General features: G+C 34.4%; 41 protein-coding genes. 26 read left to right on the top strand and 15 right to left on the bottom strand.

The features are described from left to right. Positions 1–104: 104 nt before the first annotated feature. Positions 105–1,103, bottom strand: coding sequence for a hypothetical protein (locus A6M55_RS05550; protein WP_064196845.1), 999 nt, complete (start codon positions 1,101–1,103; stop codon positions 105–107). 64 nt (positions 1,104–1,167) lie between these two features. Between A6M55_RS05550 and A6M55_RS05545 the strand changes: the two genes are divergently transcribed. The 6 genes from A6M55_RS05545 to A6M55_RS05520 all read left to right on the top strand — a co-directional run bounded on the left by A6M55_RS05545 (position 1,168) and on the right by A6M55_RS05520 (position 7,683). Continuing rightward, positions 1,168–2,544, top strand: a complete 1,377-nt coding sequence (locus A6M55_RS05545) for a BatD family protein (protein ID WP_064196843.1) — start codon at positions 1,168–1,170, stop codon at positions 2,542–2,544. Between the two features lie 68 nt (positions 2,545–2,612). After that, positions 2,613–3,692 carry a chorismate synthase gene (aroC, locus tag A6M55_RS05540; RefSeq protein ID WP_015030348.1) on the top strand — a complete coding sequence of 360 codons (1,080 nt, stop codon included), beginning with the start codon at positions 2,613–2,615 and terminating at the stop codon, positions 3,690–3,692. A 280-nt stretch (positions 3,693–3,972) separates the two neighbouring features. Continuing rightward, positions 3,973–4,611, top strand: coding sequence for an O-methyltransferase (locus A6M55_RS05535; protein WP_015030347.1), 639 nt, complete (start codon positions 3,973–3,975; stop codon positions 4,609–4,611). Between the two features lie 42 nt (positions 4,612–4,653). Next, a complete protein-coding gene (locus tag A6M55_RS05530; protein ID WP_064196842.1) occupies positions 4,654–6,696 on the top strand; it encodes a LysM peptidoglycan-binding domain-containing protein in 2,043 nt (680 codons plus the stop codon). 85 nt (positions 6,697–6,781) lie between these two features. Continuing rightward, positions 6,782–7,354, top strand: a complete 573-nt coding sequence (locus A6M55_RS05525) for a DUF3109 family protein (protein WP_064196841.1) — start codon at positions 6,782–6,784, stop codon at positions 7,352–7,354. Then, the gene (locus A6M55_RS05520) at positions 7,354–7,683 is read left to right on the top strand and encodes an MGMT family protein (protein WP_015030344.1); all 330 of its coding nucleotides are present in this window, start codon (positions 7,354–7,356) and stop codon (positions 7,681–7,683) included. The genes A6M55_RS05525 and A6M55_RS05520 overlap by 1 nt, the downstream gene beginning before the upstream one ends. Here the strand turns inward: A6M55_RS05520 and A6M55_RS17205 are convergent. After that, positions 7,675–7,824, bottom strand: a complete 150-nt coding sequence (locus A6M55_RS17205; protein WP_082892933.1) for a DUF2256 domain-containing protein — start codon at positions 7,822–7,824, stop codon at positions 7,675–7,677. The two genes, A6M55_RS05520 and A6M55_RS17205, sit on opposite strands and share 9 nt — an antisense overlap. Positions 7,825–7,900: 76 nt before the next feature. On the opposite strand from A6M55_RS17205, the gene A6M55_RS05515 reads away from it, so the two are divergent. Beyond that, positions 7,901–8,194, top strand: coding sequence for a TIGR03643 family protein (locus A6M55_RS05515; RefSeq protein WP_041693622.1), 294 nt, complete (start codon positions 7,901–7,903; stop codon positions 8,192–8,194). 153 nt (positions 8,195–8,347) lie between these two features. Beyond that, positions 8,348–8,818, top strand: a complete 471-nt coding sequence (locus A6M55_RS05510) for an Lrp/AsnC family transcriptional regulator (RefSeq protein WP_015030341.1) — start codon at positions 8,348–8,350, stop codon at positions 8,816–8,818. 63 nt (positions 8,819–8,881) lie between these two features. Here A6M55_RS05510 and A6M55_RS05505 read toward each other — a convergent pair whose 3' ends face one another. Genes A6M55_RS05505 through A6M55_RS05495 form a run of 3 tightly spaced genes read right to left on the bottom strand, consistent with a single transcriptional unit; the run spans position 8,882 to position 13,103 of the window. Further along, positions 8,882–9,400, bottom strand: a complete 519-nt coding sequence (locus A6M55_RS05505; RefSeq protein ID WP_064196840.1) for a PEGA domain-containing protein — start codon at positions 9,398–9,400, stop codon at positions 8,882–8,884. A gap of 35 nt (positions 9,401–9,435) precedes the next feature. Then, entirely contained in the window at positions 9,436–11,793 is a 2,358-nt protein-coding gene (locus A6M55_RS05500; protein WP_064196839.1) for a metallophosphoesterase, read from the bottom strand. A gap of 59 nt (positions 11,794–11,852) precedes the next feature. Further along, the gene (locus A6M55_RS05495; RefSeq protein ID WP_052315434.1) at positions 11,853–13,103 is read right to left on the bottom strand and encodes a hypothetical protein; all 1,251 of its coding nucleotides are present in this window, start codon (positions 13,101–13,103) and stop codon (positions 11,853–11,855) included. Between the two features lie 171 nt (positions 13,104–13,274). On the opposite strand from A6M55_RS05495, the gene hpt reads away from it, so the two are divergent. From hpt to A6M55_RS05480, 3 genes are all read left to right on the top strand, one after another. Next, positions 13,275–13,808, top strand: coding sequence for a hypoxanthine phosphoribosyltransferase (gene hpt / locus A6M55_RS05490; protein ID WP_015030337.1), 534 nt, complete (start codon positions 13,275–13,277; stop codon positions 13,806–13,808). A gap of 152 nt (positions 13,809–13,960) precedes the next feature. Beyond that, the gene (locus tag A6M55_RS05485) at positions 13,961–14,173 is read left to right on the top strand and encodes an MbtH family NRPS accessory protein (RefSeq protein ID WP_082892932.1); all 213 of its coding nucleotides are present in this window, start codon (positions 13,961–13,963) and stop codon (positions 14,171–14,173) included. A 54-nt stretch (positions 14,174–14,227) separates the two neighbouring features. Then, positions 14,228–16,789 carry a M14 family metallopeptidase gene (locus tag A6M55_RS05480; protein ID WP_064196838.1) on the top strand — a complete coding sequence of 854 codons (2,562 nt, stop codon included), beginning with the start codon at positions 14,228–14,230 and terminating at the stop codon, positions 16,787–16,789. An 81-nt stretch (positions 16,790–16,870) separates the two neighbouring features. Here A6M55_RS05480 and A6M55_RS05475 read toward each other — a convergent pair whose 3' ends face one another. Both A6M55_RS05475 and A6M55_RS05470 read right to left on the bottom strand, forming a co-directional pair. Next, positions 16,871–17,728, bottom strand: coding sequence for a DUF4249 family protein (locus A6M55_RS05475; RefSeq protein ID WP_064196837.1), 858 nt, complete (start codon positions 17,726–17,728; stop codon positions 16,871–16,873). Positions 17,729–17,765: 37 nt separating this feature from the next. After that, positions 17,766–20,501, bottom strand: a complete 2,736-nt coding sequence (locus A6M55_RS05470; RefSeq protein WP_064196836.1) for a TonB-dependent receptor — start codon at positions 20,499–20,501, stop codon at positions 17,766–17,768. A 454-nt stretch (positions 20,502–20,955) separates the two neighbouring features. Between A6M55_RS05470 and A6M55_RS05465 the strand changes: the two genes are divergently transcribed. The 5 genes from A6M55_RS05465 to A6M55_RS05445 all read left to right on the top strand — a co-directional run bounded on the left by A6M55_RS05465 (position 20,956) and on the right by A6M55_RS05445 (position 26,200). Then, on the top strand, positions 20,956–21,936 hold the full coding sequence (locus tag A6M55_RS05465) for a GSCFA domain-containing protein (RefSeq protein ID WP_015030332.1): 981 nt from the start codon (positions 20,956–20,958) through the stop codon (positions 21,934–21,936). A gap of 77 nt (positions 21,937–22,013) precedes the next feature. After that, a complete protein-coding gene (locus tag A6M55_RS05460; protein WP_064196835.1) occupies positions 22,014–22,733 on the top strand; it encodes a YqjF family protein in 720 nt (239 codons plus the stop codon). Positions 22,734–22,765: 32 nt separating this feature from the next. Beyond that, positions 22,766–23,869 (top strand): Mrp/NBP35 family ATP-binding protein, encoded by a 1,104-nt coding sequence (locus A6M55_RS05455; protein ID WP_015030330.1) that lies wholly within the window; start codon positions 22,766–22,768, stop codon positions 23,867–23,869. A 136-nt stretch (positions 23,870–24,005) separates the two neighbouring features. Continuing rightward, positions 24,006–24,254 (top strand): NifU family protein, encoded by a 249-nt coding sequence (locus tag A6M55_RS05450; RefSeq protein WP_064196834.1) that lies wholly within the window; start codon positions 24,006–24,008, stop codon positions 24,252–24,254. Positions 24,255–24,430: 176 nt separating this feature from the next. Continuing rightward, a complete protein-coding gene (locus A6M55_RS05445; protein WP_229235480.1) occupies positions 24,431–26,200 on the top strand; it encodes a D-alanine--D-alanine ligase in 1,770 nt (589 codons plus the stop codon). A gap of 68 nt (positions 26,201–26,268) precedes the next feature. Here A6M55_RS05445 and A6M55_RS05440 read toward each other — a convergent pair whose 3' ends face one another. Next, positions 26,269–27,615, bottom strand: a complete 1,347-nt coding sequence (locus A6M55_RS05440) for a tetratricopeptide repeat protein (protein ID WP_015030327.1) — start codon at positions 27,613–27,615, stop codon at positions 26,269–26,271. A gap of 286 nt (positions 27,616–27,901) precedes the next feature. Here A6M55_RS05440 and A6M55_RS05435 point away from each other — a divergent pair, with 286 nt between their 5' ends. Further along, complete coding sequence (locus A6M55_RS05435) at positions 27,902–28,501, top strand: OmpA family protein (RefSeq protein ID WP_197491667.1); 600 nt, start codon at positions 27,902–27,904, stop codon at positions 28,499–28,501. Positions 28,502–28,584: 83 nt separating this feature from the next. Here A6M55_RS05435 and A6M55_RS05430 read toward each other — a convergent pair whose 3' ends face one another. The 3 genes from A6M55_RS05430 to argS form a co-directional block, all read right to left on the bottom strand. Continuing rightward, positions 28,585–29,466 carry a 1,4-dihydroxy-2-naphthoate polyprenyltransferase gene (locus A6M55_RS05430; RefSeq protein ID WP_015030325.1) on the bottom strand — a complete coding sequence of 294 codons (882 nt, stop codon included), beginning with the start codon at positions 29,464–29,466 and terminating at the stop codon, positions 28,585–28,587. A 63-nt stretch (positions 29,467–29,529) separates the two neighbouring features. Further along, positions 29,530–30,138, bottom strand: a complete 609-nt coding sequence (locus A6M55_RS05425; RefSeq protein ID WP_015030324.1) for a glutathione peroxidase — start codon at positions 30,136–30,138, stop codon at positions 29,530–29,532. 13 nt (positions 30,139–30,151) lie between these two features. Further along, entirely contained in the window at positions 30,152–31,927 is a 1,776-nt protein-coding gene (gene argS / locus A6M55_RS05420; protein ID WP_064196832.1) for an arginine--tRNA ligase, read from the bottom strand. A gap of 149 nt (positions 31,928–32,076) precedes the next feature. Here argS and A6M55_RS05415 point away from each other — a divergent pair, with 149 nt between their 5' ends. The 4 genes from A6M55_RS05415 to A6M55_RS05400 all read left to right on the top strand — a co-directional run bounded on the left by A6M55_RS05415 (position 32,077) and on the right by A6M55_RS05400 (position 36,465). Next, a complete protein-coding gene (locus A6M55_RS05415; RefSeq protein WP_064196831.1) occupies positions 32,077–33,549 on the top strand; it encodes a hypothetical protein in 1,473 nt (490 codons plus the stop codon). 118 nt (positions 33,550–33,667) lie between these two features. Further along, entirely contained in the window at positions 33,668–34,552 is an 885-nt protein-coding gene (locus tag A6M55_RS05410; RefSeq protein WP_064196830.1) for a YicC/YloC family endoribonuclease, read from the top strand. 170 nt (positions 34,553–34,722) lie between these two features. Continuing rightward, on the top strand, positions 34,723–36,000 hold the full coding sequence (gene eno, locus A6M55_RS05405; RefSeq protein ID WP_015030320.1) for a phosphopyruvate hydratase: 1,278 nt from the start codon (positions 34,723–34,725) through the stop codon (positions 35,998–36,000). A 132-nt stretch (positions 36,001–36,132) separates the two neighbouring features. Further along, the gene (locus A6M55_RS05400; RefSeq protein ID WP_015030319.1) at positions 36,133–36,465 is read left to right on the top strand and encodes a septum formation initiator family protein; all 333 of its coding nucleotides are present in this window, start codon (positions 36,133–36,135) and stop codon (positions 36,463–36,465) included. 75 nt (positions 36,466–36,540) lie between these two features. Here the strand turns inward: A6M55_RS05400 and A6M55_RS05395 are convergent, their stop codons facing one another. Then, complete coding sequence (locus A6M55_RS05395; RefSeq protein WP_015030318.1) at positions 36,541–36,861, bottom strand: c-type cytochrome; 321 nt, start codon at positions 36,859–36,861, stop codon at positions 36,541–36,543. A 359-nt stretch (positions 36,862–37,220) separates the two neighbouring features. Between A6M55_RS05395 and A6M55_RS05390 the strand changes: the two genes are divergently transcribed. Genes A6M55_RS05390 through A6M55_RS05380 form a run of 3 tightly spaced genes read left to right on the top strand, consistent with a single transcriptional unit; the run spans position 37,221 to position 42,197 of the window. Next, on the top strand, positions 37,221–39,302 hold the full coding sequence (locus A6M55_RS05390; RefSeq protein WP_064196829.1) for an OmpA family protein: 2,082 nt from the start codon (positions 37,221–37,223) through the stop codon (positions 39,300–39,302). A 47-nt stretch (positions 39,303–39,349) separates the two neighbouring features. Next, positions 39,350–41,038 carry a hypothetical protein gene (locus A6M55_RS05385; RefSeq protein ID WP_064196828.1) on the top strand — a complete coding sequence of 563 codons (1,689 nt, stop codon included), beginning with the start codon at positions 39,350–39,352 and terminating at the stop codon, positions 41,036–41,038. 58 nt (positions 41,039–41,096) lie between these two features. Beyond that, on the top strand, positions 41,097–42,197 hold the full coding sequence (locus A6M55_RS05380; protein WP_064196827.1) for an acyltransferase: 1,101 nt from the start codon (positions 41,097–41,099) through the stop codon (positions 42,195–42,197). A gap of 7 nt (positions 42,198–42,204) precedes the next feature. On the opposite strand, the gene A6M55_RS05375 is transcribed toward A6M55_RS05380, so the two are convergent. Next, positions 42,205–43,464, bottom strand: a complete 1,260-nt coding sequence (locus tag A6M55_RS05375) for a T9SS type A sorting domain-containing protein (protein WP_015030314.1) — start codon at positions 43,462–43,464, stop codon at positions 42,205–42,207. A gap of 294 nt (positions 43,465–43,758) precedes the next feature. Next, positions 43,759–44,301 carry an SPOR domain-containing protein gene (locus tag A6M55_RS05370; RefSeq protein ID WP_015030313.1) on the bottom strand — a complete coding sequence of 181 codons (543 nt, stop codon included), beginning with the start codon at positions 44,299–44,301 and terminating at the stop codon, positions 43,759–43,761. 196 nt (positions 44,302–44,497) lie between these two features. On the opposite strand from A6M55_RS05370, the gene A6M55_RS05365 reads away from it, so the two are divergent. Continuing rightward, positions 44,498–46,462: an alpha-1,4-glucan--maltose-1-phosphate maltosyltransferase gene (locus A6M55_RS05365; protein ID WP_064196826.1), complete on the top strand. Its 1,965-nt coding sequence runs from the start codon at positions 44,498–44,500 to the stop codon at positions 46,460–46,462. Between the two features lie 107 nt (positions 46,463–46,569). On the opposite strand, the gene A6M55_RS05360 is transcribed toward A6M55_RS05365, so the two are convergent. Next, positions 46,570–48,375, bottom strand: coding sequence for a 3-coathanger stack domain-containing protein (locus A6M55_RS05360; protein ID WP_064196825.1), 1,806 nt, complete (start codon positions 48,373–48,375; stop codon positions 46,570–46,572). 90 nt (positions 48,376–48,465) lie between these two features. Here A6M55_RS05360 and A6M55_RS05355 point away from each other — a divergent pair, with 90 nt between their 5' ends. Beyond that, complete coding sequence (locus A6M55_RS05355; RefSeq protein ID WP_064196844.1) at positions 48,466–49,458, top strand: phosphotransferase; 993 nt, start codon at positions 48,466–48,468, stop codon at positions 49,456–49,458. Positions 49,459–49,521 lie beyond the last annotated feature (63 nt).

Here is a 49,521-nt window from a genome sequence, read left to right as displayed (position 1 = left end):
AGCGTCTCACTACGGATGAGAAGGTTTGGGGTTTGAATCCCTACGCGGTCACAAAAAATCAAAAGGTCTTCATTGAAGACCTTTTTTTGTTTACTATTAAATGGTTATTTCTTTGTTGTAAACTTTGCTAAATTGCCCTTTGCACCAATTGCCCAACAAGCGTCTTTAAAACAAGAAATTGTGTGAAATGAATAGTCATCTAATGCTTTCCAATTTTCTTCATCTTTTTCTAGAAGACTTGTTCCTGAAGTGCCAACCAAGATAATATTTCCATTAGGTAATCTTGATGCAGCCTCTTTCAAACCATAAGGTTGAGCCGATGGTAGAAACTTCCATGTTTGCCCACCATCATTTGTCAAGGCCACATTTTCATACTCAGCTTTATCGTTTTTATAATCACCACCAACCGCAATTCCCTGAACGTCACTCCAGAAATGTAACCCAAAAATTCCTGCAGTTTGGCCTTTCTTAAATGGTGTTTCAGAAACTTGCCAAGTTTCTCCTTTATCAGACGTAAAGAAAATTCTATTTTGTGTATTCACCCATGCCTTTCCATTAGGCCTTGTAACAACACAATTCCCACTTGCTGCAAAAGAGGCTTCACCTTCTTTTATTAAAGGAAGGTTCTCTTTTGCAATTCTTAACCAAGATTTTCCGCCATCTAATGTTCTTAATATAAATGGTTTATCATCAATTGGGTCGCCAATTAAAATACCTTCTTTTTCATTCCAAAAATCCATCGAATCAAAAAATACACCCTTCTGTTTATACTCTAAAACTACTTCCCAACTAATACCACCATTGATAGTTTTATAAATCTTAGCCGCTCCATCTTCAGCATTTCCAGCACTCATTATGTAGGCAATCTTTTCATTTACCCCATAAATATCCCTAAAATCAAGTTTTTCAGCTCCTGATACCTTTATAACTTCCCAATGAGCACCTGCATTGGTAGTTTTTAAAACTGTTCCGTTAGTCCCACCTGCCCATACTACTTTTTTACTAATGGCATGAATCGAACGAAATGAGGCATCAGTTCCTGAAACTTGTTTTACCCACTGGGCGTATAATGAATTTGTAAATAGAATTACTAAAACTAGCATAGTACTTTTCTTAAAAATCGAACGAAACATAGTAAACAATCGGAATAGTGGTTATTTTTGTAAAATGAATGGTCGAAAGTTACATATTTTCTCAATTTTATTGCTTTTTTTGGTGAGCAATTTTCTTTTTGCACAAGATGATACCAAAATTGAATTGGGCAAAAGAAATATTTCTATTGATGAAAACTTTACAATAAAAGTACTCATCCGTAACACTGATAAATCTGTAATCAATACTTTTCCTGACCTTCCAAGCTTCAATAAAGGAGCTAAACAAAAGGTATTTTCAAAAAATCCTTTGGGTTATACAATAACTCAAAATTATACACCTACTAGAGAAGGCACGTTTAAAATTCCAGCATTTACGCTCACGATTAACAATAGAGATTATATCACCGAATCTTTTACAATAACCGTAAACTCACCAGAAAGCGAAGAGGAAGGCCTCAACGAAAATATTTCTCTGGAAAAAACAAAAAATAATGCCTTTTTGGCAATGAGTATTGATAAACCCAAGGTATATGTGGGTGAAGGTTTTAAAGTTTCTTTGGCATTCTATGTTGCAGAAAACAATACCATTCAAATGGATTTTCCTGATGATTTGAATGCACAAGTAGATGCCATTGCAAAAAAAATAAAATCGGCTGATTGTTTAGAAGAACGCACCATAATAACCGATATTAGAGGCGTTTCAAGTTTGATTAATGGTCGACAATACCTTGCTTTTAAGTTTTTTGAAGCAACCTACTACCCTCTTAATAACAAACCTGTCTTTGTGCCTGCGGTTGAGCTAAACATGCTTCAAACACTCAAGAAAAATGGCATCAAGGAGAAAATTACATTCAAAGATACTCCACAAAAAATTAATGTTATCGACTTACCAGACCACCCTCTAAAAGACAAAGTTGCTTCAGGAAATTTTAGTTTAGTTGAAGAAATTGAAACACGAAAACTAAATACTGGTAAAAGTTTTGGTTATGAATTTAAAATTATCGGAGACGGAAATTTCTCGACAGTCAATGTAAATTCGCCTGTAAATGATAGTTTTTTTGATTTTTATCCCCCTGAAATCAAACAAGTAAATTCTAGTAGCACAAAAACTCGTGAGAAAATATTTAGATATAGAGTCTTACCAAAAGATTCGGGACAATACCAACTCGATAAATATTTCTTTTGGGTATTTTTCAATACTCAAAAAGGCAATTATGATACCCTAAAATCAAACCTCAAAATAAGAGTATTAGGCAAAACAATTACCAGTAAAGATACGGATACCTCCGATGATATTTTTGCAGGTATTGATAAACTTGATACCTCCAAAACTGAAAGCAATTATCAAGAAGTGCTTAAGAATATTTCAAACTTCTTAATTATTTGCATGCTTTTAGGAAGTTTGTATTTATTTAACTGGGGTAAAAAAAAGAAAACAACCAATGACTAAGTTGATTAATATTTAGTCTCATGAATTGAAAGTTTGCAATTCATTCATTTTAAATCAAATTATTAGAAATGAGTAGTACTTACGGAAAAATCTTTAAAATATCAACTTTCGGAGAATCACACGGAAAAGCGATTGGTGTTATAGTTGATGGCTGTCCTGCTGGAGTAGAATTTAATGAAGAATTTATTCAAAATGAGTTAGATAGACGTAAACCTGGTCAGTCGAGAATAACAACTCAACGCAAAGAGTCTGATGAGTTTCAAGTTCTTTCTGGGATATTCGAAGGCAAAACTACTGGTACACCAATTGCGATGGTCATACCGAATGAAGATCAACGCTCTAAAGATTATAGCCATATTGCTACGCAATTTCGCCCATCGCATGCCGACTATACTTATACCGTAAAATATGGCAATCGAGATTATAGAGGTGGTGGAAGAAGCTCTGCACGAGAGACGGCTGCACGAGTAGCTGCTGGAGCATTAGCAAAATTATTATTAAATAATGATGCTATTTCTATTACTGCTTATGTTTCTCAGGTTGGTAAATTAAAACTCGATAAACAATATTGGGAATTAGATTTATCTAAAACAGACAACAATGCCGTTCGATGTCCAGATGAACAGATGGCCCAGAAGATGTTCGATTACATTGATGAAATTCGTAAAAAGGGAGATTCAATTGGAGGCATCATCACTTGTGTTATCAAAGGTGTTCCTGCTGGTTGGGGCGAGCCTGTTTTTGATAAACTTCATGCAGAACTTGGTAAGGCAATGCTAGGTATCAATGCAGTGAAAGGTTTTGAATATGGTAGTGGTTTTGAAGGAATTGAGTTATTGGGCTCAGAACATAATGATGAGTTTTTTATTGGAGAAGATGGCAAAGTTCATACTAAAACCAATCTTTCTGGTGGTATTCAAGGAGGAATTTCGAATGGAGAAGATATTTATTTTAAAGTAGCTTTTAAACCTGTTGCTACAATTATGCAAGACCAAGAAAGTATTAATGAGGCAGGCGAAAAAGTAATCGTTTCGGGCAAAGGCCGACACGACCCTTGCGTTTTGCCTAGAGCAGTTCCAATTGTTGAAGCAATGGCCGCTTTAGTTCTTGCCGATTTCAGCTTAAGAGCCAAAACAAACAAAGTGTAAGACATTAAAATGGGCGAAGAAATTAATTCTTCGCCTTTTTAATTTAAAGACACAAATTTTCATTATTTACTGAAAATTCTATATTTACAATAATTCTGATTATTTCAAAAAAAATAACCAAAATTGTTAGGATATTTAAAAAAATTTCTAATTTTGTATTAATAAAAAACTTGCGTGCTTACATACTTCCAAATTCATTATTGGGAAACTGATAGTGGGGTATCTGTAGCTACGCGAATATTTAGAAACATTTTCAATAAAATTATAGCATAGTATCAAAATGGAGTTTATAAGCGAAGAACTTGATGACTATTGCGTTGCTCATACGACCGGTGAAAGCGAACTTCTCAGACGTTTAAATAGAGAAACTCATGCAAAAGTTTTACAGCCAAGAATGTTGTCAGGGCACTTTCAAGGCAGGTATTTATCGATGATTTCGCACATGATACGCCCCAAAAATATACTTGAAATTGGTACATATACTGGATATTCTGCCCTATGCCTTGCCGAAGGCTTACAAGAAGATGGGCATCTTTTAACGATTGATGTCAATGAAGAATTAGAAGAGTTCGTAAGAAGTTATATCAATGAGTCTCCTCAAAAAGACAAAATTGAATTTCGAATCGGTAACGCCCTTGAAATAATCCCAACCCTTAAAGAAACTTTCGACCTTGTATTTATTGATGCTGATAAACTCAACTATGATAAATATTATGACCTGGTATTTGATAAAGTACGTAAGGGCGGGTTTATTATTTCGGATAATGTTTTGTGGAGTGGAAAAGTGGCAGACCCAAGTAAAAAAGATAAAGATACGCTTTCAATAAGAGCTTATAATCAGAAGTTACAAGAAGACTCAAGAACCGAAAATATATTATTACCCATTAGAGATGGACTAATAATTGTTCGAAAATTGTAAAAGCTAGTTACCTGTAAAAGAACCCCTATTTCCTGTATAACAATGAAAAAAATAATTGCTCTAGTATTACTTTCTATTTCGTTTACTCAAACTACATTGGGGCAGCGAGTCAACGTACCAGATGTACCTAAGAAAGTTGAGTTTGCGGGTATTACAATAAAGCTTGATGATGATGCTCAAAAACTCATACAAAAAGAAGTAAATACCCTTTTAACCCCTGAGAACAAATACTTAATTGATAAATTAGAGCGAATTCAATGGTATTTTCCAGTCATTGAATCAATTTTAGAAGAAGAAGAAATTCCCGAAGATTTCAAGTATGTTGCAGTTGCTGAAAGCTCTTTACTCCCTGATGCTATCTCAAGCTCAAATGCAGTTGGATTTTGGCAAATGAAGCAAGCTACTGCCCAAGAATTGGGCCTTAGAATAGACTCGGAGATTGATGAAAGAAAAAATATCTATGCCTCAACCAAAGCAGCAGCTCTCTATCTGAAACGCAATAATCTGATTTATAAAAATTGGGTTTCAACATTATATTCCTACACACTGGGTGTAGCTGGCGTAAGTAAATTAATACCTCCTCATTGGGCAAATGGTAATGAAATTAATTTTGATGGCCAAACCGACCGTTATTTATTAAAAACCATTGCACACAGAATTGCTTTTGAATATAGAATCAATCGTATGAAAGAATCTCGTTTTTCTTTTGTAGAGTATAGAAATTCAAAAGGCAAAAGCCTAGATGATATCGCAACAATTTTCGATGTTGATGCCATCGAATTAAAAAAGCTCAACTCTTGGCTAATAGCAGATAATATCCCAAGAGATAAAGATTATTCTGTTGCTATTTTAGTACCCATTGAAAATTTAGAAAATATTCAATCGAAGCTAAGTAAACCAGTTGAACTGACTTCAAGTAATGCTAAATTTCCTATCTTAAAAAGAATAACGCCATCAAGTGCTGCTCCGGAAGAGCCTGTTTTCTACGAAATTAATGGCAAAAAAGGTATCTTAGCTCAAGCGGGTGATGATATTGCTGCTTTAGCAAGAAATGGGAAAATGAAAATACCTGACTTTTTACGTTATAATGATATGACAGCTATGGATTTAGCAGAAGAAGGTAGGATTTATTATTTACAAAAAAAGAATAAAAAAGGTCCAGTTCCTCAACATATTGTACTTCAAGAGCAAAATTTGTGGCAAATATCGCAAATCTACGGAATACGTCTTAAAAATTTATTGAGATTGAACCGACTACGTACTGTTAAACCTATCCAAAAAGGAAGAGTAATCTATTTACAAAAGAAGCGTCCAAAAAATGAACCTATTGATGCCATTAATACAAAAGAAATAGAAGAGTCTGAAAATGTTCCGCTCAAAGAACAGTACGAAAATACTGATGAGAAGGCTATTACAAAGGAAAATACAAAAAATGACCGCAAAAAAGAGAACAAGACGCCTAAAAATAATTCCAAAAACACTAATATTCCTGAGAATACTTCGGTAGTAGAAACAAACAAACAAAATCCACGCCTAAGAGAAGAGGATGATATAATTGTTATTTCAGATAGTGATGAAACTGAAGAAAATACAAATAGAACACCAATTAATCAAACTCCTCCTGCTACAGTAAAAAACACGCCAGTAAACCCAATCCAGAGTCCAGTAAAACCTAATACAGGAAAAAACTCGACTCCTATTACTAACAAAGTACAAAATTCGGGGACACACAAGGTTGAAGTTGGTCAGACCCTTTATAGTATTGCCCGACAATACAATATTACAATAAAGGAATTAGCGGAATGGAATGATTTTTCGACCACCGAACGTGTAAAGATCGGACAAGTGCTTATTGTTACACCCCCTAAATCTGGCAACAAAGTTGTTAGTTCAGAGACATCAAAGACTACTAATAACTCATCAGAAAAAAATAGTACTTCAAGCAAAATACATAAAGTACAAAGAAATGAAACATTATATAGCATTTCGAAACAATATGGGGTAACTATGAAGCAAATTAAAGAATGGAATGACATGAAAAGTGAAAATGTTAAGATTGGACAAAAAATTATTATCAAGAAATAATTATTGCCAAGAATTTTAAATTACATTGCTTGTTGACACGACTCTATTCTGTTAGAGATAATATCCAATGTAAAAAAATAATAAAATGATTTTAATTGATAATACTTGTATAAGTGATGATGTTGCCGACAAAATGTTTGTCTGCGATTTAGAAAAATGCAAAGGTGCATGTTGTGTAGAAGGCGATTTAGGTGCTCCTTTGGAAGAATCTGAACTTCCAATTTTAGAGGAAATTTATGAACATGTAAAACCTTATCTTTCGCCAGAGGGCATAAAAGCGATTGAAGAACAAGGGAAATATATCAAAGATTGGGAAGATGATTATTCAACTCCCACCATTGGTGATAAAGAGTGTGCGTACGCCATTTACGATGAAAATAAAACCTTAAAATGTGGCATTGAACAAGCCTATCTTGATGGGAAAATTTCGTGGCAAAAACCAATTTCTTGTCACTTATACCCAATACGAATCACAAAATATGAGAGCTATCATGCAATAAATTATGATCGTTGGTCTATTTGCAGCGATGCTTGTTCGTTGGGCGAAAAACTAGGTGTACCAGTATATAAATTCCTCAAAGAACCTCTAATTAGAGCTTATGGAAAAGAATGGTATGCAGAATTAGAAAGTGAAATTGAAAGTATGAATCAAAAATAGTGAAGAAATCACAAGAAAATATTTTTGATGACATTTACGAAATAGTCAAACTTGTACCAGCCGGCCGAGTAACTAGTTATGGTGCCATTGCCAAATATTTAGGCTTAGGAGCTGCTCGAATGGTCGGCTGGGCAATGAATGCAAGTCATGGTTTGCCTGATGTTCCCGCTCATAGAGTAGTCAACCGAATTGGTTTATTGACGGGCAAACATCATTTTGGCGGTAATCGAATGCAAGAATTACTTGAAAGCGAAGGGGTGAAAGTGGAAAAAGACCAAGTAGTAAATTTCAAAGCCATATTTTGGAACCCCTCCGAAGAATTACTTTGAAGCACTTTTATTTTTTCTACAAGCATCACTGCAATATTTCACTTCCTCCCAATCTTTTTCCCATTTCTTTCTCCATGTGAAGGGTCTGCCACACACAATACATACTTTACTTGGTAAGTTTTCTTTTTTTACTCCTCTCATCTTCTTTAAAAATACATATTATAAAACAATCTTGACCGATGATTGTTGTAAAAATGATATTATTCATCTTTATTTTATGAATTCGAGACAAAAGTACAAAACACTTACTGACCAAGAAAAAGACCGAATTATTGAAATGGCTTGGGAAGACAGAACTCCATTTGATGCCATTGAAATACAATTTGGATTAAAAGAACAAGAAGTAATAGAACTCATGCGAAGAGAAATGAAACCTTCATCATGGCGAATGTGGAGAGAGCGAGTTCAAGGACGCAGCACTAAACATTTGGCCAAATCTTTAGTGAGTGATTTTAGACATAAATGTAACCTTCAAAGAAATATTACACACAATAAAATATCAAAAAGATAAGTTGCTGATAATCATTGATTTTTGTTTTCTTTGAATTTTCCAAAATAAGTTTTCTTTTTTCTTATTTTTTCAAAATTTACAATTGCTTAATTAAAGAAAAACCGTATCTTTGCACCAAAGAATATTTTGCACTTCTTAAAACAACTACTCCCAATGAGTATTAACAAACTAGATCAAATAGACCATACCCTGCTGGAGATTCTACAAAGTAACGGTAAGATAACAAACGCTCAACTTTCAAAAGAGATAGGTCTCTCGCCTGCCCCTACTTTAGAAAGAGTAAAAAAATTAGAAACATCAGGTATCATTAAAAGTTACCATGCTCAAATAGATAGAGAAAAGGTGGGTCTTGGCGTAATGACATTTGTACAGGTTTCGCTTTCTGGCCACAGAAAAGCAGTTACAGAAGCATTTGTTGAAAAAATTGCTAAAGTACCAGAAATCATTGAATGTCATCACGTAACTGGCTCTTGCGATTTTTTACTAAAGGTTATCGCAAAAGATATTAATTCTTATCAAAAACTCATTATGGAAACAATTAATGAGATTGAAGAGGTAGCAAGTACACAAACGATGGTAATTCTATCAACCTTCAAAGACACACAGGTATTACCCGTTCCTTGATAGAAACTAACTCCAATAAAAATCCCCGAAATTCTTATTTCGGGGATTTTTTATGAAATATTTTTATCGATTTTTATTTAACTGCCCAATTTTTATCCAATTCTTGTCAGGTTGAAGTGTAGTTGCGATATATACTTCTCTCTTATTATAATTGAATACATTTGCTCCACTAAGCTTCATTTGTGCAGAAACTTGATTGGGCGTAAGTTTATACATGCTTCCCGTGACCGCATCTATCACAATTCCAATCACTCCACCTAAAATGATATTACCAAAAAACCAGCCATCTACTTTCCTTTGTAGGATTGTTTCATAAGGTTGGTAGCCTTCCATTGTAATAGATATTTTATATCCTTGCTTTGTAGAAGGTTCACCTTCAAATCGTCCATTTCTTGGTAATCCTAAAACCTTGGGAGTTTGTCCGAATTCTTTTCCATCAATAAAAATTTTAGCTCCACTTGGTTGGCTCGAAACTACAATATCTTGTATTTTTCCGTGTATAATTGAAGCACAGCTTACTAATGCTCCAAATGAGAAAAGAGTCAATAATGATAAAATCGTTTTTTTGATAAGTTTATCCATAAAATAGTCTGTGGTAAAATATAAAGAAATGTAAATTAGTGTTTGATTATTTTTTTGGTAATAGTCAAGCCCGTGGCTTTTATCTTCAGTATATAGAATCCTGCTGGTAGCTCATGAATATCTATTTTTTCTGATTCATTGAAAAGAACTTGCTTCATAAAAACAGATTTTCCTTCAATATTTTGAATATAAAGATTGCCCTTGATTGGCTTAGATGTGTGATTTTTAATAAAAATTTCACCTAAAGTCGGATTTGGAAAAACTGAAATCGGTTGATTTTCATCTTCTGTTGCAAGTGGAGACATGATTGTCAGTGAATTATCAGCCAATATCATACCTGCCCCACAAATATTCCCAACTTGCTCAATTGTATAGATTCCTCCTGCCTTAGGTTTAACTTTGATACTAACCTCTTTTAATTGAGTAGTATTTTCGGGTAAAGAACTAATTTTATAGGTAAATGGAGGCGTGCCTGTAAAGCGTAAATTAAGATTTACAAGGGTATCAAAAGGTAAAGTTTTATTACCAGTAAAACTGATTGAAGCAGGAGTTGATACACTAAAGCTTTTACTTGATACTTCAGCGAAAAAATCGACATTAGGCCTTACCCTAAAACGATAGTTACTTCCTTCCTTCAAAGTATCAGGTAATGTAATCTGAAATGGACTTTTCGAACTTTTTGCCAAAACTAATCGCTTGTTAAAATTACCATTCAAGTCTGATAACTCAAGTTGATAAGTCCATTTGTCTAAACTGGTATTTTTTACCGAAAAGGGAACTGTTAAGGTATTTTTTATACAAACCTTAGTGTTTTCAGCTAATTCTACGCTAATGATTGGTTGTGGAGAAACATTAATTTGGAACACATCTTTCATGAAACCTAATGAATCTACAACCGAAATTATTGTATCTTTTTTTGGTACAAATTCTATAAAGGGTTGATTAAGTATTTTATTCGACCAATTACCCGAACCTTTCCAAGAAGTATTTAATCTAACTTTCTCTCCATAATCTACTGCTAATTTTACATTTCTATTAACATTTTTAAAAACCGTAAAATTATCTCTAATGACTCCATCAGCTGCTACCCATTTAGCATCAAGTCGATTTTCATTAATAGTAAATAATAATGACCCGCCAATTGTAACATTAGAATAAACCGAACTTGGATGAGGATTGGGGTCTCCATTCCAATCTAAACGACCCGCCGAACCAACAACACAATAGATTGTCCCTTCATCTTTATTAATGATTGGTTTTGAACCTACAACATTTTCATATTTCCCATTAACATTTTGCACAGCATGGATATTGACATCAAAAGTCATTGAGTGGCCAGTATGGCCTTTCATTAAATACGAACGTTCGTACGAATGACTATGACCATTTAGGACTAAATCTACCTTATATTTATCAAAAATAGGCACTAAACTTTCTCGAATAGCCACTAAATCGGGCTCGGCATTTGAATCATGTGAGCGTTTAGTATATGGTGGATGATGGAAGAATACAATCGTCCATAAAGATTTACCTTTATTGGCCTCTAAATCAGAAATAAGCCATTGATATTGTTTACTTCTCGCATCAGAAAGTCGATATTTTCCTTCATCTAAACCATAGGAATCAAGCGATATAAAATGGATATTACTGTAATTGAATGAATAATATTCTTTCGTATTTGAAGCAACTCCGCCCATTTCGGCCTTAGTTGGTACACTAATTACGTTAAAGTAATTTATCTTTTTATCTACTTGTCCAGTCGAAGTTTCATAATATTCATGATTTCCGGGAGACGGAAAAAAAACTGTATTTCCCAAAATACTACTTCCATAGAAATCAAAAATTTGTCTTTGGTATTCTATATCAGTACCACAACAATAGGCGTTATCACCCAACCAAAGCCACAAATCTGTATAATTTGATTTATTCTTTAAATACTGTTCTCGAACTGCATTTTGATTCTTGATATATACTTCTTTCGAGTCATCTCCAAAGTCACCCATCGCCCAAATATTGATAGGACGCGTATTTCCTGCAGTTGGTGCAGTAATAAAGTAGAAATCTTTACCAGAAGCTAAAGTCTTTGCACCTGAAACAACTGAATAAAAATATTTTGTATTGGGTTGAAGATTCGTTAATTGAACAATGTGTTCTTGGGTAGATTCTTCAATTTTTTGAGAGAAAGTACTTGAACTTTCAGCAGTTGAGAAGTTTATAATACTATTGCTTTGAATATCGGTACGCCAGCGAATAATTACCCCATTTGAACTTAATTGTTGAAGATATGGCCCACGGGTAAGATTTTGAGCATAGAGTTTTCCATTCTGAAAACAACAGCATTGTACTATCAGAATGGAAAAGAATGCAACCTTTATTTTTTTTAGATGAAGCATTTCATTTGGTAAATTTGTCCAAAAATACTTCTAAAAGGCTTAAAATTGCACAAAAGAGCTTATTTCTTTTTCTTTTCGGCTTTCAGAAGCTTTTTTGTATCTTCTATTAATTTTTTAGCTTCTTTATGAATTTCTAATTTTTTATCGGCGTTACTGAGCACCACATTAAAATATTGTAGGGCACTTTGATAATCTTTCTCTGCACTAGCTATTTTTCCTAAGCCTAAGTTCGCTCCCCAAAAATAGCCAGAATCTTTTGAATCATTCTGTAGAGCAAAATCAATTGTTTTTTGATAATATTCCTTAGCTTTTGGATAATTTCGACGGTAATTAAAATTGATATATCCTAAAATATAAGCAGCATAACGTCCTGCTGTACTTTCATAACCATATTTTGCAACGTTCACATTAGCTAATAGTTCTTCTGCTAATTTTTCAGCTTCATCTGCTTTTCCGAGCATAAAGGCGGTACGGGCTGCGTAACGATGAAAAAATGAATTATCAGGATAAATAGCATGCATTTGAGCAGCTTCATAATAAGCTTTCTGATGCTGATTTTCCATCGAATAAATTTGCATCAAAAAGTATTTAGCCTCCATTCGAGTATAAAAAGCATTGGAAGCAACATATTCTAATTGCTTGATTCCTTCGGCTTTTACACCTTTATGAAAAAATATAAGCATGGGTTTCAATGAAGGATAATTTTCTGGAATCCACTTAGAATAATAGTTATAAAGTCCGTCACCAATGGCTAATTCAGGGTTAAAATCACCGAAACCACGGCACTTATCCAAATATTTCAATGCCTGTTTTCCTGCCCAAGCTGCTTTTACCCAATTTCCACGTTCGGTGTGTAAACGCCCTTTGAATGCATAAGCTGCCGCTTCGAAAAATGCCGCTTCCTTATCACCATCATCATCATCAAGCATTTCATCGGCTAAATCAATTGCTCTATCCATATTAGCAAAAAAGGCATCATCGTGCGATTCATCTTTGGTATCAGGAACAATTTTCCACCATTCATTCAAACCAATCAAGAAAAAACCAATGGGGTGCTCAGGATATTTAACGGTCAACCACCTAAAATCACGTTCTGCGGCATCGAACTTGAAATTATACATATTATTGATTGCTTGTGTGGCTTCAATCTGAATGGCCCTATTAGCTAAAAGAACCTCATGTTGTTTTTTCTTAGTAGTACCACCAAACCAAGAAAACTGTGCTTGAGCAAGCTGGCTCAATAGCACCAATAATAATATAGCACTTAAATTAATAACTCGTTTAAAAAATATTGGATTCACGATATTCATACTTTTGGATTTATGCATCTTTAACGCTTGATTTTGCATCAAATTATGCAAACCTTAAAATTTTCTTAAAATTATTTTACATAAAATATTCACCACTTTGAAGTATTCAATACACAAAGGTAATTTCAAATCAATTTACTAACTTGCATTTTGATTTAAAATTGCAATCAAATGAAGCAAATTAGAGACAAAACGTTCGTTCCTTTCATCGAATCCGAATCACTTCAAAACAGAATCAAAGAGTTAGCTCAAGAAGTTAACAAAGATTATGCTGGAAAAAATCCTCTTTTAATTGGCGTGCTGAATGGTTCCTTTATGTTTGTTGCCGATTTGTTCAAATCAATTGACATTGAATGTGAGGTGACATTCATCCGAGTGTCTTCCTACCAAAGCACCGAATCTACTGGAAAAGTAAAACAAGTATTAGGTTTAAAAGAAGACATTAAAGACCGTCATATAATAATTGTTGAGGATATTGTTGATACTGGAATGACAATGCAAGAAATTTTAGGTCAGTTAGCTTCAAACCAACCAGCCTCTATCAAAATCATGACCATGCTTTTTAAGCCAGAAGCTTTAAAAGTACCACTGAAACTAGACTATGTGGGTTTTGAAATTCCAAATAAATTTGTATTAGGTTATGGACTAGACTATGATGGTTATGGCAGAAATACCGATACAATATACGTACTCAAAGAATCATAATACTTTTTAAATAAATTATATTCAAAAGGCTGGAATTCAATAAATTACATTTGTCTATTCGGTAATGATAAAATGAAAATAATTATCTAAAAATGCTTGTTTTTCTTCGAAAAAGCGATTAGTTTAAAGTTGAAAAATCTAATCTCTATCCCATTACAACTATGGACTACGAAGACGAAATTCTTTATAAGGTTTTAGTAAACCACGAAGAACAATATAGTATTTGGCCTGTTGTTAGAGAAAACCCTTTAGGCTGGAAAGATATAGGTAAAACTGGAACAAAAAAAGAGTGTCTTGAGTATATTGAGCAAGCTTGGACTGATATGAGTCCTCTTTCGCTCAGAAAAAAAATGGGGGGATTCTGAAAGTATCCTCCCATTTTTTTAAATAAATTATCACAAACTAAACCCTAAAAAAACGTGAAGAAACTACTGACGTTGCTCTTCTTATTGGGCTATTTATGTCAATCTAATGCCCAAAACGATTATTTTTTTCCTAAAAAACAGCTAAACCCTGCAATTCCAACCCCCGAGCAATTTCTTGGCTATGGTATCGGTTTGCATCATACTCGACATGATAAATTAGTGGAGTATATGCGTGAACTCGACCGAGTATCTGACCGAGTAACGGTACAAAAAATAGGAGAAACTAATGAGCATCGAGAACAAATAATTGTAACATTTTCAGCTCCTGAAAATATCAATCGCTTAGAAGAAATTAGAAAAGAACACTTAGCCCTTACTGACCCTTCAAAACCAATGCCTGATACACAAAAAGCTCCAGCGATAATCTGGTTGGGATACAATGTGCATGGCAATGAACCTTCTGGTGGAGAAGCTTCTATTCTTACTGCCTACTATTTGACGGCAACCCAAGACCCAGAAGCACTCAATTGGCTGAAAAATGCGGTAATTTTAATGGAACCCGTAATTAATCCCGATGGCCGTGACCGACACACCCATTGGGCAAATATGCACAAAGGCGACCCAATGGTTGCTGATGCCAACGACCGTGAACACAATGAGGTCTGGCCGGGTGGACGAACGAATCATTATTGGTTTGACTTGAACCGTGACTGGTATTTGGCAGTAAATGTAGAAAGTAGAAATCGCTTGGCGTATTATCATCAATGGCTGCCAAATGTTGTAACAGATTTTCACGAAATGGGTACCAATGCCTCTCATTTTTTTGAACCAACTAAAGAAAATGCCGAAAATCCGCTTGTGCCCAAAACTGTTTATAAAGACCTAAATAGCAAATTTGCCAAATATTTTGAGCAAGCTATGAATGAAATAGGATCATTATATTATACTAAAGAATCTTTCGATAATTTCTATCCCGGCTATGGTTCAAGTTACCCTGATATGGAAGGTGGTTTGGGACTTTTATTTGAACAAGCAAGTTCACGCGGACATTTACAAGAAAGTCAAAACGGAGATTTAAGCTTTGGATTTACTGTTAGAAATCAATTAGTGAATGCTTTAGCTACCATTAGAGCATCTTTGGTCGAAAAAGAAACTTTACTAAAGCATCAGCGAAACTTCTTCAATGAAACTATTGCTCAAGGACAAAAATTTCCAACAAAAGCATATATCATCGGTGATTCTTACGACCAAAGCCGCAATAGAGCTTTTTGGGATTTATTACTTCAACACAATATTGAGTTTTATCATTTGAATAATGATATGAGTGAATCAGGCCAGTCTTTCAAAAAAGGTAAAGCAATCCTTATTCCTTCGGCACAACCTCAATATCTAATGGTTCGTTCTATTTTCGACCGCCCAACTACCTTCGCAGATAGCTTATTTTATGATGCATCGGCTTGGAATTTAGCTTTAGCCTATGGTTTACCTCACGCCGAAATAAAAGGAGCATTTTCAAAAGGTGAACGAATTACGAAAGCTGACTTAAAGCCAAATCCTAGTTCATTCAATAAAAGTGAGTATGCTTATCTTATTGATTGGACAGATTACTATGCACCAAAAGCTTTAAATCAATTACTAGAAAATCAAATTCTCACTAAAGCAGCATTCAAAAAATTTAGTATTGGAGGAAAAGAGTACGGACACGGAACATTACTTATTTCGGTGCAAAAACAAAAGATAAGCTCTGAAGAATTATTTCAAAAACTCAAGCAAATTTCACAAAATACAGGTGTTAATATAGAGCCTGTATCAACAGGCTTTAGCAGTACTGGAATTGATTTGGGCAGTAATAGTTTTCAATCCGTAAAAAAACCACAAGCCATGATGCTTGTTGGTGGAGGAGTAACTGCTTCTGAAGCGGGAGAAGTTTGGCATTTACTCGATACAAAAATTGGTATGCCTATAACGAAGGTAGAAGTTTATAATTTTGCACGTTTGAATATCAATCGCTACAATACGATAGTTTTAGTTGGTGGAAACTATTCAGCGTTAGATAAAGCATCTGCTCAAAAACTAAAAGCTTGGGTAGCAAACGGTGGCACGCTTATCACCTTAAAAACAGGAACTGAATGGGTAATTAAACAAGAAATTGCGAAAGAAAAGCTAAGAGAGGTAAAAGCAGATAGTAGTAGAAATAAAACTCGAATCGCATTTGAAGATTTTCAAGCTGCTGAAGGAGCCAAACAAACAGGTGGAGCTATTTTTGAAGCTGAACTTGATATTACTAGTCCAATTGGTTTCGGTTATACTAACAAAAAAATGGCTATTTACAGAAATAACAATACAGTTTTAGAGAGAAGTACGGGAGCTGCAAACTCTGTTTTAGTCTATACTGCCAACCCACGAATTACGGGCTATGTACATCCAGAATCTTTGAAAAGAATTGCCAATTCGGCGGCAGTAAATATAAATTATGAAGGAAATGGTCGAGTAATTTTATTTTCTGACGACCCAAATTTCAGAGGAACTTGGTTTGGCACGAATAAACTTTTCCTAAACGCCCTTTTCTTTGGAAGTAATATAAGCATGGGTGGACAATTCGCTGAGGAAGAATAATTGTTGAAGAAGTAAAAAATAAATGGGTTGGCGAAGGCCAACCCTTTATCTGTTTACTAACCTTAAAAAATAGATATAAATTTAATTCTTGTTCACTACAAACTTCACAGTATCGGCATTAATACCCGTAAAAATCCCTAATCCATTGATAATGCTTGTTGGAGGTGTACTAAGATTCTGAGAGGTAGTACCTGTGGCTTGATACAAAGCAGCATATTCGCTATTTACACGGTATAAAATAATATCGTGCTTTCCGAAAAATTGGAAACTTTGCGAACGAACAACATTCGAGCTACCAATAAGTGGTTCATTGAAAAATCTAAAACTTGGAAAACTTGACCCAGATGGTGGGATAATAATTTGCACACGGTTTTCCTCTACATTTTCAACAGCTACAAAATGATAGTAATTATTAGGATTACTCCATGTTAAATTGACCGAAGTATTTTCTTGGTCAAATCCTCCACCCGGACGAATCCCTCCTCCACTCCCTGGAGTAAAATTTGATAAATCAATTTGAGTTCGTGAAATTTCGGTTTTATCACTTTTGAAATTTATGGGTTTACTTGGAATTTCAGTAGTTGCTCTAACTTTTCTACCTTTGAAATCAAATTCTAACGAATACGTGGTGCCTGCTGGGCCAATTAGTTCATTATTAGCTGATGTGTACAAGCCACTTCCCTGAGAAGTAAGTGTAAACGTTTTTCCATTACTACCAATAATTTTGATAGAAACTCCATCAATTGGCTGAGAAACACCCTCAGAAGTATCTGAATAAGGGATTTCTGAATAAAGTTTTAGACTTACTGGGTGATTGGGGGCTAAATATGCCTCAACAACAGGCTTATCGCCTGGGTTAATCACGGTATTTGTTTCTGTGCAACTCCCCAAAAATATTAGGAAACTCAACAGGAAAAAGCTGATATTTATATTTTTCATTTTAGAAAACACTTTAATTTTTCTTGTTCTTTATCAATTACTTCAATTTCCAACTTAATGTAACGTTTGGTGTAATACCTAAATACTTCACATTAGTAATCTGCAATGCAGTAATATCATCTTCTTTAATTACTTGGAAACGCTTATACCATACATTACTACGGTTATAAAGATTAAATATTGAAAAAGCTACATTGAAATGAGAGCTAAAATTATATGTTGCCGAAACATCCATTCGATGATAAGCAGGAAAACGGTTGGCATTTTTATCTGAAGGATTTGTAAAGTTTTTTACTGAACCATCCAAAAGCACTAACTGATATGCTCCCAAAATAGAAGTATATGGGCGGCCCGAAGAGTAAATCCAAGTAGCAGCAAAATCCCACCTTTTATATTTATAAGAGCCAATTGCCTTAAATTGATGGCGAACATCTTGGTCTGAATAATAAGGTTTATCAGAAAAAGCAGAGATATTTCTTTTGGCTTCTGCCAAAGTATATCCAATCCAACCATTGAAATCTCCAAACTTTCGCTGAATCAACACATCAACTCCGCGTACAATCTCTGAACCATTAAAAAACGTTTCTGATACACTTAAACCTCGACCAATTTTAGGCACAAAACGCAATGTATATTCTGTGATATTTGTACTATTTTTCTGGTAGAATTCTACATCGAACAAGTAATTTGCTAACTCATAGCTTCCTCCTAAAATTAAATGATTTGACTTCGTAACGGGCAAAGACTCGGCATTTGAAAGAATCCAAAAATTACGATTTCCTTGTGAAATATCTTCTCTGTTTATTTGCTTAACAAACTGATAATAAACACCCGCCGCAGCTTTCAATTTAAATTGTTTTGTGATATTTAGGTTCGCTGAGAAACGAGGCTCAACGTAATTTTTCTTTGTTACATCAAAATTAGTAATGCGTACCCCCGGAATTAAATGCAGGCGTCCGTCGAAGAGTTTTATATTATCTTGAACATAAAATGTGGCGGTAGCTCCTTTATCATTTCGATTCAAAACCGTAATTGTATCATTTTGACTGTAAGTATATTTAATAATGTTTTTAGTATATTGTAAGCCAAAATCTAACTTATTCCCTCTGAAAGCTTGCCACTCGAAATCGGTTTTCGCGGTAAAATCATTTAGATTATTATCTTCTAACTGTCCGATTTTCACATCTCGACTTGTGCCATCTCGAGTAGTTGAAATAGTTCGACTATTATCACGCGTACTATAATAATTGGAGTAACATATCAATGAATTACTATAAAATTTATCACTCCAACGTCTTGACCATTTCAAACTACCACCTAAATTTCCCCAGTTGGATACATCGGTATTTGAAGTATTAAGTCCGATGTTTCTTCCACCAAAGCCTCCTAATCCTCCCAAATTCGAACTAGAAGAATTATCCATATTATCAGTTCCATTATACAAACTGAGTGAAATAATGTCTTTTTTATTGGGAGTAAAAGTAAGTTTTGAATTCAAGTCGTAGAAATAAGAACTTGCCACCTGGTTCGCACTAAAACTACCGAAACGTCCACCACCAGGAAAACCAGGACCTTGTTGTTGCTGCGTTTGTGTCTGATTTTCACTTGTAAACCGCTTAAATAACTTATTATATAATGGTCCTTTATATGATCTACGAGCAGCTACCAAAAAAGTAAAGTTTTTACCAATTGGGGTTTCAATGTAAGCATTCGTACTTAATAAGCTTAAATCCACACCAGAATTAAACTCTTTTTTATTTCCATCTTTACCTGTAATTTCAGCAACGGCTGAAATACGACCACCGAATTTCGCATCAAAACCACCTTTATAAAGCTGAATATCTTTTATTGCATTATAGTTAAAGGCAGAAAAAAAACCAAAAAGGTGGTCAACATGATAAACTGTAAATCCATCATAAAGCACCAATGTTTGGTCTGGCGTACCTCCACGTACATAAAGCCCCGAGGAAGATTCATTTGAAGCACTTACCCCTGGCATTAATTGAAAAGCTCTGAAAGGGTCACGCTCACCAACATTTGGCAATTTAGCAATGTTTCTTGGGGTCATTTTTATCATACCCACAATTTCATTTGCTTTCAAAACCTCGGTCTTTTCACCCTCAACTATCACCTCATCGAGCATATCAACTGCAGGCTCAATTTCAATTTTTAAATCATTTACATCAAGCTTAGGATTTAGATGATAATCTCGTGTCCGGTAACCCACATACGAAATCTCTAATGTAACGGTATCTGATGGCACTTTGAGAAGGGTAAAATATCCATCAACATTCGACTGACTACCTATTTGTTCGCCTTTTACTTTAACCGATGCAAAAGGAAGATTCTCGCCATTAGTGATGTCTATGATTCTTCCTGTAAGTGTAAAATTGGTCTTATCAGCCTTTCCATTATACTGTTTATCTACAATGGTTTCAATCTTTGCAGATTTTGGGACAATGCTTATAAATCCATTTTCATCAATAAATTGCTTGAGTGGTAGTTTTTTCAATATTGACCTCAAACCCGATTCAATCGTTTCATTCGAAAACCAGTGAGTAACATTATATGACTTCAACAAATCTTTATCATAAAGTAGTTTTAAGCCATACTTTTCTTCTAAATCAGCTAAAATGGTAGTTAACGGAATATTATTGTAAAACTCATCTTTGATGACCTTCGTGTTTACTTCCGCCATTTTAGGCACTTGTGCGGCTGATTCTTTTGGTAAAAAAATAAGTAGTAATAGAAAATAAAGAAGAAATCTTTTCATTATCAACGTCTATTGGTTTGGTTCAAAAACATAGACGAAAGCATTTGTTTAGCCGATGCATAAATTAAAAAAAGTAGAGAAACTTTAATCTTTTATGTCTCCTTATGACACCTTTGTTGGTGATATTATGGTTTAAAAATTTCTGTTCAGTTTTACTAATAGGAATTTTTCCTTTGAATAAAATAAAATTCCAGTTTTCTAAAAAGTCGAATCTTACTTAAAGCGAGAATAACAAAATGATGCCTCTACATAGTCTTTCAAGTACGCAATAAATCCTAGTTAAACATTCTAATTTGCTTATCTATTCCGAATGCTCAGAATCAGCTCTAAGTAGCTTCATATTAAATTTTGTATTTTTTTACGAAATAATTTGCAAGTGTTCTAATATAAATTTACCTTCGCAAGTAATTGATTATCAGTCAATTTACTATAACTAACCCCTAAAATAAATAAAATGGATTTTCGTACTGAAATTGAAGTGGCACCCGCTCGCTTCAAAATCAGCACTGACTCAAAAATCATGACCGTTGGTTCGTGTTTTTCCGAGGTCATAGGTAGTCAGTTAACTGACAATAAACTACAATGCCTTTGTAATCCTTATGGCACTGTATTTAACCCCGCTTCGATATTCAAGCTAATTAGTCATAGTTTGCAAAATCAACCCATTTTTAAGCATCTTATGCTTGAAAATAATGGAATATGGCAACATTATGATTTTCATTCGAAGTTTTATGCCCATTCGAAAGAAGAGCTTGAAAAAGAGTTAAACCTTACGCATAGAAACGTAAATCAGTTTCTTCGTAAAGCAAACTTTTTAGTCATTACGCTTGGCACATCAATTGTTTATCAGCTCAAGGAAAACAGTCAAATTGTATCAAATTGCCATAAAACACCTGCTTCGCACTTCAAAAAAGAACTACTCAATGTAAAGGACATTATCATGAAATTCCGTCCGATGTATGAAACTTTGAAAATGCAAAACAATAAGATAAAAATCTTGTTGACCGTGAGCCCAGTACGCCATACGCGTGAAACACTCCAACTCAACTCCGTAAGTAAGAGTATTCTCCGTACTGCGTGCTATCATTTGGAGCAAGATTTTAGCGATGTACATTATTTTCCTAGTTATGAAATCATGATGGATGACCTTCGTGATTATCGTTTCTACAAGGCAGATATGATTCATCCGAATGAACAAGCAGAGCAATATATTTTTGAGAAATTTGCAAATACTTACTTTACTGAAGACTTAAATATTTTCCTAAAAGAGTGGAATAAAGTAAAAATGTCGCTTAATCATCGTCCTATTCAAGTTGATACGCCTGCTCATCAAAGGTTTCTCAACGATTTGCTAGAAAAACTAACAATTTTAAGTAATAAAATTGATGTTACTAGCGAAATTGAGTTAGTACGTTCGCAATTAGTGGCGGCATAAAAAACTCAACAAAAAACTGTAAAACGATGTAACAATTGCATCGTTTTATAGTTTTTTTGTTTAAAAGCCTATTCAAAATGTTTGGTAACACCTTTTTAAAAGCAAAGTGGCAAAACTTAGTAATGGCCAATTATGAAGTTTCGCCAGAAATTCTAAAGAAACACCTCCCCTACAAAACCGAACTCGATTTTTGGAATGGTCGGTGCTATGTAAGTTTAGTGGGCTTTCAGTTTATCGATACGCAGGTGCTAGGTATTAAATTCCCCTTTCATACCAACTTTGAAGAAGTGAACCTACGCTTTTATGTACGCTACAACGATAACGGTGAATGGAAAAGAGGAGTTGTTTTTGTGAAAGAAATCGTACCAAAAGCTATGATTACTTTGATTGCCAATTCACTTTACAGGGAGAATTACGCAACCCACCCTTGTAATCATAAGATTATAACAGATAATCATGAAATATCTGCACAATACGAGTGGAAGTCGCGTTCTGGTTGGAATAGTTTACAAGTTTGGTCAGATTTAACTCCACAAACCATAAGTTTAGGAAGCGAAGAAGAATTTATCACAGAACATTATTGGGGTTATGCGGCTTATTCTACACAAAAAACCAATGAATATCAAGTACAACACCCACGTTGGTTGGTACATAGAGTGAATAAGTACCAAATCTTGTGTAATTTTGAGGAACTTTATGGTAAAGAATTCGCTTTTTTAAAAGATAAGCAGCCAATTTCAGTACTTCATGCTCAAGGCTCAGAAGTGGCAGTCCTGAAAGGAAAAATAATTACTTAGACCCGTACATTACCCCGTACAACAATACAAAAATGGGAGAACTAACCATCACTAAAGAAAAAGTGCTACAAGCCCTCAGTACAGTTGAGGAGCCTGATTTAAAGAAAGACCTAGTTACGCTCAATATGATTAAAGATATTGAGGTAGGAGTAAATCAAGTAACATTCACGGTTGTTCTAACAACCCCAGCATGTCCGCTCAAAGAACTTATCAAGAAAAATTGCGTTGATGCTATACATAAACACCTAAACCCTGATGTTCAGGTTACAGTTAATATGACAGCCGACGTAACCTCTATCAGAAATAATGCACCTGTATTATCAAGTGTAAAAAATATCATTGCTGTATCCTCAGGTAAAGGTGGAGTAGGAAAATCTACTGTTACAGTAAATTTGGCAATGGCGTTAAAAAAATCGGGTGCTAAAGTTGGTATTATTGATGCTGATATTTCTGGGCCTTCAATTCCGATTATGTTTGGTGCTGAAGATGTACAACCATTGATTACACAAAAAGATGGTAAAAACATGATTAACCCAATCTTACAATATGGCATTAAAATGATTTCTATTGGTTTCCTAACACCGCCCGAAAGTGCAGTTGTTTGGCGTGGGCCAATGGCTAGTCAGGCACTACGACAATTTTTTGGTGATGTTGATTGGGGCGATTTGGACTATTTGTTAATTGACCTTCCTCCGGGCACTGGTGATATTCATCTTACCCTTGTTCAAACGGTTCCACTTACAGGAGCTGTCGTTGTCACAACCCCACAAAAAGTAGCTTTAGCCGACGTTACCAAAGGTGTTTCAATGTTTCGTCAGCAGCAAATCAATGTGCCGATTTTAGGTATCGTTGAAAATATGGCTTACTTTACTCCTGCTGAATTACCCAATAACAAATATTATCTTTTTGGTAAAGATGGGGGAAAAAATATGGCGGAAAAACTCCAAGTGCCACTATTAGGGCAAATCCCGATTGTACAAAGTATTAGAGAGGGTGGTGATAATGGCCGCCCAGTGATGATGGATGACGAACCAATTGTTAGTCAGGCCTTCAGAGATGCTGCTGAAGAATTAGCTCGTCAGGTGGCAATTCGAAATGCTTCTGGTCAAAAAACAGCCAGAGTTGAGGTAAGATAAACCTTTATTATTTTTGAACTTATTTTATTTGAATGCTTGTAGTTAAAGAAAGTTTTTAACCAAATTATTTCTTTCTTTTAATTCCTGCTATTTTTTATTACTTTTACAAGGATATATTTGCTGAAAATAAGCTTAGATGGAAAATTTATTAGAAAAAGTAGAGAACGCACTGAATAGCGTAAGACCATATCTACAAACTGATGGAGGCAATGTGAGAGTTGTAGAAGTAACCGAAGATTTAACAGCTAAAATCGAATTATTAGGTGCTTGTGGCACATGTCCAATGTCTTCTATGACTTTTAGAGCAGGCTTAGAAGAAGCTATTTTGAAAGCAGTACCTGAAATAAAGAAAGTGGAAGCTCTTAATCTAACTCCAGCTTTTTGAAATAAATTGGATTTTTTATAGAAATTACGTTTAAAAATCTAAGCCACTTGTTTTTACAAGTGGCTTTTTTATTAACTTGCAAACAGAACTAATTACGAAAGTATTTTTCATTTATGCCATGTTATTTCCTGAATGGAACTCTACTGGCAGAGCCAAACTGTGAACAAAACTTAATAATGACAAACAAAATCAGAGTCGGTGTTTTTTTCGGCGGACAAGCACGAGAAAGAGAAATTTCTTATTTAGGGGGAAAGACAGCTTTTGAACATATTGACAAAGCTATTTTCGAACCTGTTCCTATTTTTGTTGATAGCTTGGGGCATTTCATCCAAATTAATCCTGAGCTACTATATGAAGATTCAATAAGAGATTTCTTTCCATCTAAAAATCTGAACCGAGGCTTTAGAGTATATATAGAGTCATTAGGAGAACTCAACGAAACACAACTATATAAACTCATTTATAAAGTTGGTAAGCAAGTTCAGCCGACAGATTTCTCTAATTTAATGGATTTTGCATTTGTCATTATGCATGGTCCTCAAGCAGAAGATGGTGCTATACAAGGATTATTAGAATGGTATGGAATTCCATACATGGGCCCTGGTTTAATGGGTTCTGCGGTGGGTATTGACAAACCCATGCAAAATAAGCTACTTTCACTTGTAACAGGCCAAAAAAAGAAAATGGTTACTTTTACTCGTGATGAATGGCAAGTGGCAGACCGCTCGAAATTGTTTACAGATTTAATTAATAATATAGGTTTTCCATTCGTGGTCAAAGCTCCTCACCAGGGTTCATCTATTGGGGTGGCAATTGTTAGAAAGAGAAGTTTAGAAGAATTTACGAAAGCCATTCAACAATGTTTCTTCGAAACAACTTTCTTGAAACGAGAATGGGAAAAAATGACTGACCGCCAGAAAAGGCATTTAATGGAAAAAACCTCGAACCTAGACGAAGGTATTGGCTTTCCACTTTATGTCAACGGAAAAATTCTACATCACCCCGCTGAATTGATGGAAGAATTAGATGCACTTCTATTTACTTTAGATTCAGTAACTGCCATTTCAGCAAATGCTGAAGACCACGTAATGATTGAAGAATTTGTGGTAGGACAAGAGTTTTCGTGCGGTGTAATTCAACATGACGACGGAACAGCTTTAGCCTTACCTCCTACCGAGATTTACGGTGAAATTCAAACTTTTGATTTCAAATCTAAATATAAGTCAAACGTCACAAAAAAGCGTATTCCAGTAGAAACGAGTATAGAAAACCTAAACAAAATTCACGATAATTTGCTTAAAGCTTTCAATAATTTAGGATTTAGCGTGGTAACTCGTATTGATGGTTTCTTAACTCCCGATAGCCGTGTATTACTACACGACCCAAATACCTTACCCGGTATGTCGCCAGCCTCGCTTATTTTCAAGCAAATGGCAGAAATCGGTCTTACCGTGACACAATCAATTACTTATTTCGTAAGACAGTCTATCCGTGAGCGTATCAGAAGTGGTAAAAATACAGTTGCTCTGAGAAATCTTTTAGAAAAAATTGATAGTCTGATTGAGGGAAGAGTAAATGCTCATAGAAAGAAAGTAGCTATTATTTTTGGTGAAACTGACGAAGAATACAAAACTGCTCAAAGAAAATTAGGAGAATACGCTTCTTCAGTAGCTTATGAACCAGTATGTGTATGTGCGGCTCGAAATGGCCAAATGTATAAAATTCCTGTAAACTTAATGTTTAAGGCTGATATTCAAGATTTTGGACAAAATATTGGTAAATCTAAACACCCATTTATTGCAGAAATAATAAGAAAAGCCGAAAAAATTACTAATAAATATGCAGGTAGCTTTGATACACAAGTAAAAAAGCTTTCTGAAACTGAACTTGCTGAAAGTGTACAATTTATTTTCCAGTGTGATTCAGATACATTAGTTGAATTATAATTACTATCAAGCATAAAAAAACTCCATCTTCAGAGATGGAGTTTTTTTATGCTTTTAATTTTCTATGATTAGTTACAATATTCGCGAATAACATTATACGCGGCAGAATATCCCAACTCACCCGCACGGCTAAGGTCATAACAACCAGCGTTTTCATCGCCCAAAGCATGTTTGATTATACCTCTTACATAATATGCCTCGGCGTATTTAGGGTTCAATTTTATGGCATTTGAACAATCCTGTAAAGCTTCTTTTTGAAGTCCCATAGATGATCGCACCAAACCACGTGAAAAATACGCTTCAGCGTAAGTAGGGTTTAATTCGATAGACTTATTTAAGTCTAAAATCGCTCCTTTACCATCACCTGATTTGAATTTAGAAATACCTCTGCTATAATAAGCCTCTGAGCGGTCTTCTGAAAATTCATTAATTCTACTTTTTTCTTGTACTACACTTCGAAGTTCGTCTAAAGTTTTTTTAGTAATTCTTCCTGTATAGTATACTTTTGAGTCAATGCTCATGTTATCTACTTCAATCGCTTTCGTTAAATCGGAAGTAGCATCTTTTTGATTTCCAAGTTTACTATTACAGAAGCCTCTTCCGTAAAATGCACGTACATTTTTAGGGTCAAGCTGAATGGCTTTATCATAATCATTCATTGCTCCACGGAAATCTTCAATTTTAGTTTTGGCAAATCCACGATTAAAATAAGATTCACTGTCTTCTGGGTTCAATTTAACTGCTTCATCAAAATCTTTAATTGAACCAGCAAAGTCATTGATTTTTAAACGGCTAAAACCTCTGCTTGCAAAAGATTGAGAACGCTTCGGATTCATATCAATCGCCTTTGTGAAGTCGGTGATACTTCCTTGATAATCTTCTAATCGAGATTTACATGCCCCTCTAGAGAAAAAGGCCTGATACATCTTATCATCTTCAGGATTCAATTCAACAACCTTCGTAAAGTCTTGGATGGCACGACGATAATCCAATAACTTGGCCCTTGTCATTCCACGGTAAAGATAAGCCATTGCATCTTCAGGATTTAGTTCAATGGTACGGTTATAATCTTGAAGTGCCGAACGGTGGTCATCTTGTTCACTTTTGCTTTTTCCTCTATAAAGATATGCTAAAGCATTTTTAGGGTCAAGGTCAATCGTACGGTCAAAATCTAAGATTGCTCCACGATGGTCTTTTAATTGCTGCTTCGCCAAACCACGGTTGTAATAACTAGCCGCATTTTCAGGATTCATTGCAATCGCCGTACTATAGGCTTGTGATGCACCAATATAATCACCTGCTTTACTTTTATTTACTCCAATTTCAAAATATTCTGATGCCGTTTGCTGAGCATTAACTTTTGTAATACAAACAGCAAAACAAATGGTTAATAATGGGAACAGTAGTCTTTTCATATAAATTTTTAGGTAAGTTTCAATTAAGTATAAACATTATTTAACGTGAATATCTTATTTGTGATTTATTACAACAGTTTAATTTAGCAAAGATAAATTTTATGCCTATTTACTCAATAGTTTTTATCAAAAGATTTTAAAAATATGACAAACAATACCGTTTAATAATTTTACACTTAAATAGCTTGTTGTTTTTACATTTTTTTAGATTTTTACATAATCTATTATTTTTGAGTAAAAATAATTAGACTTACGTTGCACAATAAATCCAAATTCTATGAAAATCATGCGTTTAATCGCAAGTACGGTCATTATTTTATCTCTACTTGTTGCTTGTAACTCTTCAAAAAAAACTACCAATAATAAAAGTAAAAAAGACCCCGCAGCCGCTGAAGCGGCAGCAAAGATTGGCAAAATGCTGGATTTGTTAGCTACCGATTTAATTGGTGCATCGAATCAAAAGGCAGAGATTGTCAGAACTGCGGATGGCATTAATATTACATTCCAGCCAGATTTTTATTTTGAATCTAGTTCCGAAAAATTAACTGTCGATGCCAAAGGTGTCCTCGACGATATTTCAAGTGTGTTGAGCCAATATCCATACACAGAAATTTTTATAGAAGGACATGCCGATAGTAGTGGAAATCAGTTGAATAATAAGAAGCTTTCAGAATTAAGAGCCAAAACGGTTGCTTTGTATTTTAAAGCACATAATGTAAATGCAGACCGAATTGCGATTGCGGGTTATGGAGCTACAAGACCCGTTGAAAGTAATAGCACCCCAGAAGGCAGACGTAGAAATAGAAGAGTCGTGGTGAAAATAAATGCTAATGAGAAAAAGTTTTTAGCTTCACAAGAAGCTGCTAAAGGAACAGTTGTAAAATAAAAAGCTAGACTGTACGAAAAGTTTCTGTGAAACCAATCACAGAAACTTTTTTATTGTAGTAAGAAACTAAAATTTATTAGTGATTAAAATAAAATTTGCGAAAGCCCAAATGAAAGCACAAAAACTAAGGTAGAAAGAGCCATTTGTTTAAGCATTGGGTCGGGATTTGGCAAACGAGAAACCTTTATACCATTGATAAAAAATAAAGGAAAACAAATGATATAATAATAGTTACTAGCTGCTTGCAAATAGCTAAAAATCAGCATACTAATCATACCAAAGCTCAATAAAAACCAATGATAAATAATCGCTTTAGGCTTACCTAATCGAGCCGGTATTGTCTTTTTCCCCGCACGAGTATCAGATTCAATATCACGAATGTTATTGATATTTAAAACACCCGTAGCAAACAAACCACAAGAGAAGGCAGGCAAAACATTTAGCCAAGAAAATGACTTCGTGAAAAGATAATTACTACCTAATACACCTACTAAACCAAAGAAAATAAACACTGAAACATCTCCTAACCCCGCATAGCCATAAGGTTTTTTACCTGCTGTATATGTATATGCTGCCAGCATTGAAATTAAACCGAGCCCCAAAAAGCCCAAAAAGTCGTTTTTTGAAGCATCCTTAAATGCAAAATACAATAAAGAAATACCCAAAACCAAACATAATACGACCATAAAAATTATACCATTGAGCATTTGTTTCGGTGTAATTGCACCCGACTGAACAGCACGTTCAGGCCCCACCCTACCCGCTAAATCAGCACCATTTTGTGTATCACCGTAATCATTGGCAAAGTTTGATAAAACTTGTAGGGCAATAGTTGTAAGGCAACATAAGGTAAAGATTAACCAATCGAACTTACCAACTGATGCTGCCAAAAAACCACCCATAAAAATACTCGCCAATGCCAAAGGAAGTGTGCGTGGGCGAGCTGCTGAAAGCCAATGCTTCATGATTATATAGTTATTAAAGAGAAAAAAAGAGTGAATGTAAACACGCACTCTTTTAATTTTAAATTAAAGTCCTACTGCTTTTTTAAATTCAGGGGAATCGGGTTTTACACCAGAAGCAAAGAAATTTGCAACCTCCCCTTTTTCATTTATTACATATTTGCAGAAATTCCAAGTTGGTGCCTTATCATTCCAGCCATTCATGTCTTTTTTGCTTAACCACTGATACAAGGGGTGCTGGTCATTGCCAACTACACTAATTTTTTCAAGCATTTGAAAAGTTACACCGTAGTTTTTCTGACAAAAAGTAGCAATTTCCTTGTTTGAACCTGGTTCTTGTCCTCCAAAATTATTAGCTGGAACTCCTAAAACTACAATTTTATCACCGTATTTTTCGTGAAACTTTTGCCAATCAGCATATTGTGGGGTATATCCACATTCAGAAGCTGTATTAAGTACAACAATCTTTTTCCCTTTGTATTTAGCAAAATCAATGGTTTCTTTTCCATCAAGTGACTTCAACTTGAAATCATAAAATGAGCCTTTAGCCATAATATTCGAGGGTTTTGCAACTGCTAATTGCTTATTTGAAAATAAATGTTTGATAATTCTGAAACTCATAAGACTTCCAACTGCTAAAACTGATACTGTTACGATAATTAATTTCTTTTTCATATTTTATTGAAGGTTACATACGTGTAGGTACTTGTACACCTAATAAACTCATTGATTTTGAAATTGTTTGAGCGACAGTTTTAATTAGCGAAAGTCTGAATTGCTGCTTATCGGCATCTGTTTCATTCATTATTGAAACTTCGGCATAGAATTGGTTAAAAGTCTTTGCCAATTCATAAACATAATTTGCAATTACTGCTGGCGAATATTCATTACATGCTTTTTGGATAACAGTCGGATATTCATTCAATAAATAAATCAATTCTGACTCTTGTTTTAAGATGTCAATATTTTTCACTTGATTATTCACTGGCACATTCATCGCCTCTGCTTTACGCAAGATAGAGCAAATACGTGCGTGTGTATATTGAATAAATGGACCCGTATTTCCTTGAAAATCAATAGATTCTGCTGGATTAAACAACATTCTCTTCTTTGGTTCAACCTTAAGTAAGAAGTATTTTAAAGCACCTAAAGCCAGCATTTGGAATAAATTTTCGGCCTCATCTTTAGTAAAATCATCAATTTTACCACGCTCACGGGTTGTTTCAGCGGCAGTTTCAATCATTTCTGCCACAAGGTCATCAGCATCAACCACTGTCCCCTCGCGAGACTTCATTTTACCTGAAGGTAAATCAACCATTCCGTAACTTAAATGATAACAACCATCAGCATACGAGCGACCTAAACGCTTCATAATGGCAAACAATACTTGAAAATGGTAATCTTGCTCATTTCCTACCACCCAAATTGATTTATCATTATGAAAATCATTGAATTTCATATCGGTTGTACCTAAATCTTGTGTGATATATACCGAAGTTCCATCTGCACGCAAAACGAGTTTTTCATCAAGCCCTTCTTCTTTCAAATCAATCCAAGTACTACCATTTTCTTTTTTGAAAAACACGCCACTTGCAAGACCTTCTTCTACTAAATCTTTACCCAATAAGTAAGTATTCGATTCATAGTAAACTTTATCAAAAGAAACTCCAATTTTTTGATAAGTTTCATTGAAGCCCGCAAAAACCCAATCATTCATTTTACGCCACAAAGCCATGACTTCGGCATCACCTTGCTCCCATTTCTGAAGCATTGCTTGTGCTTCAAGCATTAAAGGAGCGATTTTTTTTGCCTCATCTTCTGTTTTTCCTTCGGCAACTAACTGATTAATTTCTGCTTTATAAGCCTTATCAAACTCTACATAATATTTGCCAACCAAATGGTCGCCTTTCATTCCTAATGATTCAGGTGTTTCATTGTTGCCAAATTTTTGGTAAGCCAACATCGACTTACAAATATGAATACCACGGTCATTGACCAAACTTGTTTTGATTACATCAAAACCGCCTGCTTTCAAAATACTCGAAACAGATTCGCCCAAAAAATTATTACGGAGGTGTCCTAAGTGTAGTGGTTTATTGGTATTTGGCGAAGAAAACTCGACCATTACCGACTGTCCATTTGAAGGTAATTGCCCAAATGAATCATCAGCTAAAATTGCATTAAGTGTATCAATCCATACGCCATTATCAAGTACAATATTTAAAAAACCTTGCACTACATTAAATCCACTCACAAAGCTGTTTTTATCTTTCAAATATTGACCGATGGCATTACCCAACTCCACTGGATTTTTTCGCAAAGATTTCACTAAAGGAAAAACAACAAAGGTATAGTTTCCTTCAAAATCTTTTTTTGTGGGTTGTAAAATCACTTCCTCTTCTACTTGATACAGTGCCAAAAGTGCTTCTTGAATGGCTTTTTTTAATGATTGCTCGATATTCATAAAACTGATTTCCTTTTTTATTATGGACAAGTTTAAAAAACTGCCCTACTGGGCTGCAAAAGTACAGTTTTTTTAGAAGAAAAGTGTCAAGTTATTTGTATTTTAGCAATTCTACTAGCTAACTTTACTACTACTAACCTGCATTAATTATGAAAAAAACTTTATTTTGGCTGTGCATTACCACTATTTACAGTAATATTTTTGCTCAAAGAGTCTCACCTTCACAAGAATCTATAGAAACGGCGGCAAGGCTTGCTCCCAAAACAAGCGTAATTCCCAAAAGCCACATCAAACAAGGAGGCCAACCCAATATTGAAGAATTTGGATTTAAACCAATCAAACATAATAATATCATTCCAATGGGGCAAAACGGAACAATCATGTCAGATATCAATTCTGATGAGAAATTTACTTTTGTTCATACCGAAGGATACGACCGTAGCATTAAAAATATCTGGCAAAATGATTTTAAAATAGACTCTAAATATGATTTTATCGGAGAACAAAACGATTCTCTTTTTCATTATGCTATGTTTAATAACTTTTTAAGCAAGAATAAAATAACACTCCTTAAAACATCCATCAAAACTGGGATTCAACAAAAAATTGAAGGGTCACTACCCGAAGGCATCAAAATGTTTACATTCAGAGTTGTAGGAGAAGATTGTTTCGTTGCTTGCAAATACAAGGAAAGACCAGTTGTGATGATATTCCATGATGATGGAACATTTAAAGTTTTACCAAATTTATTGAACAAAAATGCTCAATTCTTATCACTATATGCCGATAACGAGAGTTTTACAGTTATTTTAAAACAACAAGCTAAAGGAACATTACTCATAAAAAAATATTCAAAAGAAGGGTTTCAACTAAGTAGTTTTACAATTCCGAATGATAAAAAACAGTTCAACGAAGCAAAAACAATCAGAATTGGGGGGAAATTATTTGTTATTGGCACCTACACAAAGGGTTTAAGTTTTAGGGTACGAGGCTTATATACAGCTTGTTTAGACGAAAACTTCTCACCTGAAAAAGTAAAATACACAGAATTTTCAGAATTCTCCAACTTACTAAATCAGAAGCAAAAAGCACCGCCTTATGCCATAGTTCATCAACTTAAACTTCTTGATAATGGAAAATCAGTTATGTGTGTGTTTGATTTTTTCGATGCAAATATCTCTAATCAAGAATACACCGGAAAGGTTAAGTATCAATACAGTATGATATGTAAATTTAATAACGAAGCCCAAATTCTCTGGAATTCTGTTATCGCCCTAGATGGCCTCACATCATACATATATACCATGCGTTCTCGTACGCAGACAGGGAGTAAGCTTGACATTTTAGAATCAAATGTTAAACCTGCCATGCAGTTTTTGATAAATAAAAATCGAATCTTGGGCGGATGTCAGTTTGGGAATGTCATTTATACAAATTTGCTTGATAGTGATACTGGCGAAGTAGTTGCCAAAGGTATGTATGAAGAGGCTGGAAACGAACAAATAACTGGATTTTTGCCATGGTTCGATGATAATTTCTTGGTTTGGGGCCGCGAACGTAGAAATCTACTTGCTCGACCTTCGCTTTATATGAGAAAAATGAAAATAGTAGAGAAAATGTAGTATATTTTTGCGTTATTTGCTTAAAATTTATTGTTCAAACTCTATGAGCTTAAATTTATGAGCTGGTTACTCTTTCCAACTCAAAATAAAAATCTCATACATTCAGAAATTCTAATTCATGCTCCAATCAATGACTGGTTTTGGTTCGGCCACTGTCGAGAACACCAAAATTTCTGTAACTGTCGAAATCAAATCTTTAAATTCAAAATTCTTTGATATCTATTGCCGTATTCCACGTACGTATTCAGAACGCGAAATAGAAATCAGAAATATTCTTACCCAAGAACTTGAGCGAGGAAAAGTAGAATTCATGATGAACGTTGTACCAAAAGATGAATCAGGTGCAGCAACAGTCGTTAATCGCCCATTAATAAAGGCTTATTTCCGTGATTTACAGGCAACTGCCAACGAACTAGGCTTCGAGCCAGGCCCAACGGAACTTTTAAGAATGGCTTCTATGATGCCCAATGCATATAACAATGATTCGCTAAACGAAGCCGACGCAAAAGCAGAATGGGATTTAATGAAAACAGCCATCAATCAGGCCCTAACAAAGTGTAAAGAATTTAGAGCACAAGAAGGAAAAAATACTGCTTTTAAATTTGAAGAATACATTCAAAACATTAGCCACTTATTGACTGAAGTTGAAGCACAAGACCCTAAACGTATTCCAGTTGTACGTGAGAGAATTGCAAAAGCAGTTGCAGAATGGTCTTCAAGCGAAAGCTTTGATAAAAATCGTTTCGAGCAAGAACTTATCTATTACGTTGAGAAATTTGATATTTCGGAAGAAAAAGTTCGCTTGAAAAATCACTTAGAATATTTCATTGCTGAATTAAAAGTTGCTTCAAACGGCAAAAAACTAAATTTCATTGCTCAAGAAATTGGCAGAGAAATCAATACCATCGGCTCGAAAGCAAACGACTCGGTGATTCAAAGGTTAGTTGTTCAGATGAAAGACGAACTAGAGAAAATCAAAGAACAAACCATGAATATTGTATAATGTAGTTTACACTGATTAAATATTGGTCAACCAGCAAATTCATATACAATTCATACTTTGATTTGCCCAGTTCTGAAAATTTAGCTAATTTTACCCCCAATCACCAAAGAAAATATCGTTTTCTTGTACGATTCCAATATTTTTTATAATCAAAATACCTAATACTTACAATGAGCCAAATTGTTAGAGTACACGCAAGACAAATTCTCGATTCAAGAGGTAACCCTACTGTTGAGGTAGATGTTTTAACAGATAACGGATATTTAGGACGTGCTGCTGTTCCTTCGGGTGCATCAACAGGCGTACACGAAGCCGTTGAATTACGTGATGATGATTCAAAAATCTATCAAGGCAAAGGTGTTTTGAAAGCAGTTAAGAATGTAAACGAAAGCATCGCTTCTGAAATCTTAGGAGCAAACGTTTTTGAGCAAAACTTAATTGACCAAATCATGATTGACCTTGATGGCACTCCAAATAAAGGTAACTTAGGAGCAAATGCTATCTTAGGTGTTTCATTGGCAGTAGCAAAAGCAGCTGCTTACGAAGCTGGCTTATCATTATTCCGCTATTTAGGTGGTGTAAATGCAAATACATTACCAGTACCAATGATGAACATCTTAAATGGTGGTTCTCACGCTGATAATTCAATTGATTTCCAAGAGTTTATGGTTATGCCTGCTAAAGCTGAGTCATTCTCACATGCTTTACAAATGGGCACTGATATTTTCCATAACTTAAAGAAAGTATTAAAATCAAAAGGTTATTCAACAAACGTTGGTGATGAAGGTGGTTTTGCACCAAACATCAAATCAAACGAAGAAGCTATCGAAATCGTATTGCAATCAATTGAGAAAGCAGGTTTCAAACCAGGCGAAGATGTATTCATCGCGATGGATGCTGCTGCTTCTGAATTCTACAATGCAGAGACAGGTCTTTATACTTTCAAGAAATCTGATGGTAAGCAATTAAATTCACTTGAAATGGCTGCATACTGGGAGTCATGGGTGAGCAAATACCCAATCATTTCTATAGAAGACGGTATGGCCGAAGACGATTGGGCTGGTTGGGCTGAGCAAACTAAATTAATTGGTGGAAAATGCCAATTAGTAGGTGACGATTTATTCGTAACTAACGTAAAACGTTTACAAGAAGGTATTGACAAAGGTATTGCCAATGCAATCCTAGTTAAAGTAAACCAAATTGGTTCATTAACTGAAACAATCAATGCTGTAAACTTAGCTCACAAAAACAAATATAAGAGCATCATGTCTCACCGTTCGGGTGAAACTGAAGACGCAACAATCGCTGACTTGGCAGTAGCTTTAAATACTGGTCAAATCAAAACTGGTTCGGCTTCACGCTCTGACCGTATGGCTAAATATAACCAATTACTTCGTATTGAAGAAGAATTAGGTTCGGCAGCTGTATTTCCAGGATTAAAATTCTGATTTAGCACATAAATCATCGTTAATAGGTTGTTATCTAACAACTTCTTGACCAAACAAAAGTCTGTCAAACTATTGGCAGACTTTTTTGTTTTTGCTACTTTTGACATCCAATCGTGCTTAAAATTATAAAATATGAGAATTTATATCCCAAGATTTATACATAAATACCGCTTTTATGTAGTCACCTTAGTTGGTTTACTTTTATGGATAGCTTTTTTTGATGGTAGCAATTTAATTGCTCAATTCAGACTTTGGCAGAAACTCTCGGAGCTGGAAGAGCAACAAGAATATTATGTAGAAGAATTAAAAAAAGTAAAAAAAGAAGAGCATGAAGTAATGGGAAATCAAAGTTCGATGGAGAAGTTTGCCCGTGAGCAATACCTCATGAAAAAAAGCGGTGAAACCGTTTTTGTAATTGTAGATGAAGATAATAAGTCTATTGAAAAAGAAAACGAAGAAGAATAGTAGTATAAATACTTAAATGATAAAAGCCTCTGTTGATGAATCAGCAGAGGCTTTTATTATAATCTTAGACCACAATTACTTCAATGAAGAAATCCATTTAGCGATTTTCATTGCTTCATCTTTTGGAACATTTGGTAATGCCGCCATCGGAGGATAACCTTCCCAGTTAGATGGTTTTGGTTTGTAAATTAATTCTACAATTTGTTCAGGCTTATATTTTTTCTTTTTCATTACCTCAACATAAGCAGGGCCAACCAAACGAGTATCAACTTTATGACAAGCCAAACAAGTATTTTTTTGTAATAACTTTTCTACATCTGGTGGAATTTTTGTCTGTGCTTTTGATACTGATGCAATACCTAGTACAACCGCAACGGTTAGGAATGATTTTTTCATTGGACTATGAGCTTTTTAAAATTTAATTAATCGGACCGGCTATGCGGTCGTAACCCGAATTATTCCGCTAAATTCGTAAACAAAACGTTAGAATGAAAGTTTTTGTTGAAATTTTAGAAGATTATTTTGTTAACAAAAAGTTAAATTAAAATTTCATTTGATAAAAGTCACAATCAATGTTCATAATCATCTCTAAATGAATAAATTAAGAACCCAAATTATTATTTTTTATAGAACTTAAACATAAATCCATACTTGTAAACGTTAGAATCTTTGATGCTGCCATAAAATTGACTACTTTCGTTGTTGACGAATAATTTTAGCCCCATAATAATATCACCTAGTGAATATCAATAAAAATGATTTTTACTTTTCAAAGCACATATTCAATACAAGCTGTTATTACCACTTTTTATAAATTTGGGTTAGTAATATTTTTACTTATTGGACAATGCGTACAAGCCCAACCAAAAGTTCAGTGGGCAAGTAAAGTATTAGCTTTTTCATCCGAAAGAGTTGATGCCAATAGTCCAGGGCCAAAATACAGAGCCATTCAAGTAATTGGTTCGCCCAATAAACTACCCCAAACTGGCGAAAGTGCCTGTGCGTGGTCGCCTGCTGGAGCGGATACTTACGCTGAAGAATTTATTAAAGTAGGTTTTGAAACCCCCACAAAAATAAAACAAATTTGTATTGGTGAAAACTTTAATGCAGGCTCTGTAGTAAGAGTTTTAGCCTATGATTCGCTTGACAAAGAATATATTCTTCACGAAAATAAAGAAGATGGTCTTGTTGGAAAGGGAAGAATGTGGAACATCATCATTCCTCAAACTGAGTTTAAAGTTTTTGCAATCAAACTCATTTTAGCACCAGCTAAGGTATCAGGGTATAACCAAATAGATGCCATTGGCATATCAGAAATTGAACTTCCTTTTGAGGCAAAAATAAATCACGCTAAAGATATTCCCAAAGACGTTACCAAAGAAAACTTGGGAAGAACAATAAATACTCAAAAAAGAGAAGTTGCCCCAATCATTACTCCTGATGGTAAAACCCTTTTCTTTACGAGAGAAGGACATGACATGAACATCGGAAAAACTAAAAGACAAGATGTGTGGGTATCTAAGATCTTACCTGATGGAACATGGGGAGAAGCGGAAAATATTGGCAGCCCAATTAATACCGACGAACATAATGCGGTTTCTACCATTTCGGCCGATGGTAAAACTATTTACTTAGTCAATGTTTATATGCCCGATGGCACTTACCGACCGGGTTTATCAAAATCTAAAAGAAATAAATTAGGCTGGGATTTTCCTAAAGAAGAACGCATTAATGATTACTATAATTTGAATAGTTATACAGAGTTTACAATTGCCCCAAATGGGAAGGTTTTGATAATGGCTTGTCAAAGAAAAGATAGCAAGGGTGATAAAGATTTGTACGTCTCATTTCTAAATAACGATGGAATTTGGTCAAAGCCAGTTAATCTTGGTGCTACAATAAATACGGCTGAAAATGAAAGTACGCCATTCATTGCAGCAGATGGAAGAACGATATATTTTTCAACGGCTGGATTTCCGGGTTATGGCGATAGTGATATATTTCTTAGCAGAAGACTCGATAGCACTTGGACCAAATGGAGCGAACCAGAAAATATTGGAAATCTTATAAATACACCTAAATGGGACGGCTACTTCACCATTCCAGCTTCTGGTGAATTTGCGTATTTAAGTTCAGAGGAACGTTCAATTGGTGCTGAAGATATATTTAGAATTCGCCTTTTCCCTTCTATTAAGCCAGAACCTGTAGCCATTATTTCAGGCACGGTGGTTAATGCATTCGACAAAAGACCAATCGCTGCCAATGTAATGATGGAGGTATTAAATGATAGCTTAAACAAAGAAACAATTGTAGCCGAATTTAATCCTGATACTGGTGAATATAAAATGGTCGTGCCATTGAAGAAATCTTATAGTTTAAATGCCTCAAAAAAAGGCTTTGTAAGCATCAGTGAAAGCCTTGACTTAACAAAAGAACGTCGTTTCAGGGAAATAAAGAAGAATATTAACTTAATCCCCGTAAAAGAAGGGCAAACAATGATATTGAATAATTTATTCTTTGAGCAAAGCAAATATGATATTTTACCCGAATCTTACTCAGAACTAAATAGAATAATTGAGTTAATGAAAGAATACCAATCTATGCAGGTAATTATTGAAGGACATACAGACGGAAGTGGAGATGATATTATGCTCAATGTAAAATTATCACAAAATAGAGCTAACGAGGTAAAAAAATATTTGGTTGAGAATGGCCATATAGACCCAGCAAGAATTCAAACTAAGGGTTGGGGACAGTCGAAACCAATCGCCAGCAATTCAACCGAAGAAACACGAAAAAAGAATCGCAGAGTAGAATTTACGATTTTAAAATTATAGTTTTTACAATTTTCTTCAATCAACAAAACCACGAATAATTCTATAAAGTGTTTAAGTTTACTATAAAAAATACTCTTTCAGCAATTCTCATTTTTATACCCGTAATATTACTGGGTATAGTTTTCCAAAAATATGCGGTAAATATTCCACATTGGGATGATTTTGCCATTAGGAATACGCTTGCCAAAATGCTCGAAACAGATGTTTTGTCTGAAAAATTCAAATTGCTTTTTTCACAACACAACGAGCATCGAATCTTACTTACACGCATCACAGCTTGGTTTACTTATTTCTTATTTGGGACTTTAAACCTCAAGGTTTTGATGCTTGGTGGAATCCTATCATTACTTGGCATTCTTGTACTTTTTTATGATTTATCAAAAAAATACAATCAATCAATACAAAGTTTTATTCCAGTTGTATTGATTCTTTTGAATTTTAGCCTTTATGAAAATATCTTTTGGGGAATGGCTTCCATTCAGAACTTTGGTGTAATTTTCATCACAATTTTAGTTTTCTATTTACTCACATTTTCAGTTGAAAACAAGCATAAAAAATATTTCCAATGGTCAATTTTGATGTGTTTTATTGGTGTATTCACCAGCAGTAATGGCATTATTATTCCAATAGTTGGAGCCTTAGTTTTACTTATTCAGCAAAGAAAAAAGCATTTATTTGTTTGGATAATAGCATCCATAATTATTCTAATCAGCTTTTTTTATGGTTTTGAGAAAAGTCCTGATAATGTACTAAAAACAGATTTAACAAATTTCAAGCTATTGGGAAAAGGACTTTTCGTTACACTCGGAAGTTCCATCGATGCCTCTTTCTTTTCCAAGAATATTCAGCTAGACCTATCAATGGCAGTAGGGTTATTTTTCATTCTATTTATGATTTTATTTGCCTATCAAGTTGTCTTCAAAAAATACGATTTGAATATCCGAAACAATGATTTATTCCTATTGGCTTGTTTAGCGTTTGTAGGGATAACATCAGTAGGTATAGTTGTTGCCCGTTCATCATACGGAATAGAAACATTAGCTACAAGTAAGTACAAAATTTATTCAACTATCACTCTGATAATTTTCTACTTGGTAGCAATCAATAACATTGGAGAAAAAATCAAATCGAAATTTATTCAGGTGGCAATTTTTGGGGCTATTGTATTTAATTTTTATAGTTTTATCGCCAATTATTCTTCTATAAAATATTTATACCAAGAAAGACTAACCGACCAATTTAAACAACAATATAGCGATAAATCATACCCCAAAGCTGGTATAATGCGTATTTTACAAGAACCCACTAAAGCCTTTTATGATAAACTAATTGACAATTTAGGGGTAGAAAAAGATTCTTCAAATCGTATTAAATACACCATCGAAGAAAAAAACAATGCCTTTGAATTAGTAATTCCTCAAAATGGATTACCAATTGATTTAAGTAAGCCAGAATCAGGCTTTTATGTGATAATAAAATCTAAAGAAAGGATTTATATTTATCCAAGTTATTTGAAAGCATTTGGAAAAAAAGCCTACCTCGAACAAACGTTTTTACTTAATAATCAGCTCAAAATTGATAACTTTACGGCTGTAATTGAAAAATCTTACATTGAATCTGGTAAATACCATATTGGGCTGATTAAGTCAGAGAAAGGTTTAAACAGTATTTATTGGACAAATCAAAATATTGCTATTCAATCAATTAACAAAGTTCGTCCTAAACAAAATTGGTAATTGATTTATCAAAAAAATGAGGTAATTACCTCATAATTTTACTCTTTATTGAATTATAATGACACAAAGCACTTCGAATACATCCTATTTAAAGCAATTAGATGGACTGAGATTTTTGGCAGTAACAATGGTTTTGGTTGACCATTGGTCGGGCGATATGCTTCAATTTCCCATAAGTTATTTAGGAGTTTGTATGTTTTTTGTTTTGAGTGGATTTCTGATTACAAGAATTTTATTGCAATCAAAACAAAAAGATGAGGAAACTGGTGGCAAGCATAATAAATCAATCAAAAAGTTCTTTATTCGTAGAACCATTCGCATCTTTCCTATTTACTATCTCACAATTTTGGTGCTTTTTTTATTAAATATTGAACCAGTAAGAGAAAAAATATGGTGGTATCTAACCTATTCTACCAATATTTATATTGCGATTAAACAAACTTGGTTAGGTTCAAGCGACCATCTTTGGTCATTAGCTGTTGAAGAACAATTTTACTTGTTTTTCCCTTTTATAGTCTTTTTTATTTCTTCAAAAATACTACCTAAAGTTCTCTGGGGCTTTATATTCTTGTCAGTTGGGCTTCGTTTGTTTTTCTATTTGAATGAAACTGCTTGGATGACTCCCTACGTACTTACGCCAACTTGTTTGGATGCTTTTGGAATGGGCGGTTTGCTTGCATATTTCTATTTCCATAAAAGTGAAAAACTGAAGCAAATTATTACCAATAAAATTTGGTTAATGATAAGCTTGCTATTATACATTGGAATTGTAATTTGGGGCAAGCAATTTCCTGAGGGTCATAATATCATTACGGTAGTTTTTTTGAGACTTTTTGAATCGCTATTTTCATTGTTTTTTGTCGGAAATGCAGTATATGGTTTTGAAGGAACAACCAAGAAAATCCTTGAAAATCGAGCATTTGTATATATAGGCCGAATCAGTTACGGGATTTATATCTACCATAAGTTTATTTATAATCATTACCACAATTCACCAGCCAACCCTGTAGTTAAATTATTAAATAAACTGCCATTGATTGAGCAAAATATGACCTTGAAAATTATTTTCTTGTATTTAATTACAATTGCGGTAGCAACAGTTTCTTGGTATATTATCGAAAAACCGATTAATAATCTCAAAGAGAAATTTAACTATTAGCTTCAAATCATTTAATGATTTTTCTAACCGTTTTTTTCTCGCCATCTAAAACTTGTAGAAAATAGAGGCCTGCCTCGTAATTACTTAAATCAATTTGAAAAGTTTCAACATTGACATTTTGTTTTTCTATTTCTTGTAGGATTCTCCCATTTTGATTAAATAAATCAATCTTAATCGTCCGAGCTTGAGCTTGATTAGGAATAGCTACATTCAATAAATTCTCTACTGGATTAGGGAATACTAAAATCTCAAAAATATTTTCAGGAAGCGACTCAGTTCCCGTCACTAAACCAGTCAAACCATTTACCTGCCATCCAATAGTATATAAACAATTAAGTAACAAATCACCAGGAGTATGATTCACTTCGGCAGCACGTACATTGGGGGTCATTAATGAATTTGCCGAACCTACTGGATAAGTACCTTCGTCAAAGTGCGAAAAACTTGAACCGCTTTTGAAAGTGGCAGGTGCATAAAGCCTCGGTAAACTATTGGCCAACGCAGAATTCTTCACACCAAAGTAAAGAACATTACTAGTTAAAGCAGTTTTTAAATCAGTTGAGGGATTCCCATAAATCCCAGTATTAGTTAGATTTACTTTTTTTGAATCTTTCATATAGACATCAAAAATATAAGCACTTCCTAATTGCCCATATTGCCCTTGCGTATCATTATTAATTACGGTCATTGAAGAAGAGAAGCCCAAACCATGAGAAATTTCGTGCAAAAGCACTGTGACCATATCAAATTTTCCAGCAACAACCTGTGCATTAGTAAGATATGACCAATTGATATTCGCATTCAATGATATGAACATATCGTAATCTCCTGCGTTTAAATCTTTTCCAGAAAGTGCCTCAGCTAATGGCGTGGGATACCAAACATTTGCATAAGGTAAGTTAGGGGTAGAAGAACTGAGCTTATAAACACGAGCAGCATAAGTTTCAGCAAGCACATTATTAGCTAAACTTTTAGACCAAGTAGCCTTGATTCTGATTGTTTGTGAAGAAACTAAGTATTTCTCCCAAAGAGAGATGGCATATTCAAAAGGGACTTTTGCTTGTTCAGGAAAATCAATGTAGGTGACTTCAATATTAGAGGTAGCTGCTAATCTACTTTTGGCAAAAGTAGCATTATCAGGCAATACTTGTGTAAAACTATTCTCAGGGTTAAAATAACATACTACTGGTATCGCAGGCATTGAATCTTGTGCAATAGTTGACAACTCAATGAAGATTAGTATAGTAAGTGTTAAGAAAACCCTCATAATAAAATGATTACAATAAGTAAATATTTTAATTGTAAGACGAAAAACTTCATTGAAAGATTGCATAAAACTAAAAAAACTCTCCTAAATAAAGGAGAGTTTGGTTGTTCTTGAATGGTATTAAAACCATCGAATGAATGAAAATAATCTATCCTGACAAATTTTTTGAATCCTTAAAATGACTTTTAGTCTCAATTCTTCTTTTGTTTCTTTAGCATTTACTTTTTTCAAATAAACTGTAAAGTAATTTACATATTCCAAAAAGTATGCCAAGGAAAAGTAGTTATAAAACGCTTATCTAAACTCTTTTACAAATGGAGAATAACCTAAAGCAAGGAAATTACGTTGTTTTTCTCGAGCTGATTCATTGGTTTTCAGCAAACCAAAATAAACTTTGTAATAAGTTTTTTCAGGATTATTCACTGTATAAATAAATAATTGTCTTTTTTCGGCATCTCCTTTTTTTACAATTTTCAAAGCATATTCTTTTGCCAAACTTAGGTCTGAAAAAGAAGCTAATTGTAGAGCATAACCAATTAAATCTCTTTTTTCTTTAACATAAATAAAATTGTCATCAACAATTTTTGGTTTGTCAACTCCAATTTCTTTCGTAATTTTTGTCAAATCATGACTAAATTCTTCTATTTCGATTGCCGGAGTCAAACTACTAATTTTTGAAGCTTCAGCATAGCTTGTTTCTTCATTAGTAGAATTAACCATTAGAATCTTACCAGAATTATCTACAAATAGAACTTCGTGGCCTTGATTACCAAAACTTGCCAATGAAAACCCTAAATTAACGAGTGTGAGAATTAGAGATAACAGAACTTTTTTCATGTATTTTTAAATTTGTATTTGAATAATTGAGTGCAAACTCCGTGCTAGACTTGTTTCTTAGCAGAAAAAAAATGAAATTTGAAGAATAATTCTTTAACCTATTTGATGAACTGTTTACTTCAAATTAAGACTTTGTGGGTCTTTATTAATTTAATGGCTAAAAAAAGCATCTTAACTTGAATATCTACTTTGATTTATGAAGAACCACATTCCCTTCCCTGCATTAGGACAAAGCAGGGCTATCGTTGAACGAGTTACTCCTGAAATTGATGGCGGCCGCTTTGCAGTAAAAGCAATTATCAATGAACTTATTACGGTTGAGGCAGATATTATTATTGATGGACATGACCACTTAGCAGCAAGATTGATGTATAAGCATGAGTCTGAAAAAGAATGGAGTGAAGTGGTCATGCATAGCATGGGTAATGACCGTTGGGTTGGACGCTTTGTTACAAGTAAGCAAGGTTTTTATGCTTACACTGTTGAAGCATGGGTCGACCACATTGCTAGCTGGCAACATGAAGTTGACCTAAAAGTACGTGATGGACAACATCTGAAAGTGGAGCTTATGCAAGGTGAGCTTTTTTTGAAAGGAATGGCGAAATTGGCCAAAGGTGATGATAAAAAAGCAATTCAAGAAGCAGCTAAAATAATGGCCAATGAGAGTAGATATAACGAAGCTATTCAAATTGCTATGAGCGACCAAATGCACGAGTGGCTTACAAAATACCCAGAACGCCAATCTGCATATAGATACAAAGAGCTTAAACTTTATGTTGACCGTGAAAAAGCTGGTTTCTCAGCTTGGTATTCACTTTTCCCTCGTTCGGCAGCTCGTGAAGTTGGTAAACACGGAACATTTAAAGATGTTGAGGCACTACTACCAAGAATTGCCGAAATGGGTTTCGATGTCCTCTACATCCCTCCTATTCATCCAATCGGAAAAACTAATCGTAAAGGAAAAAATAACACCGTCAACGCTGAAGAAGGAGATTCGGGCGTGCCTTATGGCATTGGTTCGGAAGAAGGTGGTCATACGGCTATTCACTCAGAACTTGGTACTTTAGACGACTTTAAGCATTTAGTACAAGCGTGTTTGAAATTCGATATAGAAATTGCGATGGATTTAGCCATTCAGTGTTCGCCTGACCACCCGTGGGTTAAAGAACATCCAGATTGGTTTAAGATTTTACCTGATGGTAGCATTAAATATGCTGAAAATCCACCAAAAAAATACCAAGATATTTACCCTGTAAATTTTGAAACTGAAGATTGGCAAAATCTTTGGCAAGAATTAAAATCGGTAATTATGACTTGGGCAGAATGGGGTGTCAGAATCATCAGAGTTGATAATCCACACACTAAATCGTTTTGTTTTTGGGAATGGGTTATTGCTGAAGTCAAAAAGGATTATCCTGATATGATTTTCTTAGCAGAGGCCTTCACAAAACCCAAAGTCATGCAACAATTGGCGAAATTAGGTTATACACAATCATATACTTATTATGTATGGCGAACGAGCAAGGCTGAAATCATTGAGTATATGACAGAACTAACGAAGGGGGAAATGAGACATTATTTCCGTCCAAATTTCTGGCCAAATACACATGATATAAACCCATATATGCTACAAGGAGGGCACGAGCCATTGTTCTTGATTCGCTACTTTATGGCGGCTACATTAGTTGGAAATTATGGTATTTTTGGTCCATCTTATGAGTATTTGTATCACGCCCCATATCCAAATAAAGAAGAATACGCTTTTTCAGAAAAATACGAAATTAAATGGTGGAATTGGGAGCATAGAAATAAACTCACTTATATTATTTCACAAGTTAACCGAATTAGAAAAGAAAATACCGCATTCAGAAATACCAATAATTTAGATTTTTGTTCCATTGATAACGAGCAAATATTAGCATACTTGAAAACAGCCTCCGATGGCAATCGTATCTTGTGTGTTGCAAGCTTAGATGGTTATAATCGCCAAGGTGGGCTTGTAAAAATTCCGCTTTGGAAAATTGGTAAAAACGAGTGGGAAAGTTATCGTGTTCATGACTTGCTTACTGGAGCAACATATATTTGGAAAGGAGACACCAACTACGTCGAGCTTGACCCTCAAATTCTACCGTTCCATCTTTTTAGAATCGAAGATATTTAAGCGAATTTAGCAGGAAATCTCACCCATTGCTTTCAGTTAAAACTGACGGCAATGGGTGGGGTCTCTTATTAATTTAAATTCAAACAAAATTAGAATCATTATCCAAGTTAATCATTACATCCACCAATAGTAGCATTTATAATCGTCCCAAACTCAGCTTGGAAACCTGCATTCAGTAGAATACTCCCTCCTGCCCTTAGACTTACATTTGCACCTGATATTATCTGATTACTAGCATTTATCTTTCCCATTGCATGAAATCTTTTATTTTCTGCACTAATGGTATCGTATAAATTTCTTTCAAACCATGTCACATTCATTGTAAAAGTCTTCGTTTTTTGAACACTTTTTTCAGTACAAGTAGCTGAATAAACTTCAGATTCAGAAATATTATTCAATTGAAAGCTTTTTCTATTTAAACCATTCGACCAATTTATTTCTCCATCACAACCTTCAGCAACTAATGTAAAATTGTAAAAGGGTATCACACAAGCTGGACTTTCCAAAGCATTAAATGAGGTTTTTACCACCCAAAAATCAACTTCACCCTTTGAATTATCAGTTTTATCACTCATGATATCTGAATTAGAATTTCCAATAAATACAAATCCAAGGTCATCTGATGGCAATAAAAATTGTTGACCCCAAAAATATAAATTGCCCGTTCCAATTCGCTTATCCCAATATTTTATTCCATCTTCATTGATGGCACATACCCATAAATCCGTATCACCTCTGTAGCCCTCTGAAATATCTCCTCCAATATTTGAAATTGTATTTCCTGCTAATAAATATTTCCCATCTATGGTTTTGTAGATCGAAGGAATACCTTCACTCCCATATCCGCCATATCTTTTATCCCATAATTTGTTGCCATTCCTGTCTATTTTTAATAACCAAAAGTCGTTATAACCAATTGCAGGAGCAGCCATATCACCGTCTTGGAAAGTATTATCGGCCAAACTACTTATGAAAATATTTCCATCATCAGTTTTTACCAAAGACGGAAACCTTTCACTACCTGTACTACCATATTTTTTATCCCACAAAATACCTCCACTATTATTCATTTTTACTAACCAAATATCATTATCTCCTCTATTCGGCGAGTTTATATCTCCACCCGTTCCAGCTAAATATGAGTTTAATCCAACATAAATATCACCATTTTCAAATTGTAACAGACTAACAATACTTTCGTATTTACTTCCACCTATTGTTTTATCCCACAATTGATTACCAAGTGAATCAATTTTCACTAACCAACCATCAAAGCCTGTTCGTAAATTTTCAGTCTTTTCACCACCATTATTAGAATCTGACTCACCACCTAATAAAAACCCACCATCAATCGTCGGAATCATCATATTTAAGAAATCATTTCCGTTTCCGCCAAATCTTTTATCCCACAATTTATTACCATCTGCATCTATTCGTAATACCCAGTAATCAATTGAAAGCCCTCCATTTGGGTATCGATGTGCATCTTGAGATTTATCGCCACCTTGTAATGAGTTCGAAGTACCACCAATAAGAAAACCGCCATCTAAGCATTTTACAATTGCCTTTGCTCCATCAGCCCCTGCTCCGCCGTAAGATTTATCCCAAGTCTTAATACCATTTTTATCTATTTTAACTACCCAAAAATCAGAACCACCATTGTTTGAGGACATTTTATTACCAGAAATACCTGAACTTGTATTTCCAGCCATCATATACCCTCCATCTATCGTTTTTTCAATGCAATAGGCATAATCATCCGAATTTCCACCAAAAGTGTTATCCCACTTCTTACTAGGCCCAGTACCACCAAGATTATTAGGGTACAATTTAATTTGGAAATTATCTTGAGCAATGCAAAAGTTAATTGTAGTTAAAAGTAAAAAAATGAAAGCTTGTAGGAGTTTATTCATGTAAATCTATTTGTTATGCTTTATTTTGTATTCATTGACCTTGACAGGTTATGATACTCAATGGTTGTAAAACTAATTATTTTTTTTCCAATGCCTACATTTCCAGTTATCAGTTCAAATCTTTCTCCATATCATTTATCTTTATTTGTGCGGGAAAAATATAATCTAAGTAATCATTCAACTTGTGTTTTATTGAAAGCAGGCATCAATCATACTTATTTAATTAAAGATGGGGAATTAAAATTAACATTTAGGGTATATAGCTATAATTGGAGAACAGAAAGCGAAATTTTGGAGGAAATAAAGTTACTAAATCTTTTAAAAAGCAATGGTATTTCTATTTCTTACCCGATACTAGATATTTCAGACAAATACCTACAAACTATTGAAGCTCCTGAGGGAAAGCGATTTGCTTTGATGCTTTCTTATGCCGAAGGAGAAAAACTTTTAAATTATGCCGAAGAATTACATTTTGAGGTTGGCGTATTAATGGCCAAAATACATCAAACAAGCATAAATATTTCCTTAAAACGCATTGATTATCATGCACAAAGCCTCATAGGTAAAATCTTTGATTACCTTCCCACTTTCCTCTCAGAAAATTCGGAAGAAATGAATTTTATGCGTTCGACACAAGCTTATTTATGGAAAGAATTTGATAAAATAGATGATTCACAATTAAGAAAAGGTGCGGTTCATTTGGATATTTGGTTTGATAATTTGAATATTTCAAGAAATGGAGAAATAACAATTTTCGATTTTGATTTTTGTGGAAATGGGTGGCTTTGTTTAGATATTGCCTATTATGTATTACAACTCTACAGCACAGAAAAAGATATATCCATTTGCGAATCAAAAGTAAAAAGCTTTTTAGCTGGTTATGAAACAATTACACCAATTTCAGCCGAAGAGCAAAGAATTTTGCCAATGCTTGGTATTAGTCTTTACTTTTTCTACTTAACCATTCAATGTCAAAGATTTGATAATTGGTCTAATACTTTTTTAAACGAAATGTATCTTAAGCGATTTATTAATTTACTAATTAAACGATATTTCGATTTGAATACCTCAAGCATTGATTAGTTTTTGGCTTATTCAAAACATTTACTACTTTTATCCTAAAAGCATCTAATACATGGCAAAACT

Source organism: Emticicia sp. MM (assembly GCF_001649495.1).
Note: the sequence above shows the minus strand (reverse complement) of the source record. Positions and strands in the feature narration are given on the sequence as shown.

What these genes read in the sequence shown, in the direction of transcription:
- A6M55_RS05550 (WP_064196845.1), bottom strand. Translation starts at nt 1,103, where the DNA reads ATGCTAGTTTTAGTAATTCTATTTACAAATTCATTATACGCCCAGTGG.
- A6M55_RS05545 (WP_064196843.1), top strand. Translation starts at nt 1,168, where the DNA reads ATGAATGGTCGAAAGTTACATATTTTCTCAATTTTATTGCTTTTTTTG.
- aroC (WP_015030348.1), top strand. Translation starts at nt 2,613, where the DNA reads ATGAGTAGTACTTACGGAAAAATCTTTAAAATATCAACTTTCGGAGAA.
- A6M55_RS05535 (WP_015030347.1), top strand. Translation starts at nt 3,973, where the DNA reads ATGGAGTTTATAAGCGAAGAACTTGATGACTATTGCGTTGCTCATACG.
- A6M55_RS05530 (WP_064196842.1), top strand. Translation starts at nt 4,654, where the DNA reads ATGAAAAAAATAATTGCTCTAGTATTACTTTCTATTTCGTTTACTCAA.
- A6M55_RS05525 (WP_064196841.1), top strand. Translation starts at nt 6,782, where the DNA reads ATGATTTTAATTGATAATACTTGTATAAGTGATGATGTTGCCGACAAA.
- A6M55_RS17205 (WP_082892933.1), bottom strand. Translation starts at nt 7,824, where the DNA reads ATGAGAGGAGTAAAAAAAGAAAACTTACCAAGTAAAGTATGTATTGTG.
- A6M55_RS05515 (WP_041693622.1), top strand. Translation starts at nt 7,901, where the DNA reads ATGAATTCGAGACAAAAGTACAAAACACTTACTGACCAAGAAAAAGAC.
- A6M55_RS05510 (WP_015030341.1), top strand. Translation starts at nt 8,348, where the DNA reads ATGAGTATTAACAAACTAGATCAAATAGACCATACCCTGCTGGAGATT.
- A6M55_RS05505 (WP_064196840.1), bottom strand. Translation starts at nt 9,400, where the DNA reads ATGGATAAACTTATCAAAAAAACGATTTTATCATTATTGACTCTTTTC.
- A6M55_RS05500 (WP_064196839.1), bottom strand. Translation starts at nt 11,793, where the DNA reads ATGCTTCATCTAAAAAAAATAAAGGTTGCATTCTTTTCCATTCTGATA.
- A6M55_RS05495 (WP_052315434.1), bottom strand. Translation starts at nt 13,103, where the DNA reads ATGAATATCGTGAATCCAATATTTTTTAAACGAGTTATTAATTTAAGT.
- hpt (WP_015030337.1), top strand. Translation starts at nt 13,275, where the DNA reads ATGAAGCAAATTAGAGACAAAACGTTCGTTCCTTTCATCGAATCCGAA.
- A6M55_RS05475 (WP_064196837.1), bottom strand. Translation starts at nt 17,728, where the DNA reads ATGAAAAATATAAATATCAGCTTTTTCCTGTTGAGTTTCCTAATATTT.
- A6M55_RS05470 (WP_064196836.1), bottom strand. Translation starts at nt 20,501, where the DNA reads ATGAAAAGATTTCTTCTTTATTTTCTATTACTACTTATTTTTTTACCA.
- A6M55_RS05465 (WP_015030332.1), top strand. Translation starts at nt 20,956, where the DNA reads ATGGATTTTCGTACTGAAATTGAAGTGGCACCCGCTCGCTTCAAAATC.
- A6M55_RS05460 (WP_064196835.1), top strand. Translation starts at nt 22,014, where the DNA reads ATGTTTGGTAACACCTTTTTAAAAGCAAAGTGGCAAAACTTAGTAATG.
- A6M55_RS05455 (WP_015030330.1), top strand. Translation starts at nt 22,766, where the DNA reads ATGGGAGAACTAACCATCACTAAAGAAAAAGTGCTACAAGCCCTCAGT.
- A6M55_RS05450 (WP_064196834.1), top strand. Translation starts at nt 24,006, where the DNA reads ATGGAAAATTTATTAGAAAAAGTAGAGAACGCACTGAATAGCGTAAGA.
- A6M55_RS05445 (WP_229235480.1), top strand. Translation starts at nt 24,431, where the DNA reads ATGACAAACAAAATCAGAGTCGGTGTTTTTTTCGGCGGACAAGCACGA.
- A6M55_RS05440 (WP_015030327.1), bottom strand. Translation starts at nt 27,615, where the DNA reads ATGAAAAGACTACTGTTCCCATTATTAACCATTTGTTTTGCTGTTTGT.
- A6M55_RS05435 (WP_197491667.1), top strand. Translation starts at nt 27,902, where the DNA reads ATGCGTTTAATCGCAAGTACGGTCATTATTTTATCTCTACTTGTTGCT.
- A6M55_RS05430 (WP_015030325.1), bottom strand. Translation starts at nt 29,466, where the DNA reads ATGAAGCATTGGCTTTCAGCAGCTCGCCCACGCACACTTCCTTTGGCA.
- A6M55_RS05425 (WP_015030324.1), bottom strand. Translation starts at nt 30,138, where the DNA reads ATGAAAAAGAAATTAATTATCGTAACAGTATCAGTTTTAGCAGTTGGA.
- argS (WP_064196832.1), bottom strand. Translation starts at nt 31,927, where the DNA reads ATGAATATCGAGCAATCATTAAAAAAAGCCATTCAAGAAGCACTTTTG.
- A6M55_RS05415 (WP_064196831.1), top strand. Translation starts at nt 32,077, where the DNA reads ATGAAAAAAACTTTATTTTGGCTGTGCATTACCACTATTTACAGTAAT.
- A6M55_RS05410 (WP_064196830.1), top strand. Translation starts at nt 33,668, where the DNA reads ATGCTCCAATCAATGACTGGTTTTGGTTCGGCCACTGTCGAGAACACC.
- eno (WP_015030320.1), top strand. Translation starts at nt 34,723, where the DNA reads ATGAGCCAAATTGTTAGAGTACACGCAAGACAAATTCTCGATTCAAGA.
- A6M55_RS05400 (WP_015030319.1), top strand. Translation starts at nt 36,133, where the DNA reads ATGAGAATTTATATCCCAAGATTTATACATAAATACCGCTTTTATGTA.
- A6M55_RS05395 (WP_015030318.1), bottom strand. Translation starts at nt 36,861, where the DNA reads ATGAAAAAATCATTCCTAACCGTTGCGGTTGTACTAGGTATTGCATCA.
- A6M55_RS05390 (WP_064196829.1), top strand. Translation starts at nt 37,221, where the DNA reads ATGATTTTTACTTTTCAAAGCACATATTCAATACAAGCTGTTATTACC.
- A6M55_RS05380 (WP_064196827.1), top strand. Translation starts at nt 41,097, where the DNA reads ATGACACAAAGCACTTCGAATACATCCTATTTAAAGCAATTAGATGGA.
- A6M55_RS05375 (WP_015030314.1), bottom strand. Translation starts at nt 43,464, where the DNA reads ATGAGGGTTTTCTTAACACTTACTATACTAATCTTCATTGAGTTGTCA.
- A6M55_RS05370 (WP_015030313.1), bottom strand. Translation starts at nt 44,301, where the DNA reads ATGAAAAAAGTTCTGTTATCTCTAATTCTCACACTCGTTAATTTAGGG.
- A6M55_RS05365 (WP_064196826.1), top strand. Translation starts at nt 44,498, where the DNA reads ATGAAGAACCACATTCCCTTCCCTGCATTAGGACAAAGCAGGGCTATC.
- A6M55_RS05360 (WP_064196825.1), bottom strand. Translation starts at nt 48,375, where the DNA reads ATGAATAAACTCCTACAAGCTTTCATTTTTTTACTTTTAACTACAATT.
- A6M55_RS05355 (WP_064196844.1), top strand. Translation starts at nt 48,466, where the DNA reads ATGCCTACATTTCCAGTTATCAGTTCAAATCTTTCTCCATATCATTTA.